General features: G+C 33.5%; 59 protein-coding genes and 2 pseudogenes (2 of these 61 running past the window's edge). 21 read left to right on the plus strand and 40 right to left on the minus strand.

Translation table 11 applies throughout. The features are described from left to right. From ACNQGD_RS11135 to ACNQGD_RS11185, 11 genes are all read right to left on the minus strand, one after another. Positions 1-204, minus strand: partial view of a GAF domain-containing protein gene (locus ACNQGD_RS11135; protein WP_417999314.1) — the 5' portion only. 2,166 nt of this gene lie to the left of the window's left edge; 204 of the gene's 2,370 nt are visible here — the first part of the coding sequence; the start codon lies at positions 202-204; its stop codon lies off the left edge, out of view. A gap of 328 nt (positions 205-532) precedes the next feature. Then, positions 533-772 (minus strand): DUF1660 family phage protein, encoded by a 240-nt coding sequence (locus ACNQGD_RS11140; protein ID WP_417999315.1) that lies wholly within the window; start codon positions 770-772, stop codon positions 533-535. 234 nt (positions 773-1,006) lie between these two features. Continuing rightward, positions 1,007-2,065: a nucleoid-associated protein gene (locus ACNQGD_RS11145; protein ID WP_417994683.1), complete on the minus strand. Its 1,059-nt coding sequence runs from the start codon at positions 2,063-2,065 to the stop codon at positions 1,007-1,009. Positions 2,066-2,153: 88 nt separating this feature from the next. Then, positions 2,154-2,693 (minus strand): IS1096 element passenger TnpR family protein, encoded by a 540-nt coding sequence (locus ACNQGD_RS11150; RefSeq protein ID WP_417994684.1) that lies wholly within the window; start codon positions 2,691-2,693, stop codon positions 2,154-2,156. 191 nt (positions 2,694-2,884) lie between these two features. Beyond that, the gene (locus ACNQGD_RS11155) at positions 2,885-3,490 is read right to left on the minus strand and encodes an HPP family protein (RefSeq protein ID WP_417999316.1); all 606 of its coding nucleotides are present in this window, start codon (positions 3,488-3,490) and stop codon (positions 2,885-2,887) included. A gap of 6 nt (positions 3,491-3,496) precedes the next feature. Then, positions 3,497-4,777, minus strand: coding sequence for a chloride channel protein (locus ACNQGD_RS11160; protein ID WP_417997053.1), 1,281 nt, complete (start codon positions 4,775-4,777; stop codon positions 3,497-3,499). A gap of 129 nt (positions 4,778-4,906) precedes the next feature. Beyond that, the gene (gloA2, locus tag ACNQGD_RS11165; RefSeq protein WP_417999317.1) at positions 4,907-5,296 is read right to left on the minus strand and encodes an SMU1112c/YaeR family gloxylase I-like metalloprotein; all 390 of its coding nucleotides are present in this window, start codon (positions 5,294-5,296) and stop codon (positions 4,907-4,909) included. 1 nt (position 5,297) lies between these two features. Then, positions 5,298-5,558: a hypothetical protein gene (locus ACNQGD_RS11170; RefSeq protein ID WP_417999318.1), complete on the minus strand. Its 261-nt coding sequence runs from the start codon at positions 5,556-5,558 to the stop codon at positions 5,298-5,300. A 63-nt stretch (positions 5,559-5,621) separates the two neighbouring features. After that, complete coding sequence (locus tag ACNQGD_RS11175) at positions 5,622-6,017, minus strand: hypothetical protein (protein WP_417999319.1); 396 nt, start codon at positions 6,015-6,017, stop codon at positions 5,622-5,624. 83 nt (positions 6,018-6,100) lie between these two features. Then, a complete protein-coding gene (locus ACNQGD_RS11180) occupies positions 6,101-6,658 on the minus strand; it encodes a sugar O-acetyltransferase (protein ID WP_282716963.1) in 558 nt (185 codons plus the stop codon). Positions 6,659-6,699: 41 nt separating this feature from the next. Further along, a complete protein-coding gene (locus tag ACNQGD_RS11185; protein WP_417999320.1) occupies positions 6,700-7,158 on the minus strand; it encodes a YciI family protein in 459 nt (152 codons plus the stop codon). Positions 7,159-7,336: 178 nt separating this feature from the next. Between ACNQGD_RS11185 and ACNQGD_RS11190 the strand changes: the two genes are divergently transcribed. The 6 genes from ACNQGD_RS11190 to ACNQGD_RS11215 all read left to right on the plus strand — a co-directional run bounded on the left by ACNQGD_RS11190 (position 7,337) and on the right by ACNQGD_RS11215 (position 13,377). Continuing rightward, positions 7,337-9,541, plus strand: coding sequence for a TonB-dependent receptor (locus ACNQGD_RS11190; RefSeq protein WP_417999321.1), 2,205 nt, complete (start codon positions 7,337-7,339; stop codon positions 9,539-9,541). Between the two features lie 210 nt (positions 9,542-9,751). Then, entirely contained in the window at positions 9,752-10,372 is a 621-nt protein-coding gene (locus ACNQGD_RS11195; protein WP_417999322.1) for a tetratricopeptide repeat protein, read from the plus strand. 78 nt (positions 10,373-10,450) lie between these two features. Then, positions 10,451-11,806, plus strand: a complete 1,356-nt coding sequence (locus ACNQGD_RS11200) for a histidine kinase (protein WP_417999323.1) — start codon at positions 10,451-10,453, stop codon at positions 11,804-11,806. Positions 11,807-11,849: 43 nt separating this feature from the next. After that, on the plus strand, positions 11,850-12,155 hold the full coding sequence (locus tag ACNQGD_RS11205; RefSeq protein WP_417999324.1) for a 2TM domain-containing protein: 306 nt from the start codon (positions 11,850-11,852) through the stop codon (positions 12,153-12,155). Positions 12,156-12,223: 68 nt separating this feature from the next. Beyond that, the gene (locus ACNQGD_RS11210; protein ID WP_417999325.1) at positions 12,224-12,559 is read left to right on the plus strand and encodes a 2TM domain-containing protein; all 336 of its coding nucleotides are present in this window, start codon (positions 12,224-12,226) and stop codon (positions 12,557-12,559) included. Positions 12,560-12,621: 62 nt separating this feature from the next. Continuing rightward, a complete protein-coding gene (locus ACNQGD_RS11215; RefSeq protein ID WP_417999326.1) occupies positions 12,622-13,377 on the plus strand; it encodes a LytR/AlgR family response regulator transcription factor in 756 nt (251 codons plus the stop codon). 108 nt (positions 13,378-13,485) lie between these two features. Here ACNQGD_RS11215 and ACNQGD_RS11220 read toward each other — a convergent pair whose 3' ends face one another. The 5 genes from ACNQGD_RS11220 to ACNQGD_RS11240 all read right to left on the minus strand — a co-directional run bounded on the left by ACNQGD_RS11220 (position 13,486) and on the right by ACNQGD_RS11240 (position 17,876). Beyond that, a complete protein-coding gene (locus ACNQGD_RS11220) occupies positions 13,486-13,668 on the minus strand; it encodes a CsbD family protein (RefSeq protein ID WP_417997063.1) in 183 nt (60 codons plus the stop codon). Between the two features lie 237 nt (positions 13,669-13,905). Next, entirely contained in the window at positions 13,906-14,679 is a 774-nt protein-coding gene (locus ACNQGD_RS11225; protein ID WP_417999327.1) for a CDP-alcohol phosphatidyltransferase family protein, read from the minus strand. A 59-nt stretch (positions 14,680-14,738) separates the two neighbouring features. Next, positions 14,739-15,761 carry a COX15/CtaA family protein gene (locus tag ACNQGD_RS11230; protein ID WP_417999328.1) on the minus strand — a complete coding sequence of 341 codons (1,023 nt, stop codon included), beginning with the start codon at positions 15,759-15,761 and terminating at the stop codon, positions 14,739-14,741. 51 nt (positions 15,762-15,812) lie between these two features. After that, a complete protein-coding gene (locus ACNQGD_RS11235) occupies positions 15,813-17,246 on the minus strand; it encodes a CCA tRNA nucleotidyltransferase (protein WP_417997066.1) in 1,434 nt (477 codons plus the stop codon). Between the two features lie 60 nt (positions 17,247-17,306). Then, positions 17,307-17,876: an L-threonylcarbamoyladenylate synthase gene (locus ACNQGD_RS11240; protein ID WP_417997067.1), complete on the minus strand. Its 570-nt coding sequence runs from the start codon at positions 17,874-17,876 to the stop codon at positions 17,307-17,309. A 57-nt stretch (positions 17,877-17,933) separates the two neighbouring features. Between ACNQGD_RS11240 and ACNQGD_RS11245 the strand changes: the two genes are divergently transcribed. Together ACNQGD_RS11245 and ACNQGD_RS11250 are read left to right on the plus strand one after the other, a co-directional pair. Further along, positions 17,934-19,034, plus strand: a complete 1,101-nt coding sequence (locus ACNQGD_RS11245) for a glycosyltransferase family 4 protein (RefSeq protein WP_417999329.1) — start codon at positions 17,934-17,936, stop codon at positions 19,032-19,034. Positions 19,035-19,117: 83 nt separating this feature from the next. Then, positions 19,118-19,879: a lipopolysaccharide kinase InaA family protein gene (locus ACNQGD_RS11250; RefSeq protein ID WP_417999330.1), complete on the plus strand. Its 762-nt coding sequence runs from the start codon at positions 19,118-19,120 to the stop codon at positions 19,877-19,879. Here ACNQGD_RS11250 and ACNQGD_RS11255 read toward each other — a convergent pair. Continuing rightward, positions 19,865-20,653, minus strand: coding sequence for a glycosyltransferase family 2 protein (locus ACNQGD_RS11255; protein WP_417999331.1), 789 nt, complete (start codon positions 20,651-20,653; stop codon positions 19,865-19,867). The genes ACNQGD_RS11250 and ACNQGD_RS11255 overlap by 15 nt on opposite strands. A gap of 67 nt (positions 20,654-20,720) precedes the next feature. On the opposite strand from ACNQGD_RS11255, the gene ACNQGD_RS11260 reads away from it, so the two are divergent. Next, positions 20,721-21,536, plus strand: coding sequence for a glycosyltransferase family 2 protein (locus ACNQGD_RS11260; RefSeq protein ID WP_417999332.1), 816 nt, complete (start codon positions 20,721-20,723; stop codon positions 21,534-21,536). Positions 21,537-21,542: 6 nt separating this feature from the next. Here the strand turns inward: ACNQGD_RS11260 and ACNQGD_RS11265 are convergent, their stop codons facing one another. Continuing rightward, positions 21,543-22,604, minus strand: a complete 1,062-nt coding sequence (locus ACNQGD_RS11265) for a glycosyltransferase family 9 protein (protein ID WP_417999333.1) — start codon at positions 22,602-22,604, stop codon at positions 21,543-21,545. Positions 22,605-22,671: 67 nt separating this feature from the next. Further along, positions 22,672-23,487 carry a 2,3,4,5-tetrahydropyridine-2,6-dicarboxylate N-succinyltransferase gene (locus ACNQGD_RS11270; protein WP_417999334.1) on the minus strand — a complete coding sequence of 272 codons (816 nt, stop codon included), beginning with the start codon at positions 23,485-23,487 and terminating at the stop codon, positions 22,672-22,674. A 145-nt stretch (positions 23,488-23,632) separates the two neighbouring features. Here ACNQGD_RS11270 and ACNQGD_RS11275 point away from each other — a divergent pair, with 145 nt between their 5' ends. The 3 genes from ACNQGD_RS11275 (at position 23,633) to ACNQGD_RS11285 (ending at position 26,423) form a co-directional block, all read left to right on the plus strand. Then, positions 23,633-24,367: a class I SAM-dependent methyltransferase gene (locus tag ACNQGD_RS11275; RefSeq protein WP_417999335.1), complete on the plus strand. Its 735-nt coding sequence runs from the start codon at positions 23,633-23,635 to the stop codon at positions 24,365-24,367. A gap of 23 nt (positions 24,368-24,390) precedes the next feature. Then, on the plus strand, positions 24,391-24,807 hold the full coding sequence (gene ruvX / locus ACNQGD_RS11280; RefSeq protein WP_417980557.1) for a Holliday junction resolvase RuvX: 417 nt from the start codon (positions 24,391-24,393) through the stop codon (positions 24,805-24,807). 119 nt (positions 24,808-24,926) lie between these two features. Beyond that, complete coding sequence (locus ACNQGD_RS11285) at positions 24,927-26,423, plus strand: malate:quinone oxidoreductase (protein WP_417999336.1); 1,497 nt, start codon at positions 24,927-24,929, stop codon at positions 26,421-26,423. 64 nt (positions 26,424-26,487) lie between these two features. On the opposite strand, the gene ACNQGD_RS11290 is transcribed toward ACNQGD_RS11285, so the two are convergent. Continuing rightward, positions 26,488-28,701: an FUSC family protein gene (locus tag ACNQGD_RS11290; protein ID WP_417999337.1), complete on the minus strand. Its 2,214-nt coding sequence runs from the start codon at positions 28,699-28,701 to the stop codon at positions 26,488-26,490. A gap of 193 nt (positions 28,702-28,894) precedes the next feature. Here ACNQGD_RS11290 and def point away from each other — a divergent pair, with 193 nt between their 5' ends. The 5 genes and pseudogenes from def to ACNQGD_RS11315 form a co-directional block, all read left to right on the plus strand. Then, positions 28,895-29,482, plus strand: coding sequence for a peptide deformylase (gene def, locus ACNQGD_RS11295; RefSeq protein WP_417994716.1), 588 nt, complete (start codon positions 28,895-28,897; stop codon positions 29,480-29,482). 89 nt (positions 29,483-29,571) lie between these two features. Further along, the gene (locus ACNQGD_RS11300) at positions 29,572-30,051 is read left to right on the plus strand and encodes a DUF5606 family protein (protein WP_417999338.1); all 480 of its coding nucleotides are present in this window, start codon (positions 29,572-29,574) and stop codon (positions 30,049-30,051) included. Positions 30,052-30,132: 81 nt separating this feature from the next. Then, positions 30,133-30,906 (plus strand): nucleoside triphosphate pyrophosphohydrolase, encoded by a 774-nt coding sequence (gene mazG / locus ACNQGD_RS11305; RefSeq protein ID WP_417994718.1) that lies wholly within the window; start codon positions 30,133-30,135, stop codon positions 30,904-30,906. A 39-nt stretch (positions 30,907-30,945) separates the two neighbouring features. Then, complete coding sequence (locus ACNQGD_RS11310; RefSeq protein ID WP_417999339.1) at positions 30,946-32,394, plus strand: APC family permease; 1,449 nt, start codon at positions 30,946-30,948, stop codon at positions 32,392-32,394. A gap of 78 nt (positions 32,395-32,472) precedes the next feature. After that, positions 32,473-32,565, plus strand: a pseudogene (locus ACNQGD_RS11315) (sulfite exporter TauE/SafE family protein); the annotation flags it as partial. A 72-nt stretch (positions 32,566-32,637) separates the two neighbouring features. Here ACNQGD_RS11315 and ACNQGD_RS11320 read toward each other — a convergent pair. The 8 genes and pseudogenes from ACNQGD_RS11320 to ACNQGD_RS11355 all read right to left on the minus strand — a co-directional run bounded on the left by ACNQGD_RS11320 (position 32,638) and on the right by ACNQGD_RS11355 (position 42,821). Then, positions 32,638-33,912, minus strand: a pseudogene (locus ACNQGD_RS11320) (coproporphyrinogen-III oxidase family protein). A gap of 132 nt (positions 33,913-34,044) precedes the next feature. Beyond that, complete coding sequence (locus ACNQGD_RS11325; protein WP_417999340.1) at positions 34,045-34,524, minus strand: hypothetical protein; 480 nt, start codon at positions 34,522-34,524, stop codon at positions 34,045-34,047. 100 nt (positions 34,525-34,624) lie between these two features. Then, positions 34,625-34,972 carry a hypothetical protein gene (locus ACNQGD_RS11330; protein ID WP_417999341.1) on the minus strand — a complete coding sequence of 116 codons (348 nt, stop codon included), beginning with the start codon at positions 34,970-34,972 and terminating at the stop codon, positions 34,625-34,627. 140 nt (positions 34,973-35,112) lie between these two features. Beyond that, a complete protein-coding gene (locus tag ACNQGD_RS11335; protein WP_417999342.1) occupies positions 35,113-37,125 on the minus strand; it encodes a DUF349 domain-containing protein in 2,013 nt (670 codons plus the stop codon). Between the two features lie 327 nt (positions 37,126-37,452). Next, positions 37,453-38,202 (minus strand): shikimate dehydrogenase family protein, encoded by a 750-nt coding sequence (locus tag ACNQGD_RS11340; protein WP_417999343.1) that lies wholly within the window; start codon positions 38,200-38,202, stop codon positions 37,453-37,455. Then, positions 38,202-39,599 carry a tetratricopeptide repeat protein gene (locus ACNQGD_RS11345; RefSeq protein WP_417999344.1) on the minus strand — a complete coding sequence of 466 codons (1,398 nt, stop codon included), beginning with the start codon at positions 39,597-39,599 and terminating at the stop codon, positions 38,202-38,204. The genes ACNQGD_RS11340 and ACNQGD_RS11345 overlap by 1 nt, the downstream gene beginning before the upstream one ends. 261 nt (positions 39,600-39,860) lie before the next feature. Next, complete coding sequence (locus ACNQGD_RS11350; protein ID WP_417999345.1) at positions 39,861-41,048, minus strand: aspartate aminotransferase family protein; 1,188 nt, start codon at positions 41,046-41,048, stop codon at positions 39,861-39,863. A 141-nt stretch (positions 41,049-41,189) separates the two neighbouring features. Further along, complete coding sequence (locus tag ACNQGD_RS11355) at positions 41,190-42,821, minus strand: OstA-like protein (protein ID WP_417999346.1); 1,632 nt, start codon at positions 42,819-42,821, stop codon at positions 41,190-41,192. A 278-nt stretch (positions 42,822-43,099) separates the two neighbouring features. Here ACNQGD_RS11355 and ACNQGD_RS11360 point away from each other — a divergent pair, with 278 nt between their 5' ends. Beyond that, the gene (locus tag ACNQGD_RS11360; protein ID WP_417999398.1) at positions 43,100-44,965 is read left to right on the plus strand and encodes an alpha-amylase family protein; all 1,866 of its coding nucleotides are present in this window, start codon (positions 43,100-43,102) and stop codon (positions 44,963-44,965) included. Between the two features lie 83 nt (positions 44,966-45,048). Here the strand turns inward: ACNQGD_RS11360 and ACNQGD_RS11365 are convergent, their stop codons facing one another. From ACNQGD_RS11365 to rsfS, 7 genes are all read right to left on the minus strand, one after another. Then, positions 45,049-45,822 (minus strand): superoxide dismutase, encoded by a 774-nt coding sequence (locus tag ACNQGD_RS11365; protein ID WP_417999347.1) that lies wholly within the window; start codon positions 45,820-45,822, stop codon positions 45,049-45,051. A 90-nt stretch (positions 45,823-45,912) separates the two neighbouring features. Then, entirely contained in the window at positions 45,913-46,182 is a 270-nt protein-coding gene (locus tag ACNQGD_RS11370; RefSeq protein ID WP_417995067.1) for an acyl-CoA-binding protein, read from the minus strand. A gap of 2 nt (positions 46,183-46,184) precedes the next feature. Next, positions 46,185-46,835, minus strand: coding sequence for a phosphatidylserine decarboxylase family protein (locus tag ACNQGD_RS11375; RefSeq protein ID WP_417999348.1), 651 nt, complete (start codon positions 46,833-46,835; stop codon positions 46,185-46,187). After that, entirely contained in the window at positions 46,825-47,715 is an 891-nt protein-coding gene (locus ACNQGD_RS11380; protein WP_417999349.1) for a phosphatidate cytidylyltransferase, read from the minus strand. Before ACNQGD_RS11380 ends, ACNQGD_RS11375 begins: the two co-directional genes overlap by 11 nt. Before the next feature lies 1 nt (position 47,716). Further along, entirely contained in the window at positions 47,717-48,319 is a 603-nt protein-coding gene (locus tag ACNQGD_RS11385) for a lactate utilization protein B/C (protein WP_417997094.1), read from the minus strand. A gap of 117 nt (positions 48,320-48,436) precedes the next feature. Beyond that, the gene (gene ftsH, locus ACNQGD_RS11390) at positions 48,437-50,365 is read right to left on the minus strand and encodes an ATP-dependent zinc metalloprotease FtsH (protein ID WP_417997095.1); all 1,929 of its coding nucleotides are present in this window, start codon (positions 50,363-50,365) and stop codon (positions 48,437-48,439) included. A gap of 19 nt (positions 50,366-50,384) precedes the next feature. Continuing rightward, positions 50,385-50,756, minus strand: coding sequence for a ribosome silencing factor (rsfS, locus tag ACNQGD_RS11395; protein WP_417995072.1), 372 nt, complete (start codon positions 50,754-50,756; stop codon positions 50,385-50,387). Between the two features lie 97 nt (positions 50,757-50,853). Here rsfS and ACNQGD_RS11400 point away from each other — a divergent pair, with 97 nt between their 5' ends. After that, positions 50,854-51,582, plus strand: a complete 729-nt coding sequence (locus tag ACNQGD_RS11400) for a biotin--[acetyl-CoA-carboxylase] ligase (protein WP_417999350.1) — start codon at positions 50,854-50,856, stop codon at positions 51,580-51,582. Positions 51,583-51,658: 76 nt separating this feature from the next. On the opposite strand, the gene ACNQGD_RS11405 is transcribed toward ACNQGD_RS11400, so the two are convergent. Continuing rightward, positions 51,659-52,051, minus strand: coding sequence for an SRPBCC family protein (locus ACNQGD_RS11405; protein ID WP_417995074.1), 393 nt, complete (start codon positions 52,049-52,051; stop codon positions 51,659-51,661). Between the two features lie 27 nt (positions 52,052-52,078). Then, positions 52,079-52,726, minus strand: a complete 648-nt coding sequence (pyrE, locus tag ACNQGD_RS11410; protein WP_417995075.1) for an orotate phosphoribosyltransferase — start codon at positions 52,724-52,726, stop codon at positions 52,079-52,081. A 7-nt stretch (positions 52,727-52,733) separates the two neighbouring features. Between pyrE and ACNQGD_RS11415 the strand changes: the two genes are divergently transcribed. Continuing rightward, a complete protein-coding gene (locus ACNQGD_RS11415; protein WP_417995076.1) occupies positions 52,734-53,336 on the plus strand; it encodes an NUDIX hydrolase in 603 nt (200 codons plus the stop codon). 8 nt (positions 53,337-53,344) lie between these two features. On the opposite strand, the gene ACNQGD_RS11420 is transcribed toward ACNQGD_RS11415, so the two are convergent. Further along, positions 53,345-55,075: a M14 family metallopeptidase gene (locus ACNQGD_RS11420; RefSeq protein ID WP_417999351.1), complete on the minus strand. Its 1,731-nt coding sequence runs from the start codon at positions 55,073-55,075 to the stop codon at positions 53,345-53,347. A gap of 155 nt (positions 55,076-55,230) precedes the next feature. On the opposite strand from ACNQGD_RS11420, the gene ACNQGD_RS11425 reads away from it, so the two are divergent. Next, positions 55,231-56,580 carry a DEAD/DEAH box helicase gene (locus ACNQGD_RS11425; protein ID WP_417999352.1) on the plus strand — a complete coding sequence of 450 codons (1,350 nt, stop codon included), beginning with the start codon at positions 55,231-55,233 and terminating at the stop codon, positions 56,578-56,580. Positions 56,581-56,801: 221 nt separating this feature from the next. Here the strand turns inward: ACNQGD_RS11425 and ACNQGD_RS11430 are convergent, their stop codons facing one another. Continuing rightward, entirely contained in the window at positions 56,802-57,380 is a 579-nt protein-coding gene (locus ACNQGD_RS11430; protein WP_417999353.1) for a PhnA domain-containing protein, read from the minus strand. A gap of 146 nt (positions 57,381-57,526) precedes the next feature. Continuing rightward, positions 57,527-57,671, minus strand: the 3' portion of a protein-coding gene (gene coaD / locus ACNQGD_RS11435) for a pantetheine-phosphate adenylyltransferase (RefSeq protein WP_417999354.1). 311 nt of this gene lie beyond the right edge of the window; 145 of the gene's 456 nt are visible here — the last part of the coding sequence; its start codon lies off the right edge, out of view; the stop codon is at positions 57,527-57,529.

Below are 57,671 nucleotides of genomic sequence, written 5' to 3' on the forward strand. Positions count from 1 at the left end.
TAGTGTTTCGTTTTCTTGAATTAGATTCAAATCCTCGATTCCAGTTCTGAATTCAGGGAAAGTTTCTATTTCTTTCAATAAAGCTTTGGCATAATTGGAGCGATAATTGACATTAGTAGTTGCGATTTTCTCTAAAGCTTCAATGAGTTTATGGAATGAAATTAGAGTTTTGAAGGGACTTTCTTTAAACAAATGATGATCCATCTGATAGTTTATTTAGATTACAAATTTACTAATAAACGAAATTGGATATACAAATTTCAGGTTCTTTTTTTTAAGAATTAGTACGATTCAAATTTATAAAATCATTTTTTTTTGAAGCTAAATGAGAGTTTTTTTTGAGCAGTTTATGAAAATTAACCATTGACAATGCAATTGTATCGTAGCAGTTTTTTTTGATTATTTTTTTGTCTCAATATCAAGATTGACTTTATCAATAATAAGATTAGCATGTTTTACTTTTTTTAAGATTATACATAAAATAATGGGTAATTTAGGAATCAAATGAACTCTAAGGAATTATGTGATAATTTCATACCGAATGAATTCTTTTATTATAGAAGCCTATGAGTGTTTCATTTATTTCTTTTAGTTCTGGCGTAAGAAATGTTTTTTTGCCTTTTTCATCGTTAGTTAGTTCAAGTTGGCAAACAGTGCATTTAAATTCCTTGAAATGATTTGTGACATTTCGGGTTGTAATTATTTTATGACCAAATAGTGAACACAGAATTTTTTTACTTAGAAATTTTTCTTTGAATTCGATTGCATTCATACTATTTGATTATTAAGATTTGGAGGGTAAAGGGGATTAAACTTAATTAATAATCACTTAAACATCAAATAAAACCGATGAAATGCATTTTGAGTTAATAAAAACAATAAAATTCTTATAGAAAAATAAAATATTTTCTCTAGCTTTATAATTCAAGATGTTATAAGTACATAAAAAAATCCCCAACTACTTAAGTAATTGGGGATTAAATATTTTAGATGTGTGAGAACAGTGCTAGCTTTTTTCTTCTTTGTTGAAATAAACTAAGTAGTAATACATTTGTTTTTCTTCGTCCCAGCCTTTTTCCACAAATTTTTCGGCGCTTTCTGGATTGATGAAATCCATTTTAATTTGAATGTGTGTATCTAAATTAATTACGTTTTTGATTGATTTTCTAGCATCAGAAACTGCTGCATTGGCAATTGGGAATGAGGTAACGTCTTCGATACTATATTTTTCCCCTTTGTCTATTTTGTAGTTTTTAAATTCTGGAATTAAATCCGGGTTGTCTAAAACTTCATTTAAGAAATTTGTTTCCTCGAATTGATCATTCTTTGCAAAATAGTTTACAGAACGGTTCATGAACATCACTTCTTCTTTCTTGTCCTCAGCAGGGAAAACAACATCTTTAGCAAAGTTCTGACAGAATTTCAAATACTTTTTAGTGATAAAGTTTTCATCCTCAAAAGCATCAACCGATAAGAAATGTTCTAGCCAATATCTGGCATCATAACGGTTGCTGTCGACCGTTAGGATTTTGTAACCCTCGTCTTTTTTATAATTGAAGATCAAACAACCTTTGTCCAATTTATTTAAACTCACACCTTGTTGCAAAATCATTTCTAAATGCGTTTCTTTCTCTTCAAATTGTAAAAAGTCAGCTTGTATCTCACTTTTGAAAATTCCTATTGCATCTACGACATTATTATCAATACTTACGTTTGTCAAGTAGGTAACGTACACTTCACCGTTCTTGATGTGAGGATGATTGGATTGTTCAAATAAGTGTTTTGTGATTTTTTGAGAAACTTCATGAATTGTATTTGGATTTTCAAAAATTTCTGTGGCAAACTTGAACATATCATTGTAATCCAAATCAATTTCATGGGCAAACTGAAAATAGTTTTCTTCTTTTTCTCTAAATGGTTTAAAGAAAAATTCTTTCATCAAAGGCACAATCTCATCATTCAGATTAAAAGGTTGCTCCGATAAAAAAATGGCTTCGTTTCTACTTTTATTACCAACTCTGTGAATTGATAAGCTTTCGATGTGTGTGTTATATAAATTGATCATGTTTTTATTTTTTTAGATAAAAGAACCAAGATGAAAGACAGTAAAAAGGTCTTTTATCTTGGCTCTTGATTCTTAATTGTATAATGCTTTAATTCCAGTTCTCCTCAAATCCATAGTCTTCAAAACTATCATCGCCTTCAAACATATCTAAATCATCTTCGTCCAATCCATCTTCAAATTCATCATTGTAGTCATCTGCATTGTCTGATTCAAAGTTTTTTTCCATCGCTTCATCAGGCATTTCTCCATGAGAAAAAATGGTTTCCGGATACGTATTTCCAGCAAGTTGATCTTCTACAGCAGCTAATTCTACCAGAAATGTCCACATGTTGATGAAATCATAAACATAGATAATTTTTGTATTTTGCTTATCTAATATATCAGATAATTGATAATCGCTCATGATTTTTTGCTCACCTGCCACATCACCGGTATCAAAAAGTGAGATCTCCTCTTCTTGATTCCAAGTTTCATCGCAAGTATAAAACGAAGCTACATCCATCCCGTCAAATCCGAAAGAATTGAAAATAGCATTGTGCAAATCTTCTAAAGTATCGTCTTCAAGTATTGCAATGTCTCTAAAAACATCTTCTTCCGCGTCTAGAATCACTCTAAATTTATAAACCATAATCTTTGTTTTTATTGAAAGTTCAAAGGTAAAATTTAATTTTTAGATTTAGATTTCAGATTTTCGATTTGTTAATAAGATTTTTGTGTATGGCGTTCAAAGGGAATAAGTGATTGATTGCCATTTATTCTAAAAGTATTTAGGTTTTAATACAAAATAAATGCGCTAATTATGCTCTATTTATAGGTAAGTTAAGAAAGACTTTTTTTAAACGTATCAACCAGTCTCTTTCTAATAATGTGATACTTTTTATGGTTAGGATAAGATCTGTTTGGGGTCATGTTATTAAAAATCAAAGCCACTACTAATAAAATTAGTACCCCGCTCAATACTGGATAAAAAACATACCAATAACCAAGATTTTTAATCTTTGGTGAGCCAATTATGGCAATCAAAGCAGTGGCGCCACCTGGAGGATGTAGTGTTTTTGTCATTTGCATTAAAACAATGGATAAGGAAACGGCTAGAGGCGCGGCTATCCATAAAATATCAGGAACAAATTTAGCGACAGTAACGCCTACAATTGCACAAACGACATGTCCGCCAACTAGATTTCTGGGTTGTGCCAATGGACTTTGGATAATTCCATAAATTAGTACGCTTGAAGCTCCAAAGGACCCAATTAAATAAACTACATCTACATGTAATAACGTTTTAGATTGCATGTAAGCAATTAAACCAATGCCTATAAATGAACCTAAAAAAGCCCAGAAATGTTCCTTAAAATCAATTAAAGTTTCTTTGTAAAGAATGTATTTGGTTTTACGATAACTCCTTTTTATTTTTTGAACAGGCATAGATAATTATTTTACTAAACTTGGAGAATAGGAGTATACTGTGAACGGATAAATCATTTTAGCTGTATATTTTGAAATTAAACAAACCACTAGAATTGGAAGAAACAACGTATAATCATTGGTTAATCCGCAAACTAAAAAGATGGAGGTAAACGGTGCATGAATACTGGCACTCAAAACGGCTGCCATTCCTATTATCATAAAGTTTATTGGAATTACATTTGCATTGAAATACGTGTTCAAAATTAAAGCAACTAATAGTCCTAAAAATGCGCCAATAAACAGACTTGGAGCAAAAACACCACCATCTCCTCCAGAGGCTAGAGTAACTGAAGTAACAATAGGCTTCAAAACTAAAATTCCGATGAAAGTGAGTCCCAATGAAAGTGAAAGTACAATCCCATTCGGATTGATAAAAATAGTTTTGATGGCATGATATCCTTCGCCATAAAGCTGTGGAAATACAAAAAGGGAAATACTTAAAACCACAGATCCGAAGATGATTTTGAAATAAGGTACTTTTATTTTTGAAAATTGTTCTTTAAAAAATAACACACAACGGGTTAAATAAACCGAATTTATTCCTGCTATAATCCCCAAAAGTATAAAGTAGGGAATTGCGCTAATGTGCCAAGTTGTAATGTTTACTGCAAACAAAGGTTTTTCGTCCAGCAAATAAATGAGTCCAAAAGCGATTGAAACGGCTATACCATTTGTTAGTAGAAACGCTCGAGTTACTTTTTTTGAGATTACTTCGAGTGAAAATAGAATTCCGGCAATTGGACTGCTGAATAATGCAGTTATTCCCGCCGCAACTCCTGCACAGATTAACTCGGTTTTGTATTGTCTGAATACATTTTGTTTCCTTTGTGCAACGGAACCAATAGTAGCCGAAGCCACAACTGTAGAAACTTCTATTCCGGTTGAGCCACCAAAAACTACGGTCAATAAACCGTTAATGAAATGGGAAGGAATTTTATAGCTGGGTAAATTCTTCGAATTGGAATTAGTACTTTCAAAAACTTCTTTAATGCCTTTATTTTCCTTTTTCTTGAATAAATATTCCCTGAGAAAATAAATAATTGACAATCCAAAAACAGGAAAAACAACAAAGAATATTGGATTTACAATCGTTTGATGAAAAAAGATTTCTTCGTAATATTCTGTTGTGTTTTTTAAAATGACACCTAAAAAAGCAGAAAGAAAACCAATTAGAATGGATACAATAACTAGTTTTTGAAGTTTAATGAATTGATAATTCTTTTTAATTTGTGCGGTATTGTTCATTTGAAAAAGTAATAGGTCTGATTATTACAAAATTAAAGAAACAAAATCAGATTTGAATCGAAAAATGGGTCGGACTGTTTTCTTTTGTGATTAATACATTTTTTTTACTTTTTTACAAACAAAAACGACTTATTTTTCATAAAACTCTATCGGTAAATCATCAGGATCTGCAATAAAGAAAAAACGTTTTTTAGTATGCTCATCCACACGAATTTCTTCTGAACTGATATTTTTATTCACTAAATAATCGCGCGTTAGTTGAATGTCGTCAACTTCAAAAGCTAAATGACGTAGTCCTGCCGCTTCTGGTTTTGAAGGGCGTTGCGGAGGATTTGGGAAGGAAAAAATCTCAACGATATAATTTCCGTTTAAGGCTAAATCCAGCTTATACGATTGTCTTTCTTCACGGTAAATTTCTTGAATAATGGTAAGTCCTAAAATGTTTGTATAAAATATTTTAGATTTTTGATAATCCGAACAAATAATGGCAATGTGGTGAACTTTATTGAGTTGTAGCATGTTATTTTAAATAAGTCATTATAGGAAGATTTGCGTTGGGATCTTGGGTCAAAGCGTCAGCATGAAGTTGATGAATCAGCGCTTTGGTTTCATCAATATCATTTATTCGAAAAAGAAAAAAAACTTCATTTTCATCATCGGCATTTTGCCAAAGATGCTCCAGAAACATATTGTTTTCAGCATGAAAGACTTTGTCTTTTTCTAGAATTTCCTTAATGACAGCGATAGGAACATTTTTAAGTTTTGCTATTAAATGTGGCATTTTTATTGAATTGATAAGGTATAAAAGGAAGAAAGCCCAATCAATTGATTAGGCTTTATTTTTTTATTTTTTTGCATCAGAACAAAGTCCAACAATCTCATGGAATGTGTCATGTAAATCAGTAATTGATTTCAAAATTGCGGCATCAGATCCATTTGAAGTAACTAATTTATTTAGTGCTTTGCTTTTTAATTGTAATCGTTCAGCCGAAGCTAAAATAGCGTTTGTTCTAAATTCTGCAGGAATATCAGACTTTAATAACATGGCGGCTTTGTTCATCATTTCTTCAGAACGTGCTTTGGTTGGGGCAAGATTTCCTTCTTCAGCAGGATGAAATGTTTGTGAGATTACTTCGTGAAATTCTTTTATGGCAGGCCATTTTTCGAAAGTGGATTGTGCCGAAACGGGCTTTGCGACAACAATAAGTACCAAAACTAGAAATGTTTTGAGATGTTTCATGATGATTTTATAAAGGTTAAATGTTTATAACAAAGATAAGAAATTTTAGTTTTGAGGAGTCGTAATTCAGGTTTGGATATTCATTAAACATTCAATTTCCGAATCACTTTTGCCGGATTTCCTACTGCCAAAGAATTGTCAGGAATATCTTTTGTTACTACTGAACCTGCTCCAATTACACAGCCATTCCCAATGGTAATACCAGGGCAAATAACTGAATTTCCGCCAATCCAGCAATCATCACCAATGGTTATTGGCAATGCATTTTCTAATGTTTTTCTCAGTTCAGCATCCAGCGGATGCGTTGCGGTGTACAATTGCACTCCCGGTGCAAAAAAGACATTCGAACCAATAGTGACTTTGGCACAATCCAAAACAACGCAATTTACATTGAAATAAACATTTTCGCCGCAACTGATATTGTATCCGTAGTCACAAAAAAATGGAGGTTCAATGTAAAGATTTGGTCCTGCATTAGGAATTAATTCTTTTAGTATTTCGCGTGCTTTTTTTGTTACCCTGTATTCGGTAACATTTAATCGGTGGAGTAAATTTTTAGATTTTCGTCTGTCTTTTACTAAAACAGGATCGCCTGCCAAATAATATTCTCCGGCAATCATTTTTTCTTTTTCAGTTGTCATAGTTTTTTCAATTTAAGCAATACAATTAGTCATTTTTGCTATTACATTTTAGTTTTAGTTATTTTATCATGGATTTTTAGTGTTTCCTGCAGTGCCGCACTACCATACCAAAGCGTCATTTCTGCTTCCAGAAGTTTCGATTGTACCGCTGGATCTGAAGCTACAAATGTTTTAGCTTCTTCAATACTACTGGCGTTAAAAATATAAATGCCTCTGTAATTTCGTTCGTTTTTCATGAAAGGACCCGCCACAACCAGTTTCCCTTCTTTTACTAATTGATTGATATTGGCCATGTGTCCTTCAAATAATTTTTTAGTTTCTTCTTTTGTTGCGGTTGAATTGCTTCCTGTTTTTAATAGACAAAAAACATATTGCTTCATTCCGTAATCATCTGCTTTCAGCGATTTTGCCAGCTTTTCATCAAATGCTGATTCCGTTTCCTGAGAAAATAGTACGGTGCTAAAAGAGAACAATAAAAGGAATAAGATTGATTTTTTCATTTTTAGAGAATTTGGTTGTATACAAATTTAAGGTTTTCATTATAAAATAAAAAATGCATGATTTCAAATTCGAAATGTATTAGGAAAACAACTCATCCTATAATTTCAACAGTTCAGTACTAATTTTTTCTGCTTGTGATTTTTGAGGTAGATATTTGTTGCATGAAAATCAAACATCATGAAACCAACAATCATGAAACAATCAAATCACTCTAACAGAAGGCTTAAATTTATTTTTGAGTTTGCCTTTTTAATATTCAGCTTGACTATTTTTTCACAAAATACAATTTCAGGAAAAGTGGTGGATGAGAAAGGAAAACCGGTTTCTGGTGCTACTATTTTTATTGAAGGAACTTATGACGGCGCATCCAGTAGTGAAACGGGGAATTTTAGCTTTACAACCACAACAATCGGGAATCAAACTTTGGTGGTGAGTTTCCTGATTTATGAAACTTCAAAAACAGTAATTGATGTGACTAATTTTCAAAATAAAACTATCAAATTACGAGAGAGTGTTACATCGCTTGACGCAGTTGTGATTACAGCAGGAACATTAGAAGCGGGCGATAAAGCAAGAGTTTCGGTTTTAAAACCATTAGACATCGTAACTACAGCGGGTTCTGCGGGAAATATTATTGCGGCTTTGCAAACGTTACCGGGAACACAAACGGTAGGCGAGGACGGGCGATTGTTTGTTCGTGGTGGCGAGGCCAATGAAACACAAACGTTTGTAGATGGGATTCGGGTAGCACAACCGTATGGCGCAACCACGAATAATTTGCCTACGCGAGGCCGGTTTTCTCCTTTTTTATTCAGCGGAATATCATTCTCTACAGGTGGTTATTCAGCGGAATATGGCGAAGCGTTATCCAGTGTTCTGTTATTGAATACACAAGATGATCCAGACCAAAATAAAACGGAAATCGCTTTGATGACCGTTGGTTTAGGAATTGGAAATACCCAAAAATGGAAAAAAAGTTCGTTGAGCGTCAATGCAAATTACATCAATTTAGCGCCTTATCAAGCTTTGATTCCTCAAAATGCAGACTGGAACAGTCCTTTTCAATCGTTGTCTGGAGAAACGGTGTATCGCTATAATTTCAATAATGGGATTTTGAAAGTCTATGCTGCTTTTGACGCTTCAAAATTCGATATTAATCAAGAAAACATTAATTCGCCAGATAAAATCAGGGTTGATTTAAACAACAATAATTTCTATTTGAATTCGTCTTACAAAGGCATTTTTGGAAACAATTGGCAAATTACTTCCGGGTTTAGTTATGGCTACAGCAACAACAAAATAAATTTGGATTCAAATAAAGTGGCGAATGATGAAAATGCAGCCCATTTGAAATTAAAATTAAGAAAAAGCTTTTCTGACCGATTGAAACTATCTTTTGGAGCGGATTATTTTGTTACCCAATTCAATGAAGATTTTAAGGAAAATACAGGTTCGGTTTTCACCAATGGATACGAGGCTAGCATTGCGGCAATTTATACGGAAGCTGATATTTTCTTCTCTAAAAAATGGGCGGCCAAAGTAGGAATAAGGGCTTCGAATAACGATTTGCTGAATGAAACTGCTATTTCACCCCGAATTTCGTTTGCGTATAAAATGGCTAAAAACAGTCAGTTTTCATTTGCTTATGGCGATTTTACCCAAACTCCAAGTGTGGAATACATCAAATATTCTAACAACCATCAATTTGAAAGTGAAAAAGCATCGCATTACATTTTGAATTTTCAATACAATAAAAATGGAAAAACCTTTCGCGCTGAAACCTATTTTAAAGACTACAGCAATCTAGTAAAATTTGACACCCAAATGGCGGCGTATAATTCGGTTTATGACAATACTGGTTCTGGTTATGCAAAAGGATTGGATTTGTTCTGGAGAGACGGAAAATCAATCAAAAACATAGAATATTGGGTTTCCTATTCGTACATCGATACGGAAAGAGATTATAAAAATTTCAGTTCCCAAGTGACACCTAGTTTTGTTGCGGATCACAGCTTATCAGTTGTTACAAAATACTGGATAAATGACTGGAAATCGCAAATAGGCTTTACAAATTCATACAGTTCCGGACGTCCTTACAACAATCCAAACGAAGTAAAATTCATGAATGGAAAAACAAAATCGTACAACAGTTTGAGTTTCAATTGGGCGTATTTAGTATCACAGCAAAAGATTTTATATTTCTCAGTTTCAAATGTTTTAAGAAGTCAAAATGTTTTTGGATACGAATATGCGAACAATCCTGATAATGCCGGCTTTTACAACAGAAAAGAAATTGTTCCTACGGCTGATCGTTTTTTCTTCGTAGGATTCTTTTGGACAATTAGCAACGATAAAAAAGACAATCAGTTGAGGAATCTTTAAAGCGAGTCATAAAGTTAAAGGTCTAATGTCTTTGTAAACTCTTTCGACTTTATGACTTTACGACTTTGGACTAAATGACAATTCATCCATTAAATTCTACAGTTCAGTAGCTATAAATTTTAAACCAATACAAACCGAGATACTTTTGAAGTGTAAATTATTACAACGTTTCAATCATCAAAAAAAACAACCTTTTAAAAACAAGAAATCATGACTAAAGTTATCACCACAATCGTATTTTTTATCTGTAGTTTAGTGTCGGCTCAAGGGCAATTCGAACAAGGAATGGGAAAAGCATTTCAACTTTGGGGCGAAGGAAAAAACACGGAAGCTTCTGATTTATTCGAAAGAATAGCCAGTGCTGAAAAAACAAGTTGGTTGCCGAATTATTACGTTGCATTAGTGAATACCACAACTGCTTTTAGAACAAAAGATAAAGATCAAATGAATTTATTACTTTCGAAAGCACAAAAATCATTGGATATAGAAATGGATAAAAATCCAAATAATGCCGAATTAATGGTGATGCAAGCGATGATTCATACCGCTTGGATTGCTTTTGACCCGATGACAAACGGACAAAAATTATCTGGAACGGTTATGGAATTGTACAGAAAAGCACAGGCAATTGCGCCGGAAAATCCAAGAGTAGTTTTTGGTAAAGCCGAATTTGAAATTGGTGGCGCCAAATTTTGGGGAACGGATACTAAGCCAATGTGTGTGCAAATTGAAAAAGCTATTGGACTTTTTGCTATTTTTAAACCGGAAACACCTTTCTCACCAAAATGGGGTTTAGAAAGAGCTTTAGAAGCACAGAAAAATTGTAAATAGCAAGTAGAAGTAAGAAGGGAATAAAGTAATTTTCAAGTCTTTTGTTTCTGCGGGAGTCGAAATAAATATCAAAATAAAATGAATAGAATAAATAAAGAACTTCAAAGAGCGATAAAATTGACACTTATTATTTTTGTAGTGATTCAATTAGTCAATGTGATAATGGGGAGTGATTTTTATTTTGGTAAAAGGCTTCTAGTCAATTTTTTATTTACAATGATGTATACTTTTTCTTTATACACTACAAACATGTTCCTTTTTTGGAAATTGGACTCTTACTTTGAAGATAGATTTTCGGTAAAAAGATTGACGCTGGGTTTTATAGGTTCGTTTTTAGTTTCATTAGCAGTTATTTTTTTAATGCACGTATTTGAAGAAGTAGTGTATAATAAAAATTCTTTTGACTATTTCTTGGCAAACGAAAAACCTTCAAGTTATTTAGCATCAATAATTATCACTTTTTTTGTCACATTATCCATTTATACGATTTCATTTTATAAAGGGTATAATGAGAACAAAGTCAAGGAACAGAAAATTATTGCAGGAACAGCAAATGCAAAATTCGAGAGTTTAAAAAATCAAATTGATCCTCATTTTCTTTTTAACAGTTTAAATGTATTAAGCTCTTTGATTGAAGAAAATCCAGATAACGCGCAACGGTTTACAATTTCATTATCAAAGATTTATCGCTATGTATTAGAACAAAAAGATAAAGAGTTGGTTTCGCTTGAAGAGGAGTTGGCTTTCGCCAAAACTTATATGAATTTATTGAAAATGCGTTTTGAAAACAGTTTGTTTTATGAATTGCCAATCCAAAATGATGGGATTGCTTCGTCCCGCGCAATGACAGAAGCCAAAGTAGTACCGCTCTCTTTACAACTTTTATTAGAGAACACAGTGAAGCATAATGTGGTTAGTGAGCAAAGGCCATTACACATTCGGATTTATGTTGAGGGCGATTATTTAGCCGTTCAAAACGATTATCAAAAGAAAGAAGTGTTGCAAGAACGTCAAGGTGTTGGTTTGCAGAATATCGTCAACAGGTATGGAATTATAACCAACAGAAAAGTCTTGGTTATTCAAAATGAAAAAACATTTACAGTCAAAATACCTCTTTTGACAAAACAAATTACAGTTATGGAAACAACTACAAATTTCAATGAAGATAAGGCTTATTACAGAGCTAAAAAACGAGTGGATGAGCTTAAAGGTTTTTACGGAAACTTGATCTCTTACTGTTGTGTTATTCCGTTTTTAATTTATATCAATTTAACTTTTTCGCCACATTTTCAATGGTTTTGGTTTTCTGCAGCCGGATGGGGATTTGGATTGACGATGCATGCTTTAAAGGTTTTTGGTTACAGTTCTAATTGGGAACAAAGAAAAATTCAAGAAATTTTGCGCAAAGAGGAGCAGAAACAAACTTGGAAATAAGAATATGAGCTGTTATAAACGTAAAAAAATTAAATAAGAAATTATGGAAAATACATATCAAAACGAAGAGCGCTATTTTAAAGCAAAAAAACAAGTGGAAGAAATTAAAGGTTTCTATGGGAACTTAACAGCCTATATTGTCTTTAATATTGCTCTCTTAATTATAAATTTAGTGACATCTCCTGAGCATTTATGGTTTTTTTGGCCTATGTCAGGGTGGGGAATTGGAGTAATTTTTCATGGCATGAAAGTCTTTAATTATATGCCATTTTTTGGTAAAGATTGGGAAGAACAAAAAATCAAAGAGTTTATGGATAAAGAAAATGAGAGAAAAGATACCTGGACGTAAAGTCACAATTCTTCTATTACAATTGAATTGCTTTTTTTAAATAGTAAATGACACTTAATATCAGTAAAATGAAAAGAAATTTTAATTCTGAGTTTGAAGGATTTCAGCCAGAAGACAAATACGCTGCCGCCCAACGGGAAGCCAAGCGATTGAAAGGGTTTTATACGCATTTAATAGTATATATAGCCATAAATATAATGATTGTATTCCTCAATGTTAGAGATTTGGATCCAGGAGAAAGCTATTTCAAAATAGAGAATTTCTTTACTGCATTCTTTTGGGGAATAGGAATAGTGGTACACGGATTTTCTGTTTTCTTGCCCAATTGGATTTTTGGAAGAAACTGGGAAGAGAAAAAAATCAAGGAGTTGATGGAGAAAGAGAAAAGTGAAAAATGGGAGTGAAATAAGTGTTCAGCCGCAATTTTCAGTAAACCAAAATAACCTAATAAACGATTCAGTATTAAATGATGACAATAATAATCGAAGACGAAAAACCAGCTGCAAGATTGTTGCAGCGAAAATTAGAAAAGCTACACATTGAAGTAGGAGTGATGTTGCATTCTGTAGAAGAAGCAATTGATTGGTTTTCTAATAATGAACATCCGGAATTGATTTTTTTGGACATTCAATTGTCGGATGGATTGTCATTTGAAATATTTGATAAAGTTGAAATTAAGAGTGCTGTGATTTTCACCACGGCTTATGATGAGTATGCTTTACGGGCTTTTAAATTGAATAGTATTGACTATCTTTTGAAGCCTATTGACGAGGATGATTTAGAGATTGCCGTTTCTAAATTTAAAGCGCGTTTGCCAAAACAAGAAACCTTGCAATTGGATTTTGAGCAGATAAAAAAAATGCTCTCTAATCCATTTGAAAAAAATCATAAAAAACGGTTTACGGTAAAAACAGGGCAGCATTTGAAAGTGATTTCTACCGATGAAATTGAGTGTTTTTTTAGTGAAAATAAAGGGACGTATCTTCATACTTTCGACAACAGAAATTATTTAATTGAAACGACTTTAGAACTTTTGGAACAGGAATTAGATCCAGCAGCTTTTTATCGAGTAAGTAGAAAGTTTATAGTTCCTCTTAAGGCAATTAAAGAAATTGTTGTCTACAGTAACTCCCGATTAAAAGTTATTCTGCCTTCGTATAAAGAAGAGGATGTGATCGTCAGCAGAGAAAAAGTTTCTGATTTTAAGAATTGGATTGGATAGTTTTAGTTCATAAAAAAAACTGTTTCAAATGCATGTTCAAAAAAACCTGAAAAGGTAAATTTTGACTTTTGCACTTGAAACAGTTCAAGTAGGTTTTAGGTTTAAGAATTAATCAAATAATGATTTGATTTCTTTTTGTGTCTTACCTAATTTCTGTTGTAATTTACCCCACATTTCATCTTCTTTGCCTTCGTCAAACAGCAAATCATCTTCTGTTAAATCGGCAAATTTTTGTTTAAGTTTCCCTTTTAACTCATTCCAGTTTCCTTCAATCTCTTTTGAATTCGGCATAATATCTAAGTTTTAAATTACTATTTGTTCTTTACAAATTTGGCAATTTTAAACTGTAAAAATGTTATATAATTCTGGGAAACTATTGTATAATTCTATTGAATTTTGCAATTTTTTTTATCAGGCGTCATCGAATGAGGATGATATTTATATTAAAGTATAGTTAAAGATGTACTTGATTAAAAAGCTGATAACAGGTGTTTTATGTTTACGGTATAGATTATGCTTATGATGATTTTATACCTTAAAAACCACTTTTCGAATACCAATTATAACGAAAATCAGAGCGGTGTAAAGTATAAAAAATGGAATGATATATTCGATTAAATTCATGGGTAACATTACCGCAATTATCAATAGTTGGAAGCCCAAACCGTAGATAGAAAGTATTGTCATAAACCAGTTTGGAAACGTTTTTACTTTGTACGCTTCTTTATCAAGTGTGTGAATTATTTTATCAAAAGTACCGTAGACAATAGTATAAATCCGAAATAAGATATCAACTGATTTTTGGGTTTCTCCGGGTAAAGCTCTTGGAGATTTATACTCGAAAATTTTACTGGTTTTATCTCCGCCAACTGATTTGTTTCTTAAAATTACATAGTAATAATTATATAAAGTTCCTTGCAGTTGAATGCCGATAAAAGCCAAAATAGTAAACCAAAAGGATGTTTGCGAAACATAACAAATGGTCATTAAAAACAGAAAGTTTAAGATGATATCAAATACACTGTCCAAGTATCTTCCGGTATAAGAAGGCGTTTTTTTTAATCGTGCCAATTCCCCATCGGCAGCATCAATCATTGATTTTAGAATGATAAAAAAACTTGCGAAATAGTAACTCCCTTGCAGCATACAGTAAATAGCAATCAAACCTGAAACACCAAAAAGTAAGGTGACATGAATAGGAGTAAACCGAGTGTTTTTTAATTGATTGGCAAGAAATTTTCCAAATGGTCTTCCATAATCTGATAAATCTAAAAATTTATCTTGAGCGGCAAGTTTAGACATTTATGTTGATGAACAAAGAAATGCGACAATATAGTCAGGGTGTAATAGTTGTTATATTTTTATTTTGATAATCGATGTAACGTGAAAGTCATTGCCGTCAGTAGAAAGAAAGCCATTATTTGATGTAATAATCCCAGCCAAAGCGGGACACTGTAAAGCAACGTAAAAACACCTAATGTGAATTGCAAAAATACGATTAATACCAAGATATTGATTCCTTTTTTCTGTAACGTGGAAAGGATGTATTTTTTACTAATGAAATAAAGTGCAAGAATTAGTCCAACTACAATATATGCCATGGTTCGGTGTACAAACTGAACACCGCTTTTCCCTTCGATTAGATTCAAAAATAAGGTGCTTTTTTCTATAAAAACACTGTCGTGAATGAATTGCCCATCACTCATTAAAGGCCAGTGATTGTGAATTAAACCCGCATTTAAACCCGCAACAAACCCGCCATAGATAATTTGTAACAGTAAAAACACTAATGCAATGCGTGCTAGTTTTCGCAATGGTAGTATAACTGTGGCTTTGTTTGGGTAGATTAAATCCAAAGCCACCCAGAGTGTGTAAGCAAACGTTATAAAGGCAAATGTAAGGTGTAATGCCAATCTAAAATGACTTACGTCTGGATTGTCAATTAATCCGCTACGTACCATAAACCACCCTAGAAATCCTTGAAAACCTCCCATGAATAGTAGAACAACACATTTTTTTATGGTTTCAGTAGATAGACGTTTCTTGAAAAAGAAATACAGAAAAGGAACGATAAACGCTAAGCCTATTATTCTGCCTATAAAACGGTGAAACCATTCCCAGAAATAAATGAATTTATAATCACTTAAAGTAAAATCATTATGGATATTGATTTTTTGGTATTCTGGAAATTTTTTATATTCTTCAAAAGCATGTGACCATTTTTCTGCTGTTAAAGGCGGAAAGGTATCGGTTACTAAATGCCAGTCGGTCATGGATAAACCAGAATTGGTCAATCGGGTAATTCCTCCCACTACAACCATCATAAACAATAATAAGCATCCTGATAACAACCAAATGATAACGTAATTATTCTCTTTTTTCATTGTTTGAAATTAATTTTTGCAAAGATATTTGAAATGTAATCAATTGTTAATTCAACAAGCGTTAATCTTTAATCCTATTTTTGCGGCTCTTTTTAGCATAAATTGAAAAGCAGCTTCATATTCATTTGGAATTTCTCCTTCCAGAATCGCTTCTTTTATGGCTTCTTTGAGCATTCCAATTTCTTTTGAAGGCTTTAAATTGAATTTTTCCATAATCTCTTCACCTGATATTGGCGGTTGAAAATTACGTACCTGATCGCGCTCTTCGACTTCCACAATTTTTTTGCGGACGATTTCAAAATTATTATGGTATTTCTTGAATTTATTTGGGTTTTTGGTAGTGATATCGGCTTCGCACAACGTCATTAAATTCTCTACATCTTCTCCAGCGTCAAAAACCAAACGACGCACCGCTGAATCCGTAACTGTGTCTTGTGATAAAACAATTGGACGCGAACTCATCATGACCATTTTTTGCACAAATTTCATTTTGTGATTTAGCGGCATGTGTAAACGCTCAAAAATCTTTTTTGCCATTTTTCCACCAAGAAATTCATGTCCATGAAAGGTCCAACCTTGTTTTTTATTAAAGCGTTTCGTTGGTGCTTTCCCAATGTCGTGCAATAATGCAGACCAGCGCAACCAAACATCATCTGTATGCGGACAAATATTGTCAACAACCTCCAAGGTGTGATAGAAATTGTTTTTATGTGTATGACCTTCTATTTCTTCGACTTGATTCAAAGCTGTCAATTCCGGAAGGATAATATCTAAAAGTCCAGTTTTGAACAATAGCAAGAATCCTACGGAAGGTTTGTCTGTCGAAAGTATTTTATTCAATTCATCAACAATGCGTTCTCCGGAAATGATTTTGATTCGGTCTGCGTTTTTGGTTATAGAGTTCAACGAATTTCCTTCTATTTCAAATCCCAATTGGTTCGCAAAACGAATGCCTCTTAACATACGCAACGGATCATCAGAAAAAGTTATATCTGGATCAAGAGGTGTTCTAATTATTTTGTTTTTTAAATCTTCCAATCCATTAAAAGGATCTGAAAGTGCTCCAAAATCAGTGGTATTTAAAGATAAAGCCAGTGCATTTATGGTAAAATCGCGACGATTTTGGTCGTCTTCTAATGTTCCATTTTCTACAACAGGATTGCGACTCTCAAAATGATAGGATTCCTTTCGGGCACCTACAAACTCAATTTCAGTATCTTCAAAACGCAACATCGCTGTTCCGTAAGTTTTGAAAACCTGAACTTTTGGTTTGTTAGGAAGTAGTTGAGACACTTTTAAAGCCAATTCAATTCCGCTGCCCACGGCAACAATATCAATGTCTTTTTTAAAGTCTCTGTTTAAAAGTAAATCTCTGACGAAACCGCCAATTACATAACTATCAACGTTAAGTTCTTGGGAAGCTTGAGATATGACTTTGAAAATTGTATTATGTAAGGCTTCTTTGTATGAAGTTTTGATATTCATTTTTAAAATGTTTAAAGTCTAAAGTTTAAAGTGGCTAAACTTAAAACTGAATACTGCAATCTATTTCCGAATCACTTTTACCTGTGAATCATTCGTTAATTTTATTATTGTTGATGGTTTTCCCCCAATTTTTTCACGGTGCAAATTTACAACATAGTCCACGCCTTTTATAATTTCCGAACTAATATCTTTGAAAGCAATAGGAGTGGGTTGTCCTGAGATATTTGCAGATGTTGAAACCAATGGTTTTTTCATCTTTTCCATTAATTTGAAGCAAAAAGGTTCTTTCACAATACGGATTCCCAGTGAGTTATCGGAAGATATTATATTTGCAGCTACATTTCTGGGTTTGTCCAATATCAAAGTTGTAGGATTTTCGGACAAATCAATGATTTGCCAGGCAACTTCGGGAATGTCTTTGAAAACATTGTACATCATTTTTTCACCATTCATCAAAACAATCATGCTTTGGGTTTCGGCTCTTTTCTTGAGTTTGTAGATTTTGGCGACAGCCTCAGGATTCGTGGCATCACAACCAATTCCCCAAACGGTGTCAGTAGGATATAAGATTATTCCACCGTTTTGTATTACTTCGTAGGCTTTCTGAATTTCTTGGTTGATATTTTCCATTTTTATATCTAAAATATATGGTACAAGTTTATATTTGCAAAGAAACAAATAAATTTTATGAAAATACTACATATTTCGGGAGCAAAAGTGTGGGGAGGGAACGAGCAACAAATGATTTATTATATTCCGGAATTGAGTAAACTTGGTATTGAAAATATTGTTTTAGGAATCAAAGATTCACCACTTGAAAAAGAATGTTTATTGAATGGTATAACTTTTATTCCAACCAAAAAAAATAGTTTAAAAGGATTAGTAAACTATCGCTATTTAAAAGAATTAATAGAAATATTAAAGCCTGATATTATTCATCTTCATACGAGTAATTCTTTAACTTTTTATGTTTTTTCAGATTTGATGTATAGATTAAAAACGAAAACTATATTCTCTAAGAAAGCAATAAGTGCCAGTAGTAGCTTTTTTAGTGGTCTTAAATATAATTATTCAGGAATAGATTCTATATTTTGTGTTTCAAAAAGTGTAAATACCAATTTTCAAGAAGTGCTTTGGCAAAAAAACAAAAATAAAACGAATGTTATACATGATTGTGTTTCATTAGATATTATCGAAGCTAAAGAAGAAATAAGCTTAAGAGAGAAATATTCTATTAATAAGTCTCAGTTTATAATAGGAAATATTGCGAATCATACAGATGCTAAAGATTTAGATACATTTATTAATGTTGTTGATTATCTAGTTCATTCTTTAGGAAGAAAAGATATTGTTTTTTTTCAAATAGGGGGATTTTCAAAATTAACAAATGTTTTGTTGAATACAGTGAAAGAAAAACAGCTTGAAAATTATATTATTTTTACGGATAAAATTCAAAATGCTTCTAGTTTAAATTCTCAGTTTGATGTTTTTTTGATGACATCACAAAGAGAAGGTGGTCCAACTTCAGTTCTTGAAGCCATGTTAATAGGTACTCCAGTTGTTTCTACGAAAGTTGGTGTTGTTCCGGATGTTATTCAGAATGGTATAAATGGGTTTATTTTATCTGTAAAAGATTATAAAGGATTAGGTGCTAAAATTGATTTGTTGCTGTCTGACAACGTATTGAGAGATGAGTTTATTAAAAAGGGCAAAGTAATAATTTTGAAAGAATTTACATCTTCTTTCATAGCGAAGCAGATGTTTTTGGAATATAAAAAATTGATGTGATTTGATTATTTTTAAGTAAGGGCCACTTTAATTACTTAATTATAGATTGATAAAAAATTGACAAATATGCTAATACATTTAATATGATTATTAAGGTTAATAAAACATTTTTCTCCCAAGAAAAACAATTAAAATTTTATATTGATAATTTTGAACAACTAGGTTCGTTTTTTGGTGATGGAAAACGGAACAAAATAAAATTATTTGATTTAGATTCTTTAGCGATTAATATCAAGTCTTTCAAGATTCCAAATCTAATTAATAAAATTGCCTACAAATATTTTAGAAAATCTAAAGCCAAGCGTTCCTTCGAATATGCAAATAAATTGATAGAAAATGGAATAGGAACTCCACTACCAATCGCTTATTTTGAAAATTGTAATTGGTTAGGATTAAAGGAGAGTTATTACGTAAGTGAGCATCTTCAAACTGAACTTACCTTCCGGGAATTAGTGCTAGACCCAGATTATCCGGATCATGAGAATATATTGAGACAGTTTACAAAGTTTACTTTCGATTTACATGAAAAAGGAATCGAATTTCTAGACCACTCACCAGGAAATACATTGATACAAAGAGGAAAGGATGGTAAATATAATTTCTATTTGGTAGATTTAAACCGCATGAATTTTCATGATGTTATGGATTTTGATTCCCGAATGAGAAATTTTCACAGGCTTACGCCAAAAACAAAAATGTTGGCTGTAATGAGTGATGAATATGCTAAACTTTACAATAAAGATTATGAAGCAGTTTTTAATAAAATGTGCTATTTTACTACTGATTTTCAAGTGAAATTTCATAAAAAAATTGCCCGTAAAAAGAAATTATTATTTTGGAGGTAACTGTAGTTTTCTTTTCCAAAGTTGTTCTAATTCTTGATATCGAATATGAACCGAATAGGAATTTAAATAACAAATAACCAACCCCTTTTTACCGTCAAGAAATCCTAGTCGTACAATATAATTGAATAAAAAATTATAGGTTGGATGTAAAAGATGTAATAAAACGGAGGGTTTTTGCTTTTTTAAAAACTTCTCCTGAGCTTTAAATTTCCCGTACCGTATCGTTTTAGCTTTATAAGCCTCATAATTGGTGTAGGAATAATGAATCAGTTTGCTTTCTAGAATGCCTATTTTTCCTTTAACTTCTAATTTTTCATGAACGAGTCTGTCTTTCGTGTATTGCGCCTGATTTTTATTAAAAAGCCTAAATATTTTATCACTTTGATTTCCGCTAAAATGTAGCACTTTGTCTTTAAACATAAAAGTTCTTCGAAATAGAAAAGCAGCGTATGTTTCGTTGTTTTTTACGGTAATTAAAATTTCATTTTTTAATTCAGGAGTCAACCGTTCATCCGCATCCAGAAATAAAATCCAATCATTTTTTGCTAATGAAACAGCAAAATTTCTTTGAGAAGAATAATTTTCAAACTTGTTTTGAATGAATGTTACGTTTTCAAATGATTTACAAATAACCTCAGTATTATCATTACTGAATGAATCTACAACAATAATTTCGTCAGCAAAATCCAAATCAACTAATAGCGCTTGCATATTTGCTTCTTCGTTTAAGGTAATTACTAAGACAGATACTTTTTGAGCTAAATTTAGATTCATGAAATGGTAGTATTTCACAAATATAATTTATTAACTACTTTTGCACTACTTAACTTCAAAAATATTTATGAAAGCATCTGTAATAATAAGTACCTACAATGCAGAGGCATGGTTAGAGAAAGTTCTTTTTGGGTTTAATGTTCAAACTGAAAAGGATTTTGAAATTGTTATCGCAGACGATGGTTCTGGTCCAAAAACAAAAGAATTAATTGATCAAATGAGAAATAAGATTTCAAATCCTATTATTCATGTTTGGCATGAGGATAATGGTTTTCAAAAAACTCAAATTTTGAATAAAGCGATTGTTAGCGCCAATTCGGATTATTTAATTTTTACGGATGGAGATTGTATTCCTAGAAATGATTTTGTTGCTGTTCATCTTGATAATAGAGAGAAAGGATATTTTCTTTCGGGAGGATATTTTAAATTACCGATGTCTATTTCTAAAGTTATATCAGAGGAAGATATTGTTTTGCAAAGATGTTTTAATGTAAAGTGGTTGTTACATCATGGTTTGAAAAAATCGTACAAAAACATTAAAATTAGTTCTTCTAAATTTAAATCTAGAATTTTAAACGCTATAACGCCCACTAATGCGAGCTGGAATGGGCATAATGCCTCTGGTTGGAAAAATGATTTAATTGCCGTGAATGGTTTTAATCAAGAAATGCAATATGGAGGTGAAGATAGAGAATTAGGAGAGCGATTATTCAATATGGGATTGAAATCTAAACAAATTAGATATAGCGCAAGATGTATTCACTTAGATCATAGTCGCGGCTATGTAAATGAAACAGCATTGAATAAAAATAAAGCTATTAGAAAATTCACTAATCTGAATAAGATAGTGAGAAGTCCTAATGGTATAGATTCTAATTTATAAGCGCTTTTAATTATTTTCTAAAAAACCTTCTAATTTTGGCAAAAGAAGTTCAGGGTAAAAAGATTCATATAAATTTAAAGCGTCATTCTTCATTTGTTTTGCAGATTTCGAACCATATAATTCCGGTCTGAAATCTTTTAGATGCACCGATACATTTGATTTTTCATTTTCGAAAGAATTCCAAGCTTCTTTGATGATCCATGTAGAAAATATAGTAAATGTAGGTTTGTTTATCGCTTTTGCCATATTTACGGCACCCCCTTCATTACCAATTAAGGCATCGCAATGGTAGGTTATGGATAAAAACTCTCGGATACTTCCAGAGACAACATTAATTTTGATATTTTCTTGAGTTTTAGGCTGACATAAATCAAAAATTGCTTTGGCATCTTTTTCTTGCGAAGGGATATAATTGAAAAGTAAAACGGCTTGATTTTTTTCAACTATTCGATCAAGCATTTTTGCCATATACAGAAAAGGATAGGTCTTATTTCTTCCGCTTCCAAGAACACTAATCATGTATAACTTTTTAGAAAAATCAATTTTATTTTTCACTAAAATAGCTTTACCATTCTCAATTTCTTTTTGGGTTAAAAAGATTGTAGGCTTATTTTTTAATTTTGCATTTGGCGCTAGGGGTATTAACAAATTCAATCTGTTTTCTAAAGCCGTTCCTGCTTCAGTAATTGGATTAATAATTTCTTTTACTGTTACAGAATAGAGATGATTTGTATAGGGTTTGTAAAATCCGATTCTTGTTTTAGCACCAGAAAAAGCAACTACCAAATTACTTTCCAGTTTTCCGTATGCATCTATAACTAGGTCGTATTTTCGTTTCCTGATAGCAATTAAAAATTTAAACAATGCCGGTTTACTTTTGCGGTACTTATCTTCGAATAAAATAATGGTATCAATATTTGGATTGTTTTCTAAAACTGGAACAGTAAAAGGATTAACTAGATAATCAACTTGAGAATCGGGATAAATCAACTTTAAATTATTACAAATAATACTGCTAGCCAATACATCACCAATCATCTTTTGTTGAATCACCAATATTTTCATCATTTTCATAATATAAAAAAACCTCCCGTTTAAGGGAGGAATATACAATAATTTTTTATTTTAAGAGGTATTATACCGCTACATCATATTCGCGTAAAGCATTGTTCAACGATGTTTTCAAATCAGTTGAAGGTTTACGAGTTCCAATGATTAAAGCACAAGGCACTTGAAAATCTCCTGCTGGAAATGTTTTTGTATAACTTCCTGGAATTACTACAGAACGAGCAGGAACATATCCTTTCATTTCTACTGGAGTATCTCCGGTAACATCAATGATTTTTGTAGAGGCAGTCAAGCAAACATTGGCACCAAGAACGGCTTCTTTCCCAACATGTACCCCTTCTACAACAATACAACGAGAACCAATAAAAGCACCGTCTTCAATGATAACTGGAGCAGCTTGCAAAGGTTCCAGTACGCCACCAATACCAACACCACCACTTAAGTGTACGTTTTTACCAATTTGAGCACAACTTCCTACGGTTGCCCATGTATCAACCATAGTTCCTTCGTCTACATAAGCACCAATGTTTACATAACTTGGCATCAAGATAACACCGCTTGAAATGTAAGCTCCGTAACGCGCTACTGCATTAGGAACTACACGGATTCCTTTTTCAGCATATCCTCTTTTCAATAACATTTTGTCATGGTATTCGAAAATTCCAGATTCCCATGTTTCCATTTTTTGAATAGGGAAGTACATTACTACCGCTTTCTTTACCCATTCGTTTACTTGCCATCCTTCACCAACTGGTTCGGCAACACGTAATTTTCCAGTGTCTAATAATTCAATAACTGCTCTGATAGCATCAGTTGTTGTCGTTTCTTGTAACAAAGCACGGTTTTCCCAAGCTTGTTCTATAATAGTTTGTAATGGATTCATTTTAATTAGATTTTTGACAAAGATATGTTTTTTAGCCAAAAGCCAAAAGGCAAATTGAGGCGAAAATGTTACAGATTTAACTTGTTTTGTGTTTAATGTTTTTTAAATGTTGTAATTTTGATAAATTAATGAAAATCTTTAGAATATGAAAGATAATTTCTCCAAACAAGCTTCGGAATATTCAAAATTTAGACCGCAATATCCAGATAAATTGATTGATTATTTAGTTTCATTTGTGAAAAAAAAATCGGTTGCGCTTGATATTGCAACTGGAAATGGGCAAGTGGCACAGAAACTTTCTCGCTCTTTTGAAACTGTTTATGCAATTGATATTAGTCAGAATCAACTTGATAATGCGATTCCTTCGGATAATATAATTTACAAAGTAGCTGCTGCTGAAAATACCTTTTTTAAACATCACGAATTTGACTTGATAACTGTAGCGCAAGCAGTACATTGGTTTAACTTTGATTCGTTTTATAAGGAAATCTATAGAATTTTAAAACCGGACGGAATCTTTGCCGTTTTAGGATATGGATTGTTTTCTACCAATACAGATTCGGATAAAATAATACGAAATTTTTATCAAAATATAATAGGATCCTATTGGGATGCCGAACGAAAATACTTGGATGAAAATTACAAAACGATTCCATTTCCATTTGATGAAATTATTGCGGAACCTTTCGTAAATCATTTTACCTGGACCTTTGAAGAACTGATTGGATATCTGGAAACGTGGTCAGCGACACAACATTATATTTCAAAAAACAATAAAAATCCTTTGGACTTGATTTATGGGGAATTAAAAATTTCTTGGCAAAAAAATGATAAGAAAGTGACATTTCCATTGTTGCTAAGAATTGGGAAATTAAAATAGTTACCTTTGAAAAAAATAAACAAATGCCAAGAATACTCTCCATAGACTACGGTCAAAAACGTACAGGAATCGCCGTTACCGATGAAATGCAAATCATCGCTTCAGGTTTAACTACCATTCCATCCCCAACTGCAATTGCTTTTTTGAAGGACTATTTTTCCAAAGAGAAAGTAGAAGCTGTTCTTATAGGTGAGCCCAAACAAATGAATGGAGAACCCTCAGAAAGTGCTTCGATTATTAAAGGTTTTGTAACGCATTTTACCAATCATTTCCCGGATATGAAAGTCATTCGCGTTGATGAACGGTTTACTTCAAAAATGGCTTTTCAAACAATGATTGATAGCGGCCTTAGCAAGAAACAACGTCAAAATAAAGCTTTGATTGATGAAATTTCGGCAACAATAATGCTTCAGGATTATTTGACTCGAAAGATGTTTTAGAAATACAGCTGCAAGCTGGTCAATTGACCAAAATAGATTTGTAATTCCTTACTTTTTAACAATAATTTGTTACATTTTTTTTGTATATATAAAGTATCTTTGCACTTTAAAATTTTGTTATGCCCGATACAACCATACGTTCACAAAGTGATGTAGTTCTTATAGGAGCTGGAATAATGAGCGCCACTCTTGGCTTAATCCTGAAAGAGTTACAACCAGATATAAAGATTGAAATTTACGAAAGATTAGATATGGCCGCTGCCGAAAGTTCTGATGCATGGAATAATGCCGGAACTGGACATTCTGCTTTTTGTGAGCTTAATTATACTCCAGAGAGTGAAGATGGAAGCATCAATCCAAAAAAAGCTATCAGTATTGCGGAATCTTTTGAGGTTTCCAGACAATTTTGGGCCTATTTAGTCCAACAGAATAAAGTTTCATCACCTGAAAATTTCATTAAAAGTATTCCTCACATGAGTTTTGTTTGGGGAGAAAAAAATGTAGAATACCTTAAAACAAGATTTGAGGCTTTACATTCAAATCCTCTTTTTAAACAAATGGTTTTCAGCACTGATTTTGCACAATTAAAAGAATGGATGCCTCTTGTTATGGAGGGTAGAAGTGAATCTGAAAAAGTTGCGGCAACTTCAATGGCTATTGGAACTGATGTAAATTTTGGAGAATTAACCCGTAATATTTTTAGTTATTTGACTAAATTAGATGGAGTTACAATGTATTTTAATCACGAAGTTCAAAAACTGGGACAGCGCGAAGATAAATCATGGAGAATAAAAGTCACTGATCTGGCTACTGACCAAAAAAGAAAAGCATATACCAAATTTGTTTTTATTGGTGCTGGTGGCGGTTCCTTGCCGTTATTAGAAAAAGCAAATGTTCCCGAAGGAAAAGGCTATGGCGGTTTCCCTGTAAGCGGCCAGTGGCTAAAATGTACCAATCCCGAAGTGATTGCTAAACATCAGGCAAAAGTATATGGAAAAGCGAGTGTGGGCGCACCACCAATGTCAGTTCCACATATCGACTCCCGAATGATAAATGGAGAAAGGCAACTGCTTTTTGGACCTTTTGCAGGTTTTTCTACTCGATTTTTAAAGAATGGTAAGTATTCTGATTTGCCATTATCTATAAAACCTGACAATATCATTCCTATGATTGCTGCCGGGATTAAAAATATTCCACTTACAAAATATTTGATTGAGCAAGTGCGCCAATCGCCAAAAGATAGAATTAATGCGTTAAGAGAATATGTTCCTGGTGCAAGATCTAAGGATTGGAAATTAGAAAGAGCGGGACAACGCGTACAGGTTATAAAGAAAGACGAAAAAGAAGGAGGGATATTAGAGTTTGGGACAGAAGTGATCACTACTGCTGATGGATCATTAGCTGTTTTGCTTGGTGCTTCTCCTGGCGCTTCAACCGCAGTTTCAATTATGATTGATTTAATAGGCAGGTGTTTCAAAGAAGATATGGAAACACCAGAATGGCACGAAAAATTAAAAAAGATGATTCCTTCTTATGGCCAGGATTTGAATACTAATCCAACTTTATTGGAAAAAATAAGAAAAGATACTGCTGAAATTCTAAAGCTTAATAATTAGAAGCGTTAGAAATAAAGAAAAAAGTGCTGGAATTAGATATTTTCTAATTCCAGCGCTTTTTTCTTTAAGAGTCCATTAATTCTTTTGTAGTATTTAAAATATTTTCAGAAAGATTAATCAACCAGATTAATTGTTCTATAACTAGTTGCGCTTCTTGCATTTTCAATTGAAATGCTTCTTCATCAATAGGAATTCCTTCTTTTAATTCTTTGGCTCGAATATTTTTTAATTCCGTAAACCGCATGGCTAAATCTTCTTTTGGGAGATTTTCTTTTAGATATAAATCATTTTCTTTCAAAAGTGCAATGGCATTATCCAGATTTCTAATGACAGTATCAACTACGACATTAAACGCTTCTGAAGCAGATGTCGTTTTGTGCGATTGAATGTAAGTTCCCAACGATGCTGATGACGATAGTAAGGAATGGTTGAGCACTGCTAATTTATATACTTGTGGTAATTGCTTTTGTTTTGACTTTGGTTCTTGCGCCATTCTTTGGAAAGAAGCCATTAAATTACCTATTTCGATAAACGCATTTTTTCGGGACAAACGATACGAAGTAGAAACATTTCCCTTTTTATTATAAAAAACAGAAATTTCTTTTAAGTAATTTTGATTTGCAACAATCGATTTTTCTATGTGTGATGGAATATTTAAAAACTCCCAAGAAGGCCATAAAAAGTGGTTGGCAAGAAAAGCTAAAGCGCAACCTACAATGGTGTCGAGTATTCTATATTGAACAACATCACCAATATTAGGGGTTAATATTCCGTAAATAAAAACAACATACATGGTCACAAATGTGGCACTGACTTTATAATTTATTTGAGTAAATGAAAATCCTAAAAGCATGCTTAAAATAGAAAGTATACTGATTGTGATGTTGTCGTGTACCCATGAAAGAATCCCAAAAGCGATTAATCCACCTATAATTGTACCAAAAATTCGATGAAAAGAGCGTTGTTTAGTCAGGCCATATCCAGGTCGGAGAATAACTATGATAGTCAATAAAATCCAATAGACGTTGTGAAAAGTGAGGATGTTTCCAATGATAAAGCCAATCAATAATGTCAGGGTTAATCGTAACGAATGTCTGAAAATAGTGGAAGAGAAACTGAGGTTTTCAATCAAAGTGCTCAAAGGATAATATTGAGGCGTCAGGAATTTTTCCAGGTCTTTGTCCTTTTCTTTAAAATCCTGTGAATTGAAGGCTAGCGTAAAAGCACGTTCTACAATTTTTATTTTTTCTACTTGTTTTTCAGCATACTGAAGCATGGTGGTTAGCATAAAAACACCTTCGGAAGCGGGAACCTTTCCTAAATCATTTTCATAATCAGAGATGGCTAGTTGTAAAGCATTCAAATCACTTCGTAAAGTATGTTTAGAAATATATTTAGTTTGGTTTTGTACACTTTTTGACAATTGCTTTAAACTTGCGGCAAGATTGTAAGCTAATTTTTGATACGTCAATAAAACCTTTGGGTGGTCGTCAAATTTTTGATGTAATTTGTCATGGTCGAATGAAGTAGCTAATGCCAGTTCCAGAATTTCCATCAGTGAAATAAAAATGATTAACATCTTTCGGTTTTGATTGGAAGATCCAGAAGTAGTATGGCCGCTGATCAATACTTCTCTTATGTTTTGTCTAATGGCATTGAGTTCTACTTGAAGGTGTAATTGTTTTTCAGTAATTGCTTTTTTATCAGCATTTATCGTCCATAAATCACCTCTTAGTTTTAAATATTTAGCCGTAAGTTTGATGCATTCTGCAATTTGTAATTCGACATAGCGATGGGGTCTTACATAATGAAAAATAAGGGAAATGACGAGATAGAATAATCCTCCAGATAATATTAAAAGGGAGTGTTGAAGCATCGCCCAACCGGTATTGATACTTGCAAATGCCAATGAAACGGAAATTAGAGCAGAGAAAGAAACCATTGAGGCCTGTTGTCCATAAACAGAAATCATTGCTATCAAAAAAATTAATACCCCCAAAAAGGGATAGAAAATAATAGAATAGGGATAGACTATATTTATTAACAAATTGACTCCTGCAACAAGTAGCGCCGTTACCAGAATACCGTTTGTCTTATGTTTTAGATTACTGGGAATATCGCTGGGATAGGTAAAAAAAGCACCTAAAGCTATGGTAAAACCTATTTCGAATTTGCCTAAAAACGAAAGCACTACAACTGGAACAACTGCTGCTATTGTTACTTTTAGAGCATCAGTAAAATGAGTGGTGTCTGTAAATTTTCGGATCTTGTAAATCATATCATAGTATTGTTGCAAAGGTAAGATTTGTATGAATTATACAACCAATAAAGGAGGTGATTTGTTTTAAATTGTAAATATTAGCTAATATTTAACGGCAGATTATTCATTGTCTATTTTTTTACTATTTTTGCAAACTGAATGAAAAGGAAACATATTCCAATTTTAGTAGACAATACTTAATACAACACGAATGATTTTACCAATTATAGGATACGGTGATCCAGTTTTAAGAAAAGTAGGCGAGGTTCTTTCACCAGAACATCCTAATTTGAAAGAAACAATTGCTAACATGTACGAAACGATGTATAATGCCTATGGTGTTGGGCTTGCTGCACCTCAGGTAGGGTTAGCACTTCGTTTATTCGTAATCGATACGACTCCTTTTAGTGATGATGAAGAATTAGAAGATACAGAACAACAAGAATTGAAAGGATTCAAAAGAACTTTTATCAATGCAAAAATGATAAAAGAAGAAGGGGAAGAATGGAGTTTTAATGAAGGTTGCTTGAGTATTCCGGATGTTAGAGAGGATGTGTATAGAAATCCAACCATAACAATCGAATATTGTGAAGAGGATTTTGTGATGAAAACTGAAGTTTTTGACGGATTGATTGCCAGAGTAATCCAGCATGAATACGATCATATTGAAGGGGTTTTATTTACCGATAAAATCTCGTCATTAAAAAAACGATTGATTCAAAAGAAACTGAAAAACATTTTGGAAGGAAAAACATTCCAAGACTACCGAATGAAATTTTTTGCTAAAAAAGGAAGATAAAACAGTTTTTAAAGCTTTATCTTGGTATGATTTTTGGTTTTAAATGAAAAAATAAATAAGTCAAATTCTTAATAATAATTACACAAAACATGAATTTAGAAAAAATATTAGCCATTTCTGGGAAACCAGGTTTATATGTATTAAGAGTGCAAACACGAACTGGGTTTGTTGCTGAATCATTATTAGATGGAAAAAAAATCACTGTAAACTTAAAAAGTAATGTGAGTTTATTATCGGAAATTTCAATTTATACGTATGAAGGCGAAAAACCATTAGCTGAAATCATGCAAAAAATTGCAGATAAAGAAAGCAAAGGTGCCGCAATATCTCATAAAGAAGATAATGCTACATTGATGGCTTATTTCAAAGAAATTTTGCCGGATTATGATGAAGAAAGGGTGTATCCTTCTGATATCAAAAAAGTTTTAAACTGGTATAATATGCTTCAAGCAAAAGGATTAGTTGTAGATGAAGCGCCAGTAGTTGAAGAAGTTGCCGCTGTTCTTGAAGAAACTTCTGCAGCCGAAGTGAAAGCTCCTGCAAAAAAAGCAAAAGTTAAAAAAGAGTAATTTTATTTTAAAATAATATTTAATCCTGTTCAGCTATTTTTCTGGACAGGATTTTTTTATTTTTACCAAAAACCATTTCTGATGAATTCAAGACAAAACCAACTGCAAGCTTTCGAAAGAGTATTAGACATTATGGATGATTTGCGAGAAAAATGTCCTTGGGACAAAAAGCAAACCATGCAAACCTTGCGTCATCTCACCATTGAAGAAACCTACGAACTAGGTGATGCTATATTAGACAACGATTTAAACGAAGTCAAAAAAGAACTTGGGGATTTGTTATTGCATATTGTTTTTTATGCCAAAATAGGAAGCGAGACGAATGATTTTGATATGGCTGATGTGTGTAATGAAATTTGTGAAAAGTTAATTCACCGTCATCCGCATATTTATAGCGACGTAGTGGTAAAAGATGAGGAAGAAGTAAAGCAAAATTGGGAAAAATTAAAACTCAAAGAAGGCCGAAAATCAGTTCTGGAAGGCGTTCCCAGAAGTTTACCTGCATTAGTCAAAGCAAGTCGAATCCAGGATAAAGTAAAAGGTGTGGGTTTTGATTGGGAAGAATCGCATCAGGTTTGGGATAAAGTTCAAGAGGAATTGGAAGAATTGCAAGTTGAGGTTCAAGCAGGAGACCAAGATAAAATTGAAGCAGAATTTGGAGATGTTTTATTTTCGATGATCAATTACGCCCGATTTCTGAATGTAAACCCTGAAGATGCTTTGGAACGCACCAATAAAAAATTCATTAAACGCTTTCAATATTTAGAAAGTAAAGCTGGAGAATTAGGAAAACCTTTAATGGATATGACACTTGCTGAAATGGATGTTTTTTGGGAAGAAGCAAAGAAGCTATAGTGTTTATTATTAAATTACCATCACTTATAAAATTATCCAATGTCAGAAAATAAAACCGAGTTAAAACGTTCTTTAGGATTAATTGATGCCACAAGTTTAGTTGCCGGTTCCATGATAGGATCCGGAATTTTCATTGTAACATCAGCCATGGCGAGAGATATTGGATCTGCTGCTTGGTTATTGGTGATTTGGTTGGTAACGGGATTAATCACGGTTGCTGCAGCATTGAGTTATGGGGAATTGGCAGGAATGATGCCTAATGCAGGTGGACAATTCGTTTATATACAACGTGCTTATGGAAGATTAGTGTCCTTCCTGTATGGTTGGACTGTTTTCACGGTAATTCAAACTGGAGTTATTGCTGCCATTGCAGTAACTTTCGCTAATTATGCCGCTATTTTCTTTCCTGTTTTGGATCATACACTTTTTACTGTTGGTACTGGTTTTGTTTTTTCGTACCAAAAAGTGTTGGCTATTTTTAGTATAATACTGCTCACGTATATTAATACCAAAGGTGTTGAAAGCGGAAAAACCGTTCAATTGATTTTTACTTCGGCTAAATTAATTGCGCTTTTTGCATTGATTGTTTTAGGATTGTATGTTGGTTTACAAACGGAGGTTTTATCCAATAATTTCGAAAACATGTGGGAAGCCAGTAAAACGGTTGTTAATCCTGACGGAACAATTACAGTGACAAAATTAGCAGGAATGGCTATTTTGGGCGCTGCCGGAGCAACCATTATTAACTCCTTATTTTCTAGTGATGCCTGGAATAATGTCACTTTTATTGCCGGAGAAATTAAAGAACCTAAAAAGAATATTCCCCGAAGTTTGTTTCTTGGAACCTTGATTGTAACGATTATTTATGTTTTAGCGAATGTTGCTTATTTAGCTTTATTGCCAATACAGGGAACTCCTAACGCTGCCGATATTGCCGGTAACGGAATAATGTTTGCCAGCAATGACAGGGTTGGAGCGGCTGCTGCAAGTATGATTATGGGAAATATAGGCGTTTTTGTGATGGCTGGCTTAATCATGGTTTCCACTTTTGGATGCAATAGCGGTTTGATTCTTTCGGGCGGAAGATTGTTTTTTGCCATGGCAAAAGATGGGTTGTTTTTTAAACAAGCTACAGAACTGAATAAAAATCAGGTTCCGGCTAAAGCATTGTGGGTACAATGCATTTGGGCTTGTGTACTTTGTATTTCGGGAAAATTTGGTGATTTGTTGACCTATGCTACTTTTGCGTCCTTGTTGTTTTATATACTGACGATTTTGGGCGTTTTTATCCTCAGAAAAAAAGAACCAAATGCTGATAGACCTTATAAAGCGTTTGGGTATCCAGTTGTACCGGCACTTTATATTGTGGTTACTGTGGCAATTTGTCTCACTTTACTGATTTATGACACGTTCAATACGGGGTTGGGATTGTGTATTGTGGCGCTGGGAATTCCGGTATATTATTTTGTGATGAACAAGAAGGAGTAAAATAGATTAAATTAATCTACCATTCTTTTTAGGGCATTGGTGTCTTTTTAGATTATTTTTTGTACCATTCAATTCTGGTTGTTTATTTTAAGGGGATTGGGATTGGGAATTCCTTATATTTCCCGGTCCAATAGGAGTTTGTTTATTCAAGCCCCTCCTAATTGCCATTAATTTTCTAATAATTTAACATAGAAAAAGCACGCCATTAAGTGTGCTTTTTTATAATTTTAAGGTTAGATACTATTATATTGTCATCGAAAATAATTCGATTTCCGGTGCTTTACTTTTCAAACATAAATCAAATGCCATACAAATATTGCTAACATAAGGTTTCCCTTTTTCAGTAACGGCAATGTTATTATCTTTTAGGAGTACTAAACCATCATTTTCCATTTCTTTTAATTGGATTAATACGTCTGGAATTCCATTGAAATAACCTGCTTTATTTTTCAGGGAAGTTTCAAATTGGCACATTAAATTCAGAATGTATTTTCTGATGATGAGGTCTTCATTAGTCAATAAATGTCCTCTGAAAATCCGTAATTTATTCCATTCTAGCATTTGATAATAATCCTCTAAATTTTTTACATTCTGTGCAAAACTTTACTAACTGTTACTGATGGAAGAAACTCCCAATCCAATCATTAATTGTGTTTTTGAAGAGCTGTACCCCATGAAATTGCGGTGCAATGTTCCGTTTTGAAAAGCCTCATGTAAACTGTCCGTTTTTAACGCAAAATGATCCTTTCCTATTTCATGATGCTCATTTTCATACAATAATTTTTTACCGGTTTCATAAAGCATTCTCTTTTCATCATCTTTTGGAATGTCTTCATTGTTAAAACCGAGTTGTCCATTGCCCTTAATCCAAGGAACGTGTGCATAACTAAAAAATACCAATCGGTCGGGCTGCAATGATTTTGTTTTCTCAATGGTACCAATAACATCTTCTATTTCCTTAAAAGGCAATCCAAAAATAATATCATGACCTATGGAAGTATACCCAATTTCTCTGGCCCCCAACGTAACTTTAGCCACATTATGAAAAGGCTGCAACCGATGAATTGCTTTTGTACTTTCTTGGAGTAATCCTAAACGCCAAAACTCACTCTTCTAAAACCTAAATCGTAAAGCTTTTGCAAATGTTCGTGCGAAGTGTTATTCGGATGACCTTCAAAACTAAACTCATGATCTTTGGCTTTTTTGGCATGAGAACAAACACCATTTATTAAATCCTTTAAATTCTTTGTCGAAAATAACGTGGGAGTTTCACCACCCAAAAGAATATCTTTTATGGTTGGTTTTTCTCCAAGTAATTTTACAATATAAAGGCCATTCTTTTAAAACGGCCTCTATACATGGATTTTCTACGCCATGATTTTTGGTGATACGCTTGTTGCAGCCACAAAAAGTACATAAGCTTTCGCAAAAAGGCAAATTAATGTATTAAGGAGTCGTTAGATAACTGGTGTATCTAAGGCCTGGAACATTGTATTTTTGAATTAAATAATTTTTCATGGCTGAGTTATTTAATATTGATCAAAAGTAGAACGACCATTCAAATGTTAAAATGATAATTATCATATCGAGAAAACCTTTTTACAAAAAAAAGAGGCTTCAAAAGCCTCTTTTACAGAACAAATCAGTTTCTTAAAAGGTAATGCAATCCTGAATCATTTTTGTCCATTTTTTTGCTAACTGATGATCCTCATATAAGCAAACCTGACCGATTTGATCATTTTCAATTTTGTAAAATGAAATATACTCTGCTTTTTTAGCTTCTTTGTATTGAAATTCAAATTCAATTTTTAAAATCGTATCACTATTATTTTCCGCAGTTGGAACTAGTTTGCAAGTTTGAATTGTACTTAAATCTACAAAAGAAACAACCTCTTCTTTTGCACTAAAATCAATCAAAAGAAATCCTTTGTTTTTTTCGTCTAAAGCCAAAACTTTTTTGTTTTGTGTTTCAGTTAATGATTCAAAATTAAAGCAATTGTTTTGACTGAACTTGGTTTTTATAGTTTTGATTTTTGTTTTGTTAATCGAATTTGATCGAATCACATAGAAAAGAGGAATGGCAATTATGAAAGTTAGCACTAGGCCAATTATTGTTACGGATGTATCCATTTTTTTATTTTTTAGTTATTTGTAAAGCATGATAATTTGAACCGAAACCAAAAGGAATCAATTCAAAAGGCAATATCATTCGCGAAATCAGTGCTTCAAATCACCAAAAAAAGTGGAAGGGAAAGAGTAGGAGTGAAACCATTTCACATCGATTGATGTCTTGTTTCTCAAAACGAATAATGAATGTGGTAATTTTAAAATCCGGAATTGTTGTCAGAAAATTTCCCAGATATTTTGCAATCGTATAATCCGGAGTTTTATGATAGGAAGTGAACGGATTACTTACTTGAGGTTGAATGAAATCTGAAGAATGGATGCTGTCAACAGAAATTGAAGAACTGGATTTTTTCAATTGAGTTGTATCAATAGAAGCTTCTCTTGCACTAAAAGCAAATGAAAAAGCTATTAAAAGCCCAATAAAAACAAGTGTTTTTCGAAACGAATACATTTTGCAAATTTATAATTTGTCATTCAATTTATATTATTTTTTCTAATAAATGAAAGTTAAAGTTTAAAAACCGAATCGGTTCATAAAAAAACCTCGAACTATTGAAGAACGAGGTTTTTGATTTTAACGATTATTGAAAATTACTCTATTTTCAAATTTCTCAATTGTTTTAGTTTTTCTTTCCAAACATCAAGACTTTCTTTGTGAATAGCAATGTTTTTACGAACTTCTAATACAATAGAATTTTCTTTTTTTGCATTTCTGGTATTAGTGAAAAACTGAATGTTGTTTTCCAATTGGAATATTTCATTCTGAACTTCTTCAATTTTACGCATCAGGAATATCTTTTCATTGTCCAGTTTTCGAGTATCATTACTTTCGGAAAGATTGTCCATTCTATTTGCAAAACGGATCATATCAGTGTCTTTTTTACTCAGACTTAATTTGTCAAAAAGGGCATCCAGAATTTTATTGAATTTTCCTTCGATATGTCTTCTTGGGAAAGGCACTTTTCCAAAGTTTTTCCAAGTTTCGATATGCAATTTGATAGCATCCAAATCTGTTTTATGATCTCCGGTCAATTGAAATTCTCTCAATGTATCCAAGTAGGCTTTTTTGTTATCAAAAGATTCTACTTCTTCACTGTTTTCCTCATTCTTTTGCTCTTTTAATTTGTCAAAATAATGATTGCACGCATCTTTAAACTCTTTCCAGATTTTATCCGAATATTTTCTTGGCACATGTCCTATCTGTTTCCACTCATCCTGAATTTGTTTCATGATAGGAGTAGTAGCAGCAAAATCAAGACTTTCTTGTAATTCTTTGGCTTTGGCAACAAGAGCCGTTTTCTTGCTTAAATTGTCGTTTTGATCTTTTTTAATGTCTTTGTAAAACGAATTTTTGAAAGAATTAAAATTTCTGACAGCAGTTTTAAAACCAGCCCAAGTTTCCTCATTCACATCCGAAGGAACTTTTCCGGCAGAGAAGAAAGCAGTACGCAAGGCTTCCACTTTTTCTATTTGAGCAAGCCATTGGGTGTGTGCATTTACTTTTTCAGTCGCCAAAACTTCAATCTTGGCAATAATATCTTTTTTCTTTTCTAAATTCTCAAGTTCCGTTCCTCTTTGATTTTCGAACAAAACTTCACGTTTATCATGCATTTGTTTGGTCAAATCGCTAAACTTGTTCCAAATTGCATCACGATATTCTCTGGAAACAGGACCAATGTCTTCTTTCCAAATTCTATGTAAATCTTGCAGCTCTCTGAACGCTTTGTTGATATCAGCTTCATTCACCAAGTCTTCAACACGAGCTACAATTTTTTGTTTTTGTTCTAAATTATGTTTGAAATCTAAATCTCTTGCTTCTCTGTCTAAATGCAGGTAATCATAGAAATTTTCAACATGAAAATGGAAATTGTTCCAAACGTGGTTGTATTTATCTTTCGGAATTGGTCCGGCAGTTTTCCATCGTTCTCTTAAATCATTAAAATGTTTTAAAGTGTCTTTGATGTTTTCCTGTGGGTTAATCAATTCTTTCAATTCCTCAACAATAGCCAAACGATTTTCTAAATTTGTTTTTAAATTCGTTTGTAAACTCTTGAAATGAGTATTTTTAGTATCTCTAAAAAGAGAATAATATTTGTCAAAATTTGTTTTTAGTGGAGAATGATATTGAAATTCTTCATTTGGATCTAGATTTTCTGCTAAAAACTCCTCTTTTTTCTCCTCAAGAAGGTGGTTGTATTTAGCCAAAAATGCTTTTTTGATTTCTTCAATATGCTCCTTAAAAGACATTGCTTTTTCATTGGAAACTAAACTTTTCAGCTCGTCTACCAGTTCTTCAAGGGATAATGTATCATAATCCTGCATTGGAATTTCGTGATGTCCTTTCAACGTTTCATCCTCACTTTCGGCAGCATTTGTTTCGGCAATAGCATCTATTACAGTCTGGTTACCAGTCTCTGTTATAAGCTCGTTAGCTGGCAACTCCTCATCATTTAGAGTTTCAGCATTATCTTCTGCAGGAATATTAGTACCGTTGTCGCTAGTTTCCGTTTCCAAAACTTCTGGCTCTAATGGAGTAGATTCAACAGAATTATGTTCTAAATTTCCATCTGCCTCAAGCAGGCTATCTTTCTTTTCTTCTAACATTTTTTCAATGTTTAAGGTTCCTATTTTTTTCTCGAACAGGAAAGATAGTAAAGGAGCATGAAATTTCAAAATAAATCCTTCTATTTATAGTCGTTTTAGGTTAGGAATTTGCTCTTTTTGAAGCAATTTCCTGCTGTTCGCTGTATCTTTTTTGTTCGCCGAAAAGGCTAACAAAAAAGGATGCCGCTGCCATCAGGGCTATGGTTTTGGGGTTTTAATTGTAAAATTTTTTTCGGGTTCGATATGTTATTATAAACAAAAAAACCACTCAAAACAGAGTGGTTTTACGTACTCAAATACGTGTAAGAAGTTAAGTCCGTATTTAGATTATTTATTCCAAATCTTCCACGCTTTCTCCGCTTGAAAAATTAGCATATCCAAGCCATTTTTGATTTGTGCTCCTTGTTGTTTTGCTTTTTTAAGGAATTGCGTTTCGGCGGGATTGTAAATCAAGTCAAAAGCAATGTGCTTCTCCGTAAAAAACTCATACGGAAGTAAAGGATATGCATCCACATTAGGGCTAGTTCCTACCGGTGTAGCGTTAATTATGATTTGGTAATTGTCAAATGTAGTAGCATTGATTCGGTTATAGTCGATTGCATTTTCTTTGGCTTCTCTCGATACGAAAGTATATGTAATATCCAGTTCGTCTAATGCATACGCAACCCCTTTAGAAGCACCTCCTGTTCCTAGAATCAAGGCTTTTTTATGGTGCGGTTGCAATAACGGTTCTAATGATTTTTTGAAACCATAATAATCGGTATTGTAGCCTTTCAACTTTCCCTTTTTGGTGATTTTAATGGTGTTTACAGCACCAATCAAAGCTGCTTTTTTAGATAATTTATCCAAAAACGGAATTACTGTTTCTTTATACGGAATGGTAACACTCAATCCTTTTAAATCCAAGGTGCTCTTAATTACCTCGGGAAAGGCACTTATTTCAGAAATATCAAAATTTTCATAGGTGCAACCGGCAAAGTTTTCGCTAGTAAATTTATCGGTAAAATATCCTTTAGAAAAAGAATAATTAATGTTGCGTCCCAGTAACCCAAAACGTTTTCTAACTATGTCAACCATTATTGTTTTTTATGTTTTGCAATGTAATTCTGTACCATTTTTTTTGCCCATACCACAGGGAATAAGTCTTCTAAAAGGATATAATTGTCAAAATTCAATCGTAAGGCATTGCTTAAATGGAATTTTGCTTTTGTATTGTCTGTTAGCATAAAATACAATCCTGCCAAGCGGTATTCAACTTCATTCTCCTCCGGAAAATATTCTGAAGCTTGTAATAACGTTTGAATGGCACTTTCGAATTCCCCTAAAAACTGAAGAATATCTACCCAAAACAACCAAGTGTCCAGTCCGGTATCGCCAAACTCTACCGCTTTTCTATATCCAAATTCAGCTTCTTCAAAGAAGTTCATTTGTTTATTTATAGTCGCAAAACGTTTCCAATACAAACGATTTTGATTGTCAATTGCTAATGCTTTGTTGACATAAAATAACGCTTTTTGGTAATTTTTTTGACGTACGTAAAAGTCAGTGATGGCAATCCAGCCTTTGTCTAAAAGTGGATCTTCGTGCACGGTTTGATTAAAATACTTTAATGCTAAAGCTTTGTTTCCTAATTTTTCATAACATTTCCCCATGCGAAGTAAAGCATACGAAGTCGCGTCATCTAGTTCGATGGTTCTGCTGTAGCTTTCAATAGCTTCATCGTATTTTTTTAAACGTTCAAAAGCTTTTGCTTTTTCCATGAAAGCGCCAAGGAATTCATCATCGATTAAAGTGGCATAATCAAAGGCGCGAATCGCATTTTCATATTCTTTAACGCCGTAATGCAAACGCCCCAGTTGGTGCCAAGCAATTTCGCTGTAGGGATTTTTGTCAATGTATTTATTCAAATAGGTAATTGCCTCTTGGTTTTGATCTAAAAATTCAAAACAATAAACCACGTTATACAATGCGGATTGGTCTTCCAGATCTTCTTCTAAACACTTGATAAAGCTTTCTTTTGCCATTTCAAGATTGTCCATAAAAAGATATTCCATACCAATTAAATTAAAGACATCAGCATAATCATCGGTATATTTTAACGCTGTTTTTAATAATTCAACAGCCTTTTCGTGTTGGTCTCTTTTAGAGCAGATGTTGGCTTTTTGAATGTAAATTTCTTCATTGGTTGGTTCAATGGCATACAACTCATTCAATAGCTTTTCTGCTAGTTCGAGTTTGTCATCATAGACAAGCATTTCCACTTGAACTAGTTTTAGTCCGGTAGATTTTGGATGTTGTTCCAGTGCTAGTTTGAGCGCTTTTTTTGCCAAAGCGGCCTTACCCATATCGAGATAATGAAGAATAATTTCTTCAAATTCTTCGGAGTCGAAAAAGAGCACTTTGTTGGTTTTCAACATGGACTCAAATTTAGACAGGGATAAGTTATAGTCTTCTTCTTCGTTGCTTAATTGCATACTGTGTGTTTTTAATTTGGCCTAAATAAATTTAGGGAATCGTGCGTGTACTGTGAGGGAAAGTTAGAATTGTTGTGAACAATTTAATTAACAAAAAAAGTTTTAGTTTAAACGGATGCCGTAGCCATGATAAGAGTGGAAATCCTTTTACTTTTTTCTTTAAAAAGTAAAAGATTATAACGGATAGCAGGAATTAGCTCCCAATTTTTTTAATTGTTATGAATAACTATTGCTATTTCTGCAAGCACAAATTGTTAATCATTATTCTTCAATCATCATTTCATCCATTACTTCTATTATAATGCTACAACCTTCTCGTATTTCTTCTTCAGAAATAGTCAGCGGAGGCGTTATTCTAATAGCGCATCCTTCAAAAAGCAACCAGAATAAAATGAGTCCTTTGTCTTGACATTTAAGAATCACTTCATTTGTTATATCGGCACTTTTAGTCATTGCGGCCAGCATTAATCCTTTTCCTCTTATTTCTACTATCAAAGGATGTACCAAAAGTGATCTAAATAGCTTTTCTTTTTCCATAGCTTGGGCCATGAGATTGGTTTCAGTAATTTCCTGCAAAGTCGCCAAACAGGCTGACGCAATGACAGGGTGGCCTCCAAAAGTTGTGATGTGACCCAGTTTAGGATTATCGCTCAACAAATCCATCATAGCAGAAGAGGCTGTGAAAGCGCCTACCGGCATGCCACCTCCCATCCCTTTTCCCATAACTACGATGTCAGGAACGACATCGTAATTTTGGAATCCAAAAAGTTTTCCCGTTCTTCCAAAACCTGGCTGTATTTCGTCGAGAATCATCATCGCACCGACTTCTGTACAGCGCTCGCGCACTTTTTTAAGGAAATCATGCTGTGGCTGAATAAATCCGGCACCACCTTGAATGGTTTCCAGAATAATTCCTGCCGTTTTGGTTGTTATTTTTTGTAAATCTTCTTCGTTGTTGAACGTGATAAAATCCACATCAGGAATCAACGGACGAAAGATTTGTTTGCGTTCTTCAAAGCCCATGACACTCATAGACCCCATAGTATTGCCGTGATAGGCATTATGACACGAGATCAACCGGCTTCTTCCGGTACTTCTTCTGGCGAGTTTTAAAGCGCCTTCAATGGCTTCCGTTCCTGAATTGACCAAATAGGTTTTGTCTAAAGGAGCGGGCAGGAGCGAGGCTAATAATTTACAATATTGAACCGCCGGACTTTGCGAATATTCACCATACACCATTACGTGCGAGTATTTGTCTAACTGATCTTTGATGGCCTGGTTTACTCTTGGGTGTTGGTGTCCCAATGTGCAAGCCGAAACGCCGGCCACAAAATCCAAGTATTTCTTAGAATTGGTATCGTAAATATAAGAACCTACAGCATGTGACACTTCCATACCCAATGGATATGGTGAGGTTTGGGCTTGGTATTTTAAGAAATCGGTATTCAATTTTTTTAGAAATTTAACCGCAAAGTTCACGAAGTTTTTTCGCAAAGTTCACGAAGTTTTTTAAAGGTTTTTTTTTAATCGGATATCCTGAAATCTGATGTGTGTAACTTGAGACTGAAAACTGCAACTGAACACTGAACACTATTTTTTTCCTTTCTTCTTATCGTAATTTAGCGTTTCTTTCCTGATTTTCATAGGAACATCCTCTTTGGCTTCTGCAGCTTTGGTTGCTTTGTCTATTTTATCGTTGTCTTCATTTTCTTCGGGAGGAAAAATATCGTCTTTGGATTTTATTCGTTCATCACCACGCCAGACTAATCCTCGGAGTTTTCGTGCATTTTCAGGCAAGTCTTTTTCGGGGAAAATATCGCCATCCACTTGTTGAAAAAAGGTGATGGTTTCGATCGCATTTTCTTCTAAAATAAGATTAATTTTACTACTTACATTTTTATTGATACCAATGAGTTCTTGCGCTTCGTTGCGCATGTAATATATGACTTCGGCATTTTTTATAATATCAACATCGTGGAGTTTTCCGTCTTTAAATTTTCCATAGAGATTTTGTCCCTTTACTTGATTATAGCCGGTTCCCAAGGTGTCTTTGGAAACTATAAACGTATTATTGAGCACTTTAAGCGAATCTAGTTTTTGGGTATTGTTGTCTCCTATGAGATGCATTACATCGCCTGTTATTTGATTTTCAGCATTCCAAAGTATCGGATTTCCAATCATTTTAGTCAAAGCTGTTTTGGAACTTGAATGAATCGAATCACATTTGCCACTCATATCAGTTTTAAAAAAGCGGACATTGTTGAACGCTCTGATAATTCGGTTTCCTTCTTTTCCTGTTACCATTAATTTTTTTCCATGGATGTAAACCGAGTCGTTTTCGACCAAATTCACAGCTACGGCTCTTTTGGTGACATACATAGAATCCAGTTTTTTATACACTTCGGCATAATGTCCTTTTACAATTCCGCGATTGATGGAATCCGTTATTTTTACATTTCGTGTTGCCGATGCAAATTCCCGGTTTCGGTCATAATACAAACTGTCACCTTTAATCACGCGATCATCGTATCTGATATACGATTTATTCAGGAAATGCGCCAGATTTTTTTTGGTGTCATAAAACCCTTTTTCGGTATAAATATAATTGGCTTTACTGGTAATTGTTGATGGTCCAAAAAGATAGGAATGCCCAGAATTACTGAAATAATCCAAGTGATTGGATTTAATTACATACGTTGGATTTGTGATGGTAACCGCGGTCAGGAATTGGAATTTCTTTTGTTCTACATAATACCTTCCTGAATTGCTCTTTAACGTATTGTCTTTATTGGTAATTGTCCCTGGCGTATCGTAAAATACTTCTTGAATGTTTCGGTCAAAATTGATTATTTCTGTCACCAAAGTCGCATCGGGAGAACTCATTACGGCATCTCCGGAAGCATACGCTTTTTTTACATTTCCATTGTATTCCGCGTATTTACTGTTGAGGAATAAAGTATCCCCTTGCACCATTTGTACATTTCCAAAAGCCTTGATGTAGTTCTCCTTTTGGAAATAATACGCTTTATTACAGGTCATTACTACGCCATCATGATTGACACGTACATTTCCGATAAGTAATAATGCATCGGGAATTTCTACCTGATTTACATCGGCAAAATCAGAGTTTTCTACAATGATTTTTTTTGGAGCTTGCGCCAAAACCAAATTAGTAACAAGCAGTATCAAACAATAAGGAAGGAAAAATAGCGATTTCTTCAATGGATTTAATTTTTGTCAAATTTATGAAAAAGGAAACAATCCTAATCCATATTAGGATTTATTTATAATTAGTCAAAAAGGCAGAAAAAGCTATTGTTGACTCTTTTTAAAGTTATTAACAATTAGTGGTACTCCTTCGATGTAGTTTCTACTTATGCGTCCAGAATTATTTAATTTCAAACGATATAGACTTCTTTTATTTAAAAAATATTAAATTTAAAAATTGATATTCATTTTACTATAAAAAGAATTGAAATCAGTATAAATAATTTTATATGATGAAAAAAATAACTATTGTTGCAGGGATAAGCGCGGTGCTTTTGGCAACAGCTTGCAAAACGAAAGATTTAAAAATGAACACAGAACCTAAAGAGTCAGTCTCTAATAAAAAAGAAGTTGTATATCAGGTTTTTACCCGATTATTCGGAAATAAAAATACCACAAACAAGCCTTGGGGAACTATCGAAGAAAATGGAGTAGGGAAGTTCAACGATTTTTCGGATACAGCATTACAGGAAATAAAGGATTTGGGAGTTACTTATGTTTGGTATACTGGAGTTCCACATCATGCTGTTATTCGGGATTATTCAGCTATTGGTATTTCTAACGATGATCCTGAAGTGGTCAAAGGGCGTGCAGGTTCTCCGTATGCCGTAAAAGATTACTATAATGTAAATCCAGATTTGGCTGTAAATCCAGCGAATCGTTTGCAAGAATTTGAAGCTTTGATTGCGCGAACTCACAAAGCGGGATTAAAAGTGATAATTGATATTGTTCCGAATCATATTGCACGCAAATATGAAGGCAAGAGCAATCCGCCAGGTGTTAGGGATTTTGGAGCTGATGATGACACAACTGTTGAATATAAAAGAGACAATAACTTTTATTATATTCCAAATACACACTTTGAAATTCCCGATACAGACAAGCCGTTAAACGGAGAAAAGAATCCATTAATTGATGGGAAATTTGAAGAAAGTCCCGCAAAATGGACTGGAAACGGTTCCCGTTTAGCCAAACCTGATAAAAATGACTGGTACGAAACCATAAAAGTAAATTATGGAATCCGTCCGGATGGCTCCAAAGATTTTCCGGAACTTCCGGCCGGTTTTGATACTAAATCGTATCAGGAGCATTTTGATTTTTGGAAAGGAAAAGACGTTCCGAATTCTTGGGATAAATTTAAAGACATTGCGTTGTATTGGACCGCAAAAGGAGTTGACGGTTTTAGATTTGATATGGCCGAAATGGTGCCGTATGAATTTTGGAGTTATATGAATTCAGCCATTAAAGTAAATAATCCGGATGCTTTTTTATTAGCCGAAGTCTACAATCCTCAAGAATATAGAAATTACATTCATTTGGGAAAAATGGATTATTTGTATGATAAAGTAGAAACGTATGATAAGTTAAAAGACATCATTCAAGGAAGAGCATTACCGGATGGATTATCAGACATACAAAACGGAATGGCAGATATTGAACATCACATGTTGCATTTTTTGGATAATCATGATGAACAGCGTTTAGCAAGTCCTGAATTTGCAGGAACGCCACAAAAAGGGAAACCATTGATGATGGTTTCTACGACCATAAGCACTTCGCCTACAATGGTTTATTTTGGTCAGGAAGTAGGAGAAGCTGGAAATGAAAATGCAGGATTTGGAACCCATTCCAGAACATCAATCTTTGATTATATTGGAGTTCCCAATCATCAGCGTTGGATGAACGGCGGTAAATTTGATGGCGGTCAATTGACAAAAGATGAAAATGAGTTGCGTGATTTTTATAAAAAATTGCTGAATTTCTCTTTGAACAGTTCGGCTTTGATGGGGAAACATCAAGAAATCCAAACGATGAATCGCCAAACAACTCAAGGATATGATCCTGGAATTTATGCGTTCACACGTTGGTCAGATTCTCAAAAACTAATCGTTGTCACTAATTTTTCTTGGATTACCACCAGCAATTTCGAATTGAAAATTCCTTCAGATATTATCCAAAAATGGAATTTAAAAGATGGAAATTACACATTAACAGATCAATTATACCATAAAAGTTCCGTTCAGCTGCAGGTTTTGAATGGTGAAGGAAAAGCGCAAATTATAATTGCACCTTCAGAATCGTTTATTTATCAATTGTAGCATGAGTTTTTGTAGTAACAAAAGGGTAAAAAAAAATGCTGATATAGATGTATATCAGCATTTTTTTAGGATAAAAGCGAAAGCTATTTTTTTGCAACAGCGTCATAATTCTCTTCTACTTTTCTCCAATTGATTACATTGAAAAAGGCATCGATATAATTTTTTCTTCGGTATTGATAGTCTAAATAATACGCGTGTTCCCAAACGTCTAAGGCTAATAGTGGAGTCCCAGGAACAACTGCATTACGCATCAAAGGATTGTCTTGATTAGGAGTACTTGTTACCTGAAGTTTTCCTGTTCTGTCTAGAATAAGCCAAGCCCAACCGGAACCAAATTGTTTTGTAGCTTCGTTTTTGAATAATGTCATAAAGTCTTCAAAGGAACCAAAATCTTTAATAATTGCTTCTGCTAATGCATTTTTTGGTTCATCTCCAGCTTTGGGAGCCATACATTTCCAATATAAGGAATGATTGTAAAACCCTCCGGCATTGTTACGAAGAGCAGCGTCATTAGGATCTAATTTTGACAATACTTCTTCGATTGTCAAATTTTCTAAAGGCGTTCCTAACACCGCTTTATTTAAATTATTAGTATAGGTAAGATAATGCTTGGAATAATGCATTTCTAAAGTCGTAGCTGATATATTTGGCGCCAACGCATTATATGCGTAAGGTAATTTTTCTAGCTGAAAAGACCCTTCTTCTGCTTTTACGTCATCAGGAGATCCCATTATAACTACAGTTTGTTCGGTTGTCGGTAAGGGAACTTCTACAACCTCAGTTAATTTCTTATTGTTACAAGAAATTAAAGTGATAAATAAAAATAAAATAGTAATTAAAAATTTTAGCTTTTTCATATGAAGATAATATTTTTTTTAGAGGAATAGGGTATCGTGATTCTTCATTCCTGTTTGAAATTTGGAATCATGGCGATTTCATAATTCGCATTATTTTTTGATCAGTATGTTAATTATTTCTATGTATTGTTCTTTGGCTTGTTCAGGACTTAGATGACTGATTTGCATCCAAGCATTAGTTTTAAATGCATCTCTCAAATGGTATGATGATGTTTGTTTTAAATCTAAAGTTCCAAAAGTAGCTTGTTTATAAAAAGCATAAAGCCGCAATTGTACATCTTGAGGTAAAGATGCCTGCGTCATTTCAGAGGCGATTTCTACTGCTTCTAAAAACCGAGTATCTAAATCTTTTTCAATCATGCTTATTTTATAGCAATAATAGTTTTTCCTCCGATTGCTTTTTGATTCAGTACAACATTTACTTGTGTGCCTAATGGTAAAAAGATATCCACTCTTGAACCAAATTTTATAAAACCAGCATCCGTTCCCTGAATTACTTGCATTCCTTCTTCGGCGTAATTTACAATTCTTCGTGCTAAAGCTCCAGCAATTTGACGATATAGAATTTCACCAAAGGTTTTGTTTTCGATGACAACTGTAGTTCTTTCATTTTCTTCACTGGCTTTAGGATGCCAAGCCACCAAGAATTTACCAGGATGATATTTACTGAATTTTACAATTCCACTTAATCCATAACGCGTAACATGAACGTTTATTGGAGACATGAAAATGGAGATTTGCAAACGTTTATCTTTGAAAAATTCGCTTTCAAACACTTCTTCTATAACAACAACTTTCCCGTCTACAGGAGCAAGAATATGATTTTCATTGATTATGACTGTTCTTTTTGGATTTCTGAAAAATTGCAGAATGATAATTAAAAGTAACAATGTAGCTATTTGTATAGCCATTTTGATCCAGTTCGTGTCAATGAAATTGTCAGACAATAAAAGGACAACAGCTGTAAAAATTGTTCCTAATAAAATAGATTGGGTTCCTTCTTTATGAAACATAGTTTAAAATTTTATAAAATAAAAATATAATTGGTGCTACAAATATAACACTATCTAATCGATCTAGTATGCCTCCATGGCCAGGCATTATGTTTCCGCTGTCTTTTACGCTCGCTATACGCTTGAATTTTGATTCAATTAAGTCTCCTATAGTACCTGCAATTCCAACAATAACAGCTATAGAAGTCCAAATTAGTATCGACCTGTCGCTGAATTCAGGATTGGCTTTTATGTAGTATTTTGAGATTAAATAACCCGCCAAAATCGCAAAAATGATTCCGCCAAGAAACCCTTCAATTGTTTTTTTAGGAGATATCTTTTCAAATAATTTGGTTCGGCCTATAGATTTGCCTACAATATAGGCAAAGGTATCATTGGTCCAGATTAAGATAAATAATCCAATTATAATTTTTGGATTATAATCATTTATTCCAAATGAAATTTTAGTGATAAATACAAATGGCAGAATGATATATCCTAATAAATAGAGGTATTTTGATGAAGTGCTTATTTTTTGAATGTTATCATAAAATAAAAAAAGGATGCATTTTATGGAAACAACTAATGCTATGACCAATAAAACGAGATCTAGTTGTTGGGTATTTACTGCTATTTCTAAATCAGTATTGAATATCTGATTGATAGTATCGGTAGTGATTTTATTGTAATGGCTTACTAAAGTTACTATGGTATATAGAGCAGTTCCAAAAAAAATTGGAAATATTTTATGTATTTGGACTAAATTACAAAATTCATAAACTGCAATAATCAGAAATATACCAAAAAGGATAAAAAAGCTTTCAGTAGAATATAAAATAGAAGCGAGTAATAATATAATATAAATAGCTCCAGATATACCTCGTTTTAGAGTTTCATTCATCTTAAAGATCTTCTAAAAGCAATAAATATAGATTTTTTGCTGAACTTCCATATTGTGTAAAATCTTCTTCTTTAGCTTTTTCGAAATATTTTATTGTAGTAATATTGGTAGGATAATCTCTCTCGTATTTCTTTTTTATAGCACTAAGTCCGTCGCTTTTTGCAGAAAGGATTTGGCTTGTATTCGCTAAAATGATAATATTTGTAGGTAACTCGTTTGGTTTATTTTGTTTAATTTGTTTAGAGGAGAAAAGAATTGAACCTTCATCAGCAATTAAATTTTCACAACTTGCAAGAAGAAACTTAGGGCTTACGGGTTTGTTGTAAACAAGCTTATTATCATCAAGCATTCCAAAAAGAGTTGGCTCATAGCACAAAACTTCGCTTTCAAACCAATCGTTTTCTTCTAATATGTTTTCAAATTGTTCTTTTACTTCTTCAGAGTTTTCGCAATACAAAAACTTACCACCATTTTTTTTAAAATTGTAGATAAATTTCTCATCTATAGAGGTCGCATTATCAGTAATGGATTTACTAAATTCACTTTCTTGATCTTCATCAGAAGCCGGATTGCTAGAACCAAAAATTTTTCTAAAAAGACTCATATTTTTGTAAAATACTATAATTTGTTATTTGAAAACGTCCAAAGATAAAAAAATCTTAATTCAAAAGTAGTTTTTGAATTAAGATTTTAAAAATAATTAAATAATTTATTGTGTTTTCTAAGATACTACTTCCTCAAGATTTTTATCAAATGTTCTTTTCCCGAAAATAGCTTCTAAGTCATCTTTAAAAATGACTTCTTTCTCGATTAAGATATTTGCCAGTTGATTTAGTTTGTCTTTATTTTCTTCTAATATTTGAATGGCTCTTTGATACTGACCTTCAATAAGTAATGAAATTTCTTCATCAATAACTCTGGCTGTTTCTTCTGAATAAGGCTTAGAAAAATTATATTCACTTTGTCCTGTTGAATCGTAATAAGTTACGTTTCCAATTTTTTCATTCAACCCATAAACAGTTACCATAGCACGGGCCTGTTTTGTAACTTTTTCTAAGTCGCTCAATGCACCAGTCGAAATTCTATTGAAAGTTACTTTTTCAGCAGCTCTTCCACCCATAGTCGCACACATTTCGTCTAGCATTTGGTCAGGACGAACAATTAAACGTTCTTCAGGCAAGTACCAAGCGGCTCCTAAACTTTGTCCTCTAGGAACAATGGTTACTTTAATTAACGGAGCTGCATGTTCTAGCATCCAACTAACTGTTGCGTGTCCAGCTTCATGAATAGCAATTGCTTTCTTTTCGTCAGGCGTTACAATTTTATTTTTCTTTTCTAGACCACCTACAATTCTATCTACAGCATCAAGGAAATCTTGTTTATCAACTGCGGTTTTGTTGTTTCTTGCTGCAATCAAAGCCGCCTCATTACACACATTTGCGATATCAGCACCAGAAAAACCTGGAGTTTGTTTGGCTAAAAAGTCAGTATCTAATCCTTCAATTTTTTTCAAAGGAGCAAGGTGTACTTTAAAAATTTCAGCGCGTTCACGAATATCTGGTAAGTCTACAAAAATTTGTCTGTCAAAACGACCTGCACGCATTAACGCTTTATCCAGTACATCAGCTCTATTTGTTGCTGCTAAAACAATTACATTAGAATTAGTACCAAAACCATCCATTTCTGTCAGCAATTGATTCAATGTATTCTCACGTTCGTCATTTCCGCCTGACATGTTACTTTTTCCTCTTGCTCTACCTACTGCATCAATTTCGTCAATAAATATAATCGCTGGGGATTTCTCTTTCGCTTGTTTGAATAAATCACGTACACGTGAAGCACCTACACCCACAAACATTTCAACAAAATCAGAACCTGATAATGAGAAAAATGGTACTTGCGCTTCGCCGGCAACGGCTTTTGCCAATAAGGTTTTTCCAGTTCCAGGAGGTCCAACCAGTAAAGCTCCTTTTGGTATTTTACCCCCCAGGTTAGTGTATTTTTCAGGATTTTTCAAGAATTCAACAATTTCTTGTATCTCTTCTTTTGCTCCTTCTAAACCAGCTACATCTTTAAAAGTTGTTTTGATATCTGTTTTTTCGTCAAAAAGTTTAGCTTTTGATTTTCCAATGTTAAAAATCTGTCCGCCACCGCCACCAGCGCCACCACCAGACATTTTTCGCATGATAAATATCCAAACCGCTATAATAATAATGATTGGCAATAAACTGATTAAAATATCCGACCAGTTGTTTTTTGGTAAGAAATTAAAATCTTTCAATTTACCTTCAGTAACGGCCGTTTCTAGTTTGGTTTGAAAAATTTGATCGTTACCAATATCAAAAGAGTAATGAGGTCCTTTGTTGGGTCTGTCGAAAACGTCTTTAGAAACTTTTTTGTGTGCTGCATCTTTCAATGCTGTTGCATTAAGAAAAACTTCAGCTTCTGTTTTATTATAAACTATAACTTTCTCTATCTGGCCTTTTTGTAAATACTCGTTAAATTTGGAAGCAGTTAATTGACCCGGCTCGTTTAAACTAGAACCGCCAGTTAAAAAACTTATAAACAAGAAAATTAATAATATTGCAGTATAAATTAACCAAGGGCTTACTTTAAACTTATTCGAATTTGGATTATTATCTTTAGCCATTACTAGGAGTTATGTTTCTTTAGTATTTGTTTTGTATGGTCGTTATTTTTGCATCGCCCCATAAACTTTCGATGTTGTAATATTCACGAATGTGTTTTTGAAATACATGAACCACAATATTTACATAATCCATTAGTACCCATTCTGCATTATCAGTTCCTTCAACATGCCAAGGCTTGTCTTTTAATTCTTTAGATACTGTTTTTTGAATCGAGTTGACAATAGCGTTAACTTGTGTATTTGAATTACCATTGCAGATTATGAAATAGTCGCAAACTGCGGTGTCTATCTCTCTTAAATCAAGAATATCAATATCATTTCCTTTTACCTCTTCTATCCCCTTAATGATGTTCGCTAGTAGAACATCATTATTTATAGTCTTTTTCGCCATGAATTATTTTTATGTATAAGTTTGTAAAGTTACCATTTTTTGTGATTATTTTTGAACCTTAACACAATATTAAATTCTGTTTCACAAAAAACTATATATGAAACTAATCAAACTCGATGCCATAGATTCTACAAACGAATTCCTTAAAGGGTTATCGAATAAACAAGACTTAGAAAACTTTACAGCGGTTACTGCAGAAGTTCAAACAAAAGGCAAAGGCCAAATGGGCGCGGTTTGGTCTTCGGAGGCTAGTAAAAACTTAATAATGAGTGTTTTGGTTAAGGATTTTTTGACGGATATTTGTCAGATTTTCAACCTGAATATTGCCGTTTCACTTGCTGTAATTGAAGTTTTGGAATCATTCAAAATTCCTGATCTTAGTATAAAATGGCCTAACGACATAATGTCATACAACAAAAAAATAGGTGGCATTTTGATTGAAAATAGCATCAAAAGTGACGGAACCATTATTTCTATTGTAGGTTTAGGGCTAAATGTAAACCAAACCAATTTCGAAAATTTACCAAAAGCCTCTTCTTTGGCGGTTATTTGCAATGAAAAATTCGATAAAGACGAACTTCTTTTTTCCATTTGTGATACAATAGAAAAAAATGTGAAGGTATGCAAACACAATGCTACTGATTTATGGTCTGCTTACAGTGAGAAATTATATAAGAAAGGTTTGCCAATGCCTTTTTCAGATCAAAAGGGACAAAATTTCATGGGGATTATCCAAGGAGTTTCCTCGGTTGGAAAGCTAAAAGTTCTTCTGGAAAATGACAGCATTGCTGAATTTGATATTAAAGAAATTCAAATGTTGTATTAACACTCATTGTTGTAATTATACAAGAAACCCTTTCAGTTAGTACTGAAAGGGTTTCTTGTATTTTTTAACTATTTTTTTATAATTTGGTCATATTCCCTGCCAAAGTTTCGATGAATTTCCCAATGGGACCTTTAATCATCATAGCCATCATGGGATTAAAATCACCTTCGAAATCAAGTTTTACATCACTGGAGTTCTCAGAAATTGAATCGATGTTCGCTATCAATGTAAAGGGAAGTTTATCACTTGCCGCTCCAAGAACAATTTTACTTGAAGCTACTTTTTCTTTCATTTTTAGCTTAATTTCTGGCATCCCTTTCAATCCAAAAATAAAAGCATCGTCACCTATAACTTCAAATTTTGCAATGTTTTCAGGCATTAATTTTTCAAAATTTTTGACATCACACAACAAATCAAATAATTCTTGAGCTGATTTTTGGACATTAACTTTTGGACTTTCTAAATTCATCTTTTGGATATTTATTTATTCGATTGCTTAAACTTCAACAGTCCAAGTGGATGGACTCACATTCCATTCTCTTAAAGTTTGCTCTTCCTCTTCCGTAATATATCTTTTAGCAACAGCTAAATTCAATAAATTTTGATAATTGCTCAGTGTAAACAAATCGATGTGTGCATTTTTAAAGTTCTCTTCAGCAACTTCAAAACCATACGTAAATATAGCTGCCATGCCTTTTACATTGGCACCAGCCTCACGCAAAGCTTCTACAGCTAGTAAGCTACTGCTTCCGGTGCTGATCAAATCTTCTACAACAACAACATTTTGTCCTTTTTGTAAAAAACCTTCCACTTGGTTTTGTCTGCCGTGTTTCTTTGGTTCTGGACGAACATATACAAATGGTAATCCTAAACTCTCCGCTACAAGCATTCCAATTCCTATTGCTCCGGTGGCAACACCAGCAATAACATCTGGTTTACCAAATTGTTTCTCAATATTTTTGGAAAATTCATCCCGAATATAATTCCTGACTGCTGGAAATGAGAGGATTAATCGGTTGTCACAATAAATAGGCGATTTCCATCCAGAAGCCCATGTAAAAGGATTTCTTGGATTCAATTTAATTGCATTTATTTGCAATAGAAATTCGGCTGTTTTTTCGGCTGTATCTTTATTAAAAATCATAGTACAAATGTATAAAGTTTTTGTTAACGACAAACCACTTTTTTTGACAAATCACATCTCTAAAGAGACAGATTTTCAATTATTCTTATTAGAAAGTATTGACATAGAGCAACTTATAGTAAAAATCTTTCAAAATAAAATTAATAAAGCTTATTTATATCATCCTGATGAAAGCTTGATTATGAAGACTTTAAAAGCTAAAATTCCAGTCACCAAAGCTGGTGGTGGTTTAGTTTACAACAAAAAAGGGGAAGTGCTTTTTATTTTTAGAAACGGAAAATGGGATTTACCCAAAGGCGGAATCGAAAAAGGAGAGGAAATCCAGGAGACTGCCATGCGTGAAGTAGAGGAAGAAACGGGCGTAAATGGATTGACGATTTCTCATAAACTTCAAAAAACATATCACGTTTTTAGACGTAATGGAAAATATAAACTAAAAATTACGCATTGGTTCGAAATGCAGTCTGATTTTGAAGGAACGCCAGAGGGGCAATTAGAAGAAGGAATCGAAAAGGTGGCTTGGATGAATCCAGAACAAATCAAAGAGGCATTAAAAAACTCTTACGAGAACATAAAATTATTATTTGAAGAAGAAAAACTCCTAAAATAGGAGTTTTTTTATTTTAGAATGCGATAGACTGGATATTGTAAATGTGCTTTTTCATAATAGATAGAATGTTTGTAAATCCAGTCCAGTTGTGCTTCGGGATTATTGATAAAGTTTACGTCACTTTGTTTTTTTAATTCAAATTCGGCTTTTAATTTTGGATTTTCTTTTAAAATCTGTGTTGCTGAATCTTCAAAAACATAATCGGAATAGCCTTCTTTTTGCTGTAACATCGTATCAAAAAAGTTCCAGTTGAAAAAAGAATCAATTGCTTCGGGTTCTAGTGTTTCCAGTAAATATTTGATTCCCTTTTGCTGTGTGGGAATAACGTAATCCCCTTTGGCGAAAGCCACTTTCTCTATTTTAGAAGTCACCGTTGTGTTTCGGTGTAAATAATGGCCTTCATAGGCTGAGTTTACGGTTTTAAAATCAGCAATTCTATAGCTTTCCACTTCAATTACAGTATCCTTTTTTAGTTGCGTATACGTGATTGTATTGCTTTTTAATAATTCAATCACCGGCCAAAATCCTCTTGGAATGATATATGCTTCCGGAATGATTATCTCTTTTACTGATTTGAATTCCTTGCTGTACGGAATGTCTTTTTTGAATGGTTTTGTACGGTTATAATACAAGCGGTTCCCAGATGTCACATCACTTTTTTTATAACTGGCTTCATAGCCTAAAAAAGAAAAAGGAATTGTTCTGGTACTGTCAATTTCCCATTTTATAGGGTACGATAGCTGGGGGCCATACTGCTCTTCATTTCTCAATCGCAGTTGCTTGATTTTTATGTAATTAGCATCCGTAAAATCAATTGCGGAACGCATGTATTCGTACGTCACTTTCACGCGATCGGCATATTTTTTAAGCATGTGCGTTTCCACCACAAACCCAATAGTATTGAACAACGAAGTGTAACCTGTTGCAAATCGTGGGCTTTCAAAAAATTGACCAAAACCTTTGTCCGGCGTGTCCTGAAAAGCATTAACATAAGGCGTGCTTTCGATGTTCTTTCTTTGTAAATCTTTGACCAAAGCGGGCATCATTTCGGTGTTTAAAAAATCACCTAAAACAGTTCCCAATTTATTATGTTGGGTCATAATGTAAGTCAATTTGTATTGGTAATCTGCGCCATTGCTAACGTGATTATCTATAAAAACATCTGCATTTATTTTATGAAATATTTCCACAAAACTTTTGGTGTTTCGGGTATCTGATTTGATAAAATCTCGATTCAAATCGTAGTTTCTGGCATTGCCTCGAAAGCCATAGATTTCCGGTCCATCCTGATTCGCTCTTGAAGTGGAATTTCTGTTTAAAGCGCCTCCAATATTATACACCGGAATACAAACAATTACGGTGTTTTTAGGCGCTTTTATTTTGCCTAAAGCCAAGTCTCGGAACAATTGCATACTGGCGTCAATTCCGTCCGGTTCGCCTGCGTGGATGCCGTTATTGAGCAGAATTACCGCTTTGTTTTTTTTGATGATTTCAAAATCAAATTGCTTTTCAGGATTAAAAATAACCATGTGCAACGGTTCACCGCTGTCTGTCAATCCCATACTTTGCATTTCGATAGTAGGAAAATCATCGGACAGAAGTTTGTAGTACGCAATTGTTTCTTGGTACGATGCAGATTGATTTCCATTTCCTTTTTCGAAAAAAGTATCGTATTTATTGTTTTTTTGTGCAAATGAACTGATGGAGAATAGTAAAAAAAGGAATGTGAAAAATCTCATATTTCGGTTTTTAAATGAAATCTCAAATGTAGCTTTTTTTTGATACGGATTGTAATGATGCGACTAAAAGGAAACTACTGGTTTAAAAGAATGAAAATTTAGAATTCAAAATTCATTACTCAGAATTAAAAATTACCTTTGCCAAAATAGAAAAAATGAATAAGAAACACCATTCCAACAATATACTTTTGAATTTAGGCATCGAAAGCCTGAACGAAATGCAGGAAGTAGCACAAGATACGATACTTAACGACAATAATGTTTTATTGCTTTCGCCAACAGGTTCCGGGAAAACTTTGGCTTTTTTGTTGCCTATTTTAGAAATGTTACAGCCTGAAATCCAATCGGTTCAATGTTTAATTTTGGTTCCATCTCGCGAATTAGGATTGCAGATTGAGCAAGTTTGGAAAAAAATGGGAACTGATTATAAAGTAAATGTATGCTACGGCGGACATTCCATTGATACCGAAATTAAGAATTTAAGCAATCCACCAGCAGTTTTAATAGGAACTCCGGGAAGAATTGCGGATCATATCGACAGAGGAACTTTCCGTGTGGATAAAATCCAAACGTTGATTCTGGATGAGTTTGACAAATCGTTGCAATTGGGTTTCCATGAGCAAATGTCATTTATCATTGGAAAATTAACGAAACTCAACAAACGCGTTTTGGTTTCGGCCACTTCCGATATTGAGATTCCAAGATATACTAGAGTAGTAAACCCAACGATTTTGGATTTCATTCCAGAAAACTTAGCAGAAACGAATCTCTCCATGAAAATGGTTGTGTCAAAAGAAAAAGACAAAATCGGAAGTTTGTTCAACTTGATTTGTTCGTTGAAATCGCAATCGGCAATTGTCTTTTGTAACCATCGTGATGCTGCGGAACGTATCAGCGATACGTTGAACGAAAAAGGAATTTATGCCACGTATTATCATGGTGGAATGGATCAGGACGAGAGAGAACGCGCGCTAATCCAGTTTAGAAACGGAAGTGTGAGTTATTTAATCACAACTGATTTGGCAGCCCGTGGACTTGATATCCCCGAAATGAATCACGTAATTCATTATCATTTACCATCCAAAGAAGATGAATTTACGCATAGAAACGGACGTACAGCACGTATGCTGGCTTCTGGAACGGCGTATATTATTGCTCATGAAAGTGAGAAAAAGATGGATTACATTGATTATGGTATGGAAGCTTTGAAAATCGAAAATTCCACTTCATTACCAAAACCACCTGAATTTCAAACCATTTACATAAGTGGCGGTAAGAAAAATAAATTGAATAAAATTGATATCGTAGGTTTCTTTTCCCAAAAAGGGAAATTAGAAAAAGGCGATCTAGGATTAATCGAAGTAAAAGATTTTATCTCATTTGCAGCCGTGAAATTCAATAAAGTAAAAGACTTGCTTCATGCTATTAAGGACGAAAAAATGAAAGGCAAGAAATTTAAAATCGAAGTGGCGCGAAAAGTGATTAAGAAAGAAGAGGAAAATTAGTGTTCAGTTTAAAAAAGTGTTCAGTCCCGACATTTCGGGATTAGTTAGCAGTGAAAAAAGTAGGGCTCAGTATTTTTTAGTGATCAGTAAAAATAGTCTAACAATAAAAAAATCGTTAACAGTAAATCAAATTTACTGTTAGCGATTTTTTGCTTTAATGAAATCTCAGATTACACTTTTTTCTGACCACTGAATTTTTTTATCAACTCAGGCAATGAGCACTATATTTTCTTAACGTATTGTGTAATAATGACAATAGTCTGACCGTCAACTTTGCCTTCAATGTATTCGGCATTTTCGTGATCCAATCTGATGTTGCGTACTGCAGTTCCTTGTTTGGCAACTATACTAGATCCTTTTACTTTCAAATCTTTTATTAAAACCACAGAATCTCCTATTTCAAGAATCACTCCGTTACTATCACGGTGAATTACTTTGTTTTCCTCTTCTTCGCCTTCCCCTGTTGCTTGTGCCCAAGCCAAAGTATCTTCGTCTAAATACATTTGATCTAGTAATTCCTGAGGCCAACCTGAACCACGCAAACGGCTTAACATTCTCCACGCGACCACTTGTACGGCAGTATGTTCACTCCACATGCTGTCATTCAAACATCTCCAATGATTTAAATCTACGTTATCTGGATTTTCGATTTGGTCGATACAGGTACTGCAAGCCATGATACTTTCATCAAGTCCACCTTTTTTGGTTGGTAATACTTCATAGACTTTTAGGTTTTCGGTTGCAGCACAAAGTTCACATTTCGATCCGCTACGTTTGCTTAATTCTCTTTCTACACTCATGTTTGATGGCTTTTATTTTAGGCAAAAGTACGGCTTAACAGCACTTTCCACAAATTTATATTGTTGCTGTTTATTTGTCAAGTCGAGCGCAGTCGAGACTAAATGATACGTCTCGATTGCGCTCGACTTGACGAAATCTCTTAAAATTATTTTACTCTAACGGCATCGGGAACCAGCATTTCATATTGTCCGCCATTGCGGATTACATCCCTCACAATGCTGGAACTGATGTAGGATGTTTTTGCTGCGGTTAATAAAAACACGGTTTCTATTTTTGATAAACGTCTGTTG

Origin of the sequence: Flavobacterium glucosi, from assembly GCF_048286535.1 — a bacterium.
In the GTDB taxonomy this organism is placed as follows: domain Bacteria; phylum Bacteroidota; class Bacteroidia; order Flavobacteriales; family Flavobacteriaceae; genus Flavobacterium.

Bases quoted from the DNA above. Each gene is read 5' to 3' on its own strand.
- ACNQGD_RS11140 (WP_417999315.1), bottom strand. From the start codon at position 772: ATGAATGCAATCGAATTCAAAGAAAAATTTCTAAGTAAAAAAATTCTG.
- ACNQGD_RS11145 (WP_417994683.1), bottom strand. From the start codon at position 2,065: ATGATCAATTTATATAACACACACATCGAAAGCTTATCAATTCACAGA.
- ACNQGD_RS11150 (WP_417994684.1), bottom strand. From the start codon at position 2,693: ATGGTTTATAAATTTAGAGTGATTCTAGACGCGGAAGAAGATGTTTTT.
- ACNQGD_RS11155 (WP_417999316.1), bottom strand. From the start codon at position 3,490: ATGCCTGTTCAAAAAATAAAAAGGAGTTATCGTAAAACCAAATACATT.
- ACNQGD_RS11160 (WP_417997053.1), bottom strand. From the start codon at position 4,777: ATGAACAATACCGCACAAATTAAAAAGAATTATCAATTCATTAAACTT.
- gloA2 (WP_417999317.1), bottom strand. From the start codon at position 5,296: ATGCTACAACTCAATAAAGTTCACCACATTGCCATTATTTGTTCGGAT.
- ACNQGD_RS11170 (WP_417999318.1), bottom strand. From the start codon at position 5,558: ATGCCACATTTAATAGCAAAACTTAAAAATGTTCCTATCGCTGTCATT.
- ACNQGD_RS11175 (WP_417999319.1), bottom strand. From the start codon at position 6,017: ATGAAACATCTCAAAACATTTCTAGTTTTGGTACTTATTGTTGTCGCA.
- ACNQGD_RS11180 (WP_282716963.1), bottom strand. From the start codon at position 6,658: ATGACAACTGAAAAAGAAAAAATGATTGCCGGAGAATATTATTTGGCA.
- ACNQGD_RS11185 (WP_417999320.1), bottom strand. From the start codon at position 7,158: ATGAAAAAATCAATCTTATTCCTTTTATTGTTCTCTTTTAGCACCGTA.
- ACNQGD_RS11190 (WP_417999321.1), top strand. From the start codon at position 7,337: ATGAAACCAACAATCATGAAACAATCAAATCACTCTAACAGAAGGCTT.
- ACNQGD_RS11195 (WP_417999322.1), top strand. From the start codon at position 9,752: ATGACTAAAGTTATCACCACAATCGTATTTTTTATCTGTAGTTTAGTG.
- ACNQGD_RS11200 (WP_417999323.1), top strand. From the start codon at position 10,451: ATGAATAGAATAAATAAAGAACTTCAAAGAGCGATAAAATTGACACTT.
- ACNQGD_RS11205 (WP_417999324.1), top strand. From the start codon at position 11,850: ATGGAAAATACATATCAAAACGAAGAGCGCTATTTTAAAGCAAAAAAA.
- ACNQGD_RS11210 (WP_417999325.1), top strand. From the start codon at position 12,224: ATGAAAAGAAATTTTAATTCTGAGTTTGAAGGATTTCAGCCAGAAGAC.
- ACNQGD_RS11215 (WP_417999326.1), top strand. From the start codon at position 12,622: ATGATGACAATAATAATCGAAGACGAAAAACCAGCTGCAAGATTGTTG.
- ACNQGD_RS11220 (WP_417997063.1), bottom strand. From the start codon at position 13,668: ATGCCGAATTCAAAAGAGATTGAAGGAAACTGGAATGAGTTAAAAGGG.
- ACNQGD_RS11225 (WP_417999327.1), bottom strand. From the start codon at position 14,679: ATGTCTAAACTTGCCGCTCAAGATAAATTTTTAGATTTATCAGATTAT.
- ACNQGD_RS11230 (WP_417999328.1), bottom strand. From the start codon at position 15,761: ATGAAAAAAGAGAATAATTACGTTATCATTTGGTTGTTATCAGGATGC.
- ACNQGD_RS11235 (WP_417997066.1), bottom strand. From the start codon at position 17,246: ATGAATATCAAAACTTCATACAAAGAAGCCTTACATAATACAATTTTC.
- ACNQGD_RS11240 (WP_417997067.1), bottom strand. From the start codon at position 17,876: ATGGAAAATATCAACCAAGAAATTCAGAAAGCCTACGAAGTAATACAA.
- ACNQGD_RS11245 (WP_417999329.1), top strand. From the start codon at position 17,934: ATGAAAATACTACATATTTCGGGAGCAAAAGTGTGGGGAGGGAACGAG.
- ACNQGD_RS11250 (WP_417999330.1), top strand. From the start codon at position 19,118: ATGATTATTAAGGTTAATAAAACATTTTTCTCCCAAGAAAAACAATTA.
- ACNQGD_RS11255 (WP_417999331.1), bottom strand. From the start codon at position 20,653: ATGAATCTAAATTTAGCTCAAAAAGTATCTGTCTTAGTAATTACCTTA.
- ACNQGD_RS11260 (WP_417999332.1), top strand. From the start codon at position 20,721: ATGAAAGCATCTGTAATAATAAGTACCTACAATGCAGAGGCATGGTTA.
- ACNQGD_RS11265 (WP_417999333.1), bottom strand. From the start codon at position 22,604: ATGATGAAAATATTGGTGATTCAACAAAAGATGATTGGTGATGTATTG.
- ACNQGD_RS11270 (WP_417999334.1), bottom strand. From the start codon at position 23,487: ATGAATCCATTACAAACTATTATAGAACAAGCTTGGGAAAACCGTGCT.
- ACNQGD_RS11275 (WP_417999335.1), top strand. From the start codon at position 23,633: ATGAAAGATAATTTCTCCAAACAAGCTTCGGAATATTCAAAATTTAGA.
- ruvX (WP_417980557.1), top strand. From the start codon at position 24,391: ATGCCAAGAATACTCTCCATAGACTACGGTCAAAAACGTACAGGAATC.
- ACNQGD_RS11285 (WP_417999336.1), top strand. From the start codon at position 24,927: ATGCCCGATACAACCATACGTTCACAAAGTGATGTAGTTCTTATAGGA.
- ACNQGD_RS11290 (WP_417999337.1), bottom strand. From the start codon at position 28,701: ATGATTTACAAGATCCGAAAATTTACAGACACCACTCATTTTACTGAT.
- def (WP_417994716.1), top strand. From the start codon at position 28,895: ATGATTTTACCAATTATAGGATACGGTGATCCAGTTTTAAGAAAAGTA.
- ACNQGD_RS11300 (WP_417999338.1), top strand. From the start codon at position 29,572: ATGAATTTAGAAAAAATATTAGCCATTTCTGGGAAACCAGGTTTATAT.
- mazG (WP_417994718.1), top strand. From the start codon at position 30,133: ATGAATTCAAGACAAAACCAACTGCAAGCTTTCGAAAGAGTATTAGAC.
- ACNQGD_RS11310 (WP_417999339.1), top strand. From the start codon at position 30,946: ATGTCAGAAAATAAAACCGAGTTAAAACGTTCTTTAGGATTAATTGAT.
- ACNQGD_RS11325 (WP_417999340.1), bottom strand. From the start codon at position 34,524: ATGGATACATCCGTAACAATAATTGGCCTAGTGCTAACTTTCATAATT.
- ACNQGD_RS11330 (WP_417999341.1), bottom strand. From the start codon at position 34,972: ATGTATTCGTTTCGAAAAACACTTGTTTTTATTGGGCTTTTAATAGCT.
- ACNQGD_RS11335 (WP_417999342.1), bottom strand. From the start codon at position 37,125: ATGTTAGAAGAAAAGAAAGATAGCCTGCTTGAGGCAGATGGAAATTTA.
- ACNQGD_RS11340 (WP_417999343.1), bottom strand. From the start codon at position 38,202: ATGGTTGACATAGTTAGAAAACGTTTTGGGTTACTGGGACGCAACATT.
- ACNQGD_RS11345 (WP_417999344.1), bottom strand. From the start codon at position 39,599: ATGCAATTAAGCAACGAAGAAGAAGACTATAACTTATCCCTGTCTAAA.
- ACNQGD_RS11360 (WP_417999398.1), top strand. From the start codon at position 43,100: ATGAAAAAAATAACTATTGTTGCAGGGATAAGCGCGGTGCTTTTGGCA.
- ACNQGD_RS11365 (WP_417999347.1), bottom strand. From the start codon at position 45,822: ATGAAAAAGCTAAAATTTTTAATTACTATTTTATTTTTATTTATCACT.
- ACNQGD_RS11370 (WP_417995067.1), bottom strand. From the start codon at position 46,182: ATGATTGAAAAAGATTTAGATACTCGGTTTTTAGAAGCAGTAGAAATC.
- ACNQGD_RS11375 (WP_417999348.1), bottom strand. From the start codon at position 46,835: ATGTTTCATAAAGAAGGAACCCAATCTATTTTATTAGGAACAATTTTT.
- ACNQGD_RS11380 (WP_417999349.1), bottom strand. From the start codon at position 47,715: ATGAATGAAACTCTAAAACGAGGTATATCTGGAGCTATTTATATTATA.
- ACNQGD_RS11385 (WP_417997094.1), bottom strand. From the start codon at position 48,319: ATGAGTCTTTTTAGAAAAATTTTTGGTTCTAGCAATCCGGCTTCTGAT.
- ftsH (WP_417997095.1), bottom strand. From the start codon at position 50,365: ATGGCTAAAGATAATAATCCAAATTCGAATAAGTTTAAAGTAAGCCCT.
- rsfS (WP_417995072.1), bottom strand. From the start codon at position 50,756: ATGGCGAAAAAGACTATAAATAATGATGTTCTACTAGCGAACATCATT.
- ACNQGD_RS11400 (WP_417999350.1), top strand. From the start codon at position 50,854: ATGAAACTAATCAAACTCGATGCCATAGATTCTACAAACGAATTCCTT.
- ACNQGD_RS11405 (WP_417995074.1), bottom strand. From the start codon at position 52,051: ATGAATTTAGAAAGTCCAAAAGTTAATGTCCAAAAATCAGCTCAAGAA.
- pyrE (WP_417995075.1), bottom strand. From the start codon at position 52,726: ATGATTTTTAATAAAGATACAGCCGAAAAAACAGCCGAATTTCTATTG.
- ACNQGD_RS11415 (WP_417995076.1), top strand. From the start codon at position 52,734: ATGTATAAAGTTTTTGTTAACGACAAACCACTTTTTTTGACAAATCAC.
- ACNQGD_RS11420 (WP_417999351.1), bottom strand. From the start codon at position 55,075: ATGAGATTTTTCACATTCCTTTTTTTACTATTCTCCATCAGTTCATTT.
- ACNQGD_RS11425 (WP_417999352.1), top strand. From the start codon at position 55,231: ATGAATAAGAAACACCATTCCAACAATATACTTTTGAATTTAGGCATC.
- ACNQGD_RS11430 (WP_417999353.1), bottom strand. From the start codon at position 57,380: ATGAGTGTAGAAAGAGAATTAAGCAAACGTAGCGGATCGAAATGTGAA.